At 74.0% G+C, this 46,240-nt stretch carries 44 protein-coding genes; 26 read left to right on the forward strand and 18 right to left on the reverse strand.

What is annotated here, in order from left to right; all coding sequences use genetic code 11:
- The coding region (locus ACFVVX_RS34715) for an acyl-CoA dehydrogenase family protein (protein WP_350554586.1) at positions 1-95 on the forward strand (95 nt) is incomplete at its 5' end.
- 74 nt (positions 96-169) lie between these two features.
- On the opposite strand, the gene ACFVVX_RS34720 is transcribed toward ACFVVX_RS34715, so the two are convergent.
- Complete coding sequence (locus ACFVVX_RS34720) at positions 170-1,048, reverse strand: LysR family transcriptional regulator (RefSeq protein ID WP_387951684.1); 879 nt, start codon at positions 1,046-1,048, stop codon at positions 170-172.
- Positions 1,049-1,171: 123 nt separating this feature from the next.
- On the opposite strand from ACFVVX_RS34720, the gene ACFVVX_RS34725 reads away from it, so the two are divergent.
- The 3 genes from ACFVVX_RS34725 to ACFVVX_RS34735 all read left to right on the forward strand — a co-directional run bounded on the left by ACFVVX_RS34725 (position 1,172) and on the right by ACFVVX_RS34735 (position 4,062).
- Positions 1,172-2,029, forward strand: a complete 858-nt coding sequence (locus tag ACFVVX_RS34725; protein WP_387951686.1) for an oxidoreductase — start codon at positions 1,172-1,174, stop codon at positions 2,027-2,029.
- A gap of 183 nt (positions 2,030-2,212) precedes the next feature.
- Positions 2,213-3,436, forward strand: coding sequence for a beta-ketoacyl-[acyl-carrier-protein] synthase family protein (locus tag ACFVVX_RS34730; RefSeq protein WP_387951688.1), 1,224 nt, complete (start codon positions 2,213-2,215; stop codon positions 3,434-3,436).
- A gap of 149 nt (positions 3,437-3,585) precedes the next feature.
- Positions 3,586-4,062, forward strand: a complete 477-nt coding sequence (locus ACFVVX_RS34735; protein ID WP_387951690.1) for a GNAT family N-acetyltransferase — start codon at positions 3,586-3,588, stop codon at positions 4,060-4,062.
- A 15-nt stretch (positions 4,063-4,077) separates the two neighbouring features.
- Here the strand turns inward: ACFVVX_RS34735 and ACFVVX_RS34740 are convergent, their stop codons facing one another.
- The 3 genes from ACFVVX_RS34740 to ACFVVX_RS34750 form a co-directional block, all read right to left on the reverse strand.
- Complete coding sequence (locus tag ACFVVX_RS34740; RefSeq protein ID WP_387951692.1) at positions 4,078-4,287, reverse strand: DUF397 domain-containing protein; 210 nt, start codon at positions 4,285-4,287, stop codon at positions 4,078-4,080.
- Positions 4,288-4,368: 81 nt separating this feature from the next.
- Positions 4,369-4,977: an NAD(P)H-dependent oxidoreductase gene (locus ACFVVX_RS34745; RefSeq protein WP_387951694.1), complete on the reverse strand. Its 609-nt coding sequence runs from the start codon at positions 4,975-4,977 to the stop codon at positions 4,369-4,371.
- A gap of 67 nt (positions 4,978-5,044) precedes the next feature.
- On the reverse strand, positions 5,045-5,440 hold the full coding sequence (locus ACFVVX_RS34750) for a MerR family transcriptional regulator (protein WP_387951695.1): 396 nt from the start codon (positions 5,438-5,440) through the stop codon (positions 5,045-5,047).
- Between the two features lie 215 nt (positions 5,441-5,655).
- Here ACFVVX_RS34750 and ACFVVX_RS34755 point away from each other — a divergent pair, with 215 nt between their 5' ends.
- On the forward strand, positions 5,656-6,726 hold the full coding sequence (locus ACFVVX_RS34755; protein ID WP_387951757.1) for an alkene reductase: 1,071 nt from the start codon (positions 5,656-5,658) through the stop codon (positions 6,724-6,726).
- Here the strand turns inward: ACFVVX_RS34755 and ACFVVX_RS34760 are convergent.
- A complete protein-coding gene (locus ACFVVX_RS34760; RefSeq protein ID WP_387951697.1) occupies positions 6,648-7,268 on the reverse strand; it encodes a hypothetical protein in 621 nt (206 codons plus the stop codon). The genes ACFVVX_RS34755 and ACFVVX_RS34760 overlap by 79 nt on opposite strands.
- Before the next feature lie 63 nt (positions 7,269-7,331).
- Positions 7,332-8,708, reverse strand: a complete 1,377-nt coding sequence (locus ACFVVX_RS34765) for an LCP family protein (RefSeq protein ID WP_387951699.1) — start codon at positions 8,706-8,708, stop codon at positions 7,332-7,334.
- A gap of 267 nt (positions 8,709-8,975) precedes the next feature.
- On the opposite strand from ACFVVX_RS34765, the gene ACFVVX_RS34770 reads away from it, so the two are divergent.
- The 4 genes from ACFVVX_RS34770 (at position 8,976) to ACFVVX_RS34785 (ending at position 13,431) form a co-directional block, all read left to right on the forward strand.
- Positions 8,976-9,053, forward strand: coding sequence for a putative leader peptide (locus tag ACFVVX_RS34770; RefSeq protein ID WP_380237219.1), 78 nt, complete (start codon positions 8,976-8,978; stop codon positions 9,051-9,053).
- Between the two features lie 133 nt (positions 9,054-9,186).
- On the forward strand, positions 9,187-9,741 hold the full coding sequence (gene ssuE, locus ACFVVX_RS34775) for an NADPH-dependent FMN reductase (RefSeq protein WP_387951701.1): 555 nt from the start codon (positions 9,187-9,189) through the stop codon (positions 9,739-9,741).
- Between the two features lie 314 nt (positions 9,742-10,055).
- A complete protein-coding gene (locus tag ACFVVX_RS34780; protein ID WP_387951703.1) occupies positions 10,056-10,844 on the forward strand; it encodes an ABC transporter ATP-binding protein in 789 nt (262 codons plus the stop codon).
- A 16-nt stretch (positions 10,845-10,860) separates the two neighbouring features.
- The gene (locus ACFVVX_RS34785; protein WP_387951705.1) at positions 10,861-13,431 is read left to right on the forward strand and encodes an FtsX-like permease family protein; all 2,571 of its coding nucleotides are present in this window, start codon (positions 10,861-10,863) and stop codon (positions 13,429-13,431) included.
- 139 nt (positions 13,432-13,570) lie between these two features.
- On the opposite strand, the gene ACFVVX_RS34790 is transcribed toward ACFVVX_RS34785, so the two are convergent.
- Positions 13,571-15,082 (reverse strand): LCP family protein, encoded by a 1,512-nt coding sequence (locus ACFVVX_RS34790; RefSeq protein WP_387951707.1) that lies wholly within the window; start codon positions 15,080-15,082, stop codon positions 13,571-13,573.
- A gap of 164 nt (positions 15,083-15,246) precedes the next feature.
- Between ACFVVX_RS34790 and ACFVVX_RS34795 the strand changes: the two genes are divergently transcribed.
- Positions 15,247-16,290, forward strand: a complete 1,044-nt coding sequence (locus ACFVVX_RS34795) for a glycosyltransferase family 2 protein (protein ID WP_387951709.1) — start codon at positions 15,247-15,249, stop codon at positions 16,288-16,290.
- A 60-nt stretch (positions 16,291-16,350) separates the two neighbouring features.
- Positions 16,351-16,974: a DapH/DapD/GlmU-related protein gene (locus ACFVVX_RS34800; protein WP_387951710.1), complete on the forward strand. Its 624-nt coding sequence runs from the start codon at positions 16,351-16,353 to the stop codon at positions 16,972-16,974.
- 55 nt (positions 16,975-17,029) lie between these two features.
- Here ACFVVX_RS34800 and ACFVVX_RS34805 read toward each other — a convergent pair whose 3' ends face one another.
- From ACFVVX_RS34805 to ACFVVX_RS34815, 3 genes are all read right to left on the reverse strand, one after another.
- Positions 17,030-18,664 carry an LCP family protein gene (locus ACFVVX_RS34805; RefSeq protein ID WP_387951712.1) on the reverse strand — a complete coding sequence of 545 codons (1,635 nt, stop codon included), beginning with the start codon at positions 18,662-18,664 and terminating at the stop codon, positions 17,030-17,032.
- Between the two features lie 215 nt (positions 18,665-18,879).
- Positions 18,880-20,139: an LCP family protein gene (locus ACFVVX_RS34810; RefSeq protein WP_387951714.1), complete on the reverse strand. Its 1,260-nt coding sequence runs from the start codon at positions 20,137-20,139 to the stop codon at positions 18,880-18,882.
- Between the two features lie 36 nt (positions 20,140-20,175).
- Positions 20,176-20,967, reverse strand: a complete 792-nt coding sequence (locus tag ACFVVX_RS34815; RefSeq protein WP_387951716.1) for a TIGR03089 family protein — start codon at positions 20,965-20,967, stop codon at positions 20,176-20,178.
- A 102-nt stretch (positions 20,968-21,069) separates the two neighbouring features.
- Here ACFVVX_RS34815 and ACFVVX_RS34820 point away from each other — a divergent pair, with 102 nt between their 5' ends.
- Positions 21,070-22,212 carry a peptidoglycan recognition protein gene (locus tag ACFVVX_RS34820; RefSeq protein WP_387951717.1) on the forward strand — a complete coding sequence of 381 codons (1,143 nt, stop codon included), beginning with the start codon at positions 21,070-21,072 and terminating at the stop codon, positions 22,210-22,212.
- 42 nt (positions 22,213-22,254) lie between these two features.
- Here ACFVVX_RS34820 and ACFVVX_RS34825 read toward each other — a convergent pair whose 3' ends face one another.
- Positions 22,255-22,746: an SgcJ/EcaC family oxidoreductase gene (locus ACFVVX_RS34825; protein WP_387951719.1), complete on the reverse strand. Its 492-nt coding sequence runs from the start codon at positions 22,744-22,746 to the stop codon at positions 22,255-22,257.
- A gap of 6 nt (positions 22,747-22,752) precedes the next feature.
- On the opposite strand from ACFVVX_RS34825, the gene ACFVVX_RS34830 reads away from it, so the two are divergent.
- The 3 genes from ACFVVX_RS34830 to ACFVVX_RS34840 are packed head-to-tail and all read left to right on the forward strand — an operon-like array spanning position 22,753 to position 24,303.
- Entirely contained in the window at positions 22,753-23,718 is a 966-nt protein-coding gene (locus ACFVVX_RS34830) for a DNA-3-methyladenine glycosylase family protein (protein WP_387951721.1), read from the forward strand.
- A 46-nt stretch (positions 23,719-23,764) separates the two neighbouring features.
- A complete protein-coding gene (locus tag ACFVVX_RS34835; protein ID WP_387951723.1) occupies positions 23,765-24,037 on the forward strand; it encodes a type II toxin-antitoxin system Phd/YefM family antitoxin in 273 nt (90 codons plus the stop codon).
- Positions 24,034-24,303, forward strand: a complete 270-nt coding sequence (locus ACFVVX_RS34840) for a type II toxin-antitoxin system RelE/ParE family toxin (RefSeq protein ID WP_387951725.1) — start codon at positions 24,034-24,036, stop codon at positions 24,301-24,303. Before ACFVVX_RS34835 ends, ACFVVX_RS34840 begins: the two co-directional genes overlap by 4 nt.
- 3 nt (positions 24,304-24,306) lie before the next feature.
- On the opposite strand, the gene ACFVVX_RS34845 is transcribed toward ACFVVX_RS34840, so the two are convergent.
- The 3 genes from ACFVVX_RS34845 to ACFVVX_RS34855 are packed head-to-tail and all read right to left on the reverse strand — an operon-like array spanning position 24,307 to position 27,251.
- On the reverse strand, positions 24,307-25,605 hold the full coding sequence (locus tag ACFVVX_RS34845) for a coenzyme F420-0:L-glutamate ligase (protein ID WP_387951727.1): 1,299 nt from the start codon (positions 25,603-25,605) through the stop codon (positions 24,307-24,309).
- Positions 25,602-26,561, reverse strand: a complete 960-nt coding sequence (gene cofD, locus ACFVVX_RS34850) for a 2-phospho-L-lactate transferase (RefSeq protein WP_387951729.1) — start codon at positions 26,559-26,561, stop codon at positions 25,602-25,604. The genes ACFVVX_RS34845 and cofD overlap by 4 nt, the downstream gene beginning before the upstream one ends.
- A gap of 42 nt (positions 26,562-26,603) precedes the next feature.
- Positions 26,604-27,251 (reverse strand): cysteine dioxygenase, encoded by a 648-nt coding sequence (locus ACFVVX_RS34855; RefSeq protein ID WP_387951731.1) that lies wholly within the window; start codon positions 27,249-27,251, stop codon positions 26,604-26,606.
- A gap of 632 nt (positions 27,252-27,883) precedes the next feature.
- Here ACFVVX_RS34855 and ACFVVX_RS34860 point away from each other — a divergent pair.
- The 3 genes from ACFVVX_RS34860 to ACFVVX_RS34870 all read left to right on the forward strand — a co-directional run bounded on the left by ACFVVX_RS34860 (position 27,884) and on the right by ACFVVX_RS34870 (position 33,928).
- Entirely contained in the window at positions 27,884-28,156 is a 273-nt protein-coding gene (locus tag ACFVVX_RS34860) for a WhiB family transcriptional regulator (RefSeq protein WP_148644569.1), read from the forward strand.
- 207 nt (positions 28,157-28,363) lie between these two features.
- Positions 28,364-32,230: a glycosyltransferase gene (locus ACFVVX_RS34865; RefSeq protein WP_387951733.1), complete on the forward strand. Its 3,867-nt coding sequence runs from the start codon at positions 28,364-28,366 to the stop codon at positions 32,228-32,230.
- A 6-nt stretch (positions 32,231-32,236) separates the two neighbouring features.
- Positions 32,237-33,928: a DUF5719 family protein gene (locus ACFVVX_RS34870; protein WP_387951735.1), complete on the forward strand. Its 1,692-nt coding sequence runs from the start codon at positions 32,237-32,239 to the stop codon at positions 33,926-33,928.
- 65 nt (positions 33,929-33,993) lie between these two features.
- On the opposite strand, the gene ACFVVX_RS34875 is transcribed toward ACFVVX_RS34870, so the two are convergent.
- Positions 33,994-34,446, reverse strand: coding sequence for a metallopeptidase family protein (locus tag ACFVVX_RS34875; RefSeq protein ID WP_387951737.1), 453 nt, complete (start codon positions 34,444-34,446; stop codon positions 33,994-33,996).
- A gap of 163 nt (positions 34,447-34,609) precedes the next feature.
- Between ACFVVX_RS34875 and ACFVVX_RS34880 the strand changes: the two genes are divergently transcribed.
- The 6 genes from ACFVVX_RS34880 (at position 34,610) to ahcY (ending at position 41,056) form a co-directional block, all read left to right on the forward strand.
- A complete protein-coding gene (locus ACFVVX_RS34880; protein WP_387951739.1) occupies positions 34,610-34,975 on the forward strand; it encodes a DUF3499 domain-containing protein in 366 nt (121 codons plus the stop codon).
- Positions 34,976-35,156: 181 nt separating this feature from the next.
- Entirely contained in the window at positions 35,157-36,542 is a 1,386-nt protein-coding gene (locus tag ACFVVX_RS34885) for a phosphomannomutase/phosphoglucomutase (protein ID WP_387951740.1), read from the forward strand.
- Positions 36,543-36,628: 86 nt separating this feature from the next.
- Positions 36,629-36,811: a Trm112 family protein gene (locus tag ACFVVX_RS34890; RefSeq protein WP_387951742.1), complete on the forward strand. Its 183-nt coding sequence runs from the start codon at positions 36,629-36,631 to the stop codon at positions 36,809-36,811.
- 110 nt (positions 36,812-36,921) lie between these two features.
- Positions 36,922-38,175 carry an SIS domain-containing protein gene (locus ACFVVX_RS34895; protein WP_387951743.1) on the forward strand — a complete coding sequence of 418 codons (1,254 nt, stop codon included), beginning with the start codon at positions 36,922-36,924 and terminating at the stop codon, positions 38,173-38,175.
- A 99-nt stretch (positions 38,176-38,274) separates the two neighbouring features.
- A complete protein-coding gene (locus ACFVVX_RS34900; protein WP_387951745.1) occupies positions 38,275-39,249 on the forward strand; it encodes a cation diffusion facilitator family transporter in 975 nt (324 codons plus the stop codon).
- 358 nt (positions 39,250-39,607) lie between these two features.
- Entirely contained in the window at positions 39,608-41,056 is a 1,449-nt protein-coding gene (gene ahcY, locus ACFVVX_RS34905; RefSeq protein WP_387951747.1) for an adenosylhomocysteinase, read from the forward strand.
- Positions 41,057-41,168: 112 nt separating this feature from the next.
- On the opposite strand, the gene ACFVVX_RS34910 is transcribed toward ahcY, so the two are convergent.
- On the reverse strand, positions 41,169-42,266 hold the full coding sequence (locus ACFVVX_RS34910) for a hypothetical protein (RefSeq protein WP_387951749.1): 1,098 nt from the start codon (positions 42,264-42,266) through the stop codon (positions 41,169-41,171).
- Positions 42,263-42,775, reverse strand: a complete 513-nt coding sequence (locus ACFVVX_RS34915; protein ID WP_387951751.1) for a SigE family RNA polymerase sigma factor — start codon at positions 42,773-42,775, stop codon at positions 42,263-42,265. The genes ACFVVX_RS34910 and ACFVVX_RS34915 overlap by 4 nt, the downstream gene beginning before the upstream one ends.
- A 118-nt stretch (positions 42,776-42,893) precedes the next feature.
- On the opposite strand from ACFVVX_RS34915, the gene ACFVVX_RS34920 reads away from it, so the two are divergent.
- Positions 42,894-43,529 carry a hypothetical protein gene (locus ACFVVX_RS34920; RefSeq protein ID WP_387951752.1) on the forward strand — a complete coding sequence of 212 codons (636 nt, stop codon included), beginning with the start codon at positions 42,894-42,896 and terminating at the stop codon, positions 43,527-43,529.
- A 34-nt stretch (positions 43,530-43,563) separates the two neighbouring features.
- Here ACFVVX_RS34920 and ACFVVX_RS34925 read toward each other — a convergent pair whose 3' ends face one another.
- The gene (locus ACFVVX_RS34925; RefSeq protein ID WP_387951753.1) at positions 43,564-44,535 is read right to left on the reverse strand and encodes an RDD family protein; all 972 of its coding nucleotides are present in this window, start codon (positions 44,533-44,535) and stop codon (positions 43,564-43,566) included.
- A 296-nt stretch (positions 44,536-44,831) separates the two neighbouring features.
- Here ACFVVX_RS34925 and ACFVVX_RS34930 point away from each other — a divergent pair, with 296 nt between their 5' ends.
- Positions 44,832-45,836, forward strand: coding sequence for a stage II sporulation protein M (locus ACFVVX_RS34930; RefSeq protein WP_387951755.1), 1,005 nt, complete (start codon positions 44,832-44,834; stop codon positions 45,834-45,836).
- The last annotated feature ends 404 nt before the right edge of the window (positions 45,837-46,240 follow it).

Consider the following 46,240-nt stretch of genomic DNA (forward strand, 5'->3'; position numbering starts at 1 on the left):
CGTTGGAGCGGATGATGCGGGACGCGAAGATCACGCAGATCTACGAGGGCACCAACCAGATCCAGCGGATCGTGATGGCCCGCAACCTGCCGTAGCCCGCTCGCGGTACACCGCAGCACCCGGCCCCCGGCCCCCGACCACCGCGCGTGGCCGGGGGCCGGTCGCGTGGTCAGGAGGCGAGTTCGCGGACGACGGCGGCGAAGCCGTGGGTCAGCGGGTTGGTGGTGCCCTCGGGCCAGGCGAGGGCGACCCGCAGCGGCTCGACGTCGGTGAGCGGCACCCAGACGAGGTCGGGGCGGGCGTAGTAGCGGGCCATGCTGGCGGGGGCGAAGCAGATCGCGGCGCCCTGGGCGACCTGTTCGAGCATCTCCTCGACGTTGTCGTTGGTCGGCCCCCAGCGCGGGGTGGAGCCGTCCGGGCGCGGGTTCACCGCCCACCAGTCGACCCAGGCGCGCGGTGCGCGCTCGGTCCACATCAGCGGCTCGTCGTTGACCTCCAGGACGGAGATGCCCTCCCGCCCGGCGAGCCGGTGGCCGATCGGGAGGCCGGTGATCCGGGGTTCGCTGTGGACGGTCTCGGCGTGCAGGCCGGTGAGGTCGGCCGGCAGCCAGACGAAGGCCACGTCCACCCGGCCGTCGCGCAGCGCGTCCGCCTCCTGCCCCCAGTCGAAGCGCTTGGGCTCGACCCGGACGCCGGGGCGGCGGCGGGCGAACTCGGCCCGCGCCCGGGTGGTCAACTCGCCCGCGCCGCTGGCCTCGAAGCCCACCCGCAGCACGCCGCTCTCACCGCGCCGGTGCCGGTCGGCGGCCGCCGTGATCCGTTCCGCCTGGATCACCGTGCGGCGGGCCTCGGCGACCACGTCGAGCCCCGCCGGGGTCGCGCTCACCCCGCCGGAGTGGCGGTCGAAGAGCCGCAGGCCGAGCTCGGCCTCCAGGTTCCGCAGGGCGTAGGAGAGGGAGGGCTGGCTCACGTACAGGCGGGCGGCGGCGCGGCCGAGATTGCCCTCGTCGGCGATGGCGATGAGGTAGTGCAGCTGACGCAGCTCCATCCGGTGATCATAAGTCGTCTCTATCGAGCGGCCGAAGCTTTGTCTTGGACGTCCCAGGGGCTGGACTGACATAAAAGTGATCGTCAACTTCGCACCACCACAGGCACTTGGCAGGAGAGCCCGATGACCACCCCCACGAAGAACCCCGCCGGCCGGGTCTGGCTGATCACCGGCGCCAACTCCGGTTTCGGCCAGGCGATCGCCCAGGCGGCGATCGCGGCCGGCGACACCGTGGTGGCGGCCGCCCGCCGCCCCGAGACGCTGGACGCGCTGGTCGCCGCCCACCCCGACCGGGTCGTCCCGGTGCGCCTGGACGTCACCGACCCGGCCCGGATCGCCGCCGTGGTGGCCGACACCCTGCTCTGGTACGGGCGGATCGACGTCCTGGTGAACAACGCCGGGCGCGGCCTGATCGGCGCCGTCGAGGAGTACACCGACCGCGAGCTGCGCGACCTGATGGAGCTGCACTTCTTCGGCCCGGCCGCGCTCACCCGCGCGGTGCTGCCGCACATGCGGGCCCAGGGCTCGGGTGCGGTCGTCCAGATGAGCAGCATGGGCGGCCGCTTCTCCTTCCCCGGGGTGGGCGCCTACTCGGCCACCAAGTTCGCGCTGGAGGGGCTGTCCGAGGCCCTCGCCCAGGAGGTCGCCGGGTTCGGCGTCAAGGTGCTGATCGTCGAGCCCGGCTCCTTCCGGACCGGGTTCGCCGGGGCCGACGCCCTCGCCCAGGCGACGGTGATCCCCGCGTACGAGCCGGTCGTCGGCCACGTCCGCAGCGGCTTGCCGGACAGTGACGGCAAGCAGGCCGGCGACCCGGTCAAGGCGGCCGCCGCGATCCTGGCCGCCCTGGACGCCGAGCACACCCCGCTGCGGCTGGCGCTCGGCAACGACGCCGTCGACGGGGTCTTCGGCACCCTGGACAACGCCCTCAAGGAGGCCCGGGAGTGGGAGTCGGTGAGCCGCGGCACCGACTTCGACGCCTAGCGGAACGGCCGAAGCGGCCGGCGAAGCGGCTATGGGAACCCTCCAAAACCGCGCCGGTCGAATCGGTTGGTCTGCGCACCTGATTGCCCATCACCCCCCTGGCAGAGTGGCAGCTAGGCCGATTGCTCCCCGTGTTCATCTGGGCGGGGGGTTGTATCTCCACGACAATCTGGGGGTTCCTCGATGAGTGATGACACCAACCGCGCAGTGGTCACCGGCCTCGGCGCGACCACACCGCTCGGCGGGGACGTCGCGTCGACCTGGGCCGGGATGCTGGCCGGGGAGTCGGGCATCCGCGCGATCGAGGAGGACTGGGCGGCCGGCCTGCCGGTGCGGATCGCCGGACGCCTGAAGGTCGAGCCGTCCGAGGTGCTGGACCGGGTGCAGGCCCGGCGGCTGGACCGCTGCGAGCAGGTGGCCCTGATCGCCGCCCGGCAGGCCTGGGCCGATGCGGGGGCACCCGAGGTCGACCCGGAACGGCTGGCCGTGGTGATCGGCACCGGCACCGGCGGTGCGCTCACCATGCTGGGGCAGGACGACGTGCTGGAGACGTCCGGGGTGCGCAAGGTGTCGCCGCACACCGTGCCGATGCTGATGGCGAACGGCCCGGCCGCCTGGGTCAGCATCGAGCTGGGCGCGCGGGCCGGTGCGCACACACCGGTGAGCGCCTGCGCGTCCGGAGCCGAGGCCATCGCCATGGGCCTGGACCTGATCCGCCTCGGCCGGGCCGACGTGGTGGTGGCGGGCGGCGCCGAGGCGTGTGTCCACCCGCTGCCGCTGGCCGGGTTCGCCCAGGCCAGGGCCCACTCCACGCGCAACGACGAGCCCGGGCGGGCGTCCCGTCCGTTCGACGTCGACCGGGACGGCTTCGTGATCGGCGAGGGCTCGGTGGTCGTCGTCCTGGAACGGGTGGGCTTCGCCGCGGCCCGGGCCGCCCGGGTGCACGCCACCCTCGCGGGCGCGGCGGTCACCTCGGACGCCCACCACATCACCGGGGCCTCGGCCGAGGGCCAGGTGCGGGCGATGCGGCGGGCGGTGGGCGAGGCCGGGCTGGCTCCGCGGGACATCGCGCACGTCCACGCGCACGCCACCTCGACCCAGCTGGGCGACCTGGTCGAGGCGGAGTCGGTCGCCGAGGCGATCGGCCTGCACCCGGCCGTCACCGCGACCAAGTCGATGACCGGCCACCTGTTCGGCGCGGCCGGTGCGATCGGCGCCCTCGCCGCGATCCTGGCGCTGCGCGACGGGGTCGTCCCGGCCACCCGGAACCTCGACACCCTCGACCCGGCCGTCCGCCTGGACGTGGTGACCGGTGCCCCGCGCCGGGGCGTCCTCACCGCCGCGCTCACCAACTCCTTCGGCTTCGGCGGCCACAACGCCTCGCTGGTCTTCACCCCGGCACCCTGAGCCGGCCGCCCTGTCGCCGGGCTGCCCTGCCGCCCTGTCGCCGGGCCGCCCGGCTGCCCTGCCGTCGGGCCGGCGCCGTACGGCCCCGGCGGCAGGGCGGCCCCGAAAACCGGGGGACGCCCCCGGCCGCCGTGGCTAGGGTGACCAGCATGTCTACGTCTCTGCGCCTGGAACCGATCACGCCCGCCAACGTCGACGCCGCGCTGGCGCTGAGGGTGCGTCCGGACCAGGAGGGCCTGGTGTCGCCGGTGGTGAAGTCGCTGGCCGAGGCCTACGCGTACGGCGACACCGCCTGGCCCCGGCTGCTGCTCGACGGGGAGGAGCCGGTCGGGTTCGTGATGGCGTTCTTCGACATCCGCTTCCACCCCGACCAGCCGGGCGACCGCCCACGCTCCGGCCTCTGGCGCCTCAACATCTCCGCCGACGCCCAGACCCGCGGCTACGGCCGGTTCGCGGTCGAGCAGGTCTGCGAGGAGGTCCGCCGGCGCGGCGGCACCCGGGTGACGGTCACCTTCGTCCCCGGCGACCACGGCCCCGCCGGGTTCTACGAGCGCCTGGGCTTCCGCCTCACCGGCGAGCTCAGCGGCGACCAGGTCGTGGCCGAGCGCGAGCTCGCGGCGGGCTGACCGCCCGGCCCCCGGTCAGATCAGGTGGTCGAACTCGCCGGCCTTCACACCCAGCAGGAAGGCGCGCAGCTTCGCCTTGCTGGTGGTGACGACGGTGTCCGGGGCGTCCGACTCGCGCAGGTGGACCAGCTCGCCGTCGGAGGTGATCTCCAGGGCGGGCGGCTCCTCGCCGGGGCCGCTGGAGCTCTTCGGCCATACGGGCTGCGGGCGTTCGTCACTCGGCATGGGGGCAGGCTACCCGCCCCCGGCCGGTCCGACGCGCGGTGCGGCCCACGGGCCCGCCGGCTCCCGGGCCCGCCCCGGGGCTCAGTCGAGCAGTGCGGCCGCCTCCTGGCGGGCCTGGCGCAGCCACTGCGCGCGGGTGGCGTCGGCCGAGTCCGTCACCGTGCGCAGGACGAGCCGGCGGATGTCGCTCACCCCCACGTACGGCAGGACGCAGGCCGCCCAGATGCGCTGCAGCGGATCGCCGAACTCCTCGCGCTCGCGTTCCTCCGGGGTGTCGGAGGTGTTCAGCACCAGCGCCCGGCCGGCCCGCAGCAGCCCGGCCGGTTCGCCGTCCGCCGTGCCCAGCTTGTAGGCCACGCCCGGGGCGAGCACCCGCTGCACCCAGCCGGTCAGCACGGCGGGCGGCATGCCCCACCAGTTCGGGTGGACGAACACCAGGGCGTCCAGCGTGGTCACCTCGGCCCGGTGCAGCGCCAGTTGGGGATCGTCGGCGTCGGCGGCGGCCACGACCGTCCCGGTCTCCCCGGCGGTCAGCACCGGCTGGAACCCCTCGGCGCACAGGTCGTGCGCCAGCACCTCGCAGTCGCGTCCGCGCAGCTCGTCCACCACGGCCTCGAACAGCGCGTGGTTGAAGCTGCCCGGCCCCGGGTGCGCCAGGTAGACCCCGACCCGCGCCACTGTCCCGCCCATGTCCCGTTCCCCCCTTGCGACTCGGTCCGAGGGCGATGCTAGGCCATGCCCGGGAGAGCCCGGGGCCCTACAGCGCCCGGTGCTCCTCGACGGGGGTCAGCCGGGCCCGGCCCGAGGCCGTCTCGATCACCTCGTCCAGGACGTCCCGTGACCGGATCAGGTCGGAGATCATCCGGTCGATCCGCTCGCGTTCGCCGGTGAGCTCGGAGACCAGTCGCGGGGTGGCGAGTTCGGAGGGTCCGCCGTCCGAGTCCCGCATGCAGGGCAGGATTTCGGCGATCTTCCTGCTGTGCAGCCCGGCGGCGAACAGCTCCTGGATGAGGACGACCCGGTCGACGGCGGCCTGGGGGTAGTCGCGGTGGCCGCCGAGGGTGCGATCGGCGGCCAGCAGCCCCTGCTTCTCGTAGTACCGCAGCGAGCGCTCGCTCACGCCGGTCTGCCGGGCCAGTTCACCGATCCGCATGTCCCCCACCTCGACGTTCCCGGAAAGCACTTGAACCTGACACCGATGTTAGCTTCTACGGTTCCGGCATGACGCAGACGACGAAGAAGACCCCGCAGAAGACCCAGCAGAAGACCCCGCAGCAGGCCCCGAAGAGCACGGCGGAGGGCTCGCCCCTGTTCCAGCCCGCCCGGCTCGGCGCCCTGGAGCTGCCCAACCGCCTGGTGATGGCCCCGATGACCCGCACCCGCGCGGCCGCGGACGGCGTGCCGCAGCCGATCATGGCCACCTACTACGCGCAGCGCGCCTCGGCCGGACTGATCATCGCCGAGGCGGCCACGCCGAACGCCGTCGGGCGGACCTACGTCAACATCCCCGGGATCCACACCGACCGGCACGTCGCCGGCTGGCGGACGGTGACCGGGGCCGTCCGCGAGGCCGGCGGGCGGATGTTCCTCCAGCTCCAGCACGGCGGCCGGATCGGCCACCCGGACAACAGCGGCGGACTGCACCCGGTCGCGCCCTCGCCGGTGCCGCTGCCGGACACCGTGCACACCGCGAGCGGGCACCAGGACGCGGTGGTGCCACGGGAGATGACGGTCGAGGAGATCCGGTCCACGGTGGCCGACTTCGCGGCCGCCGCCCGCAACGCGGTGGCCGCGGGCTTCGCCGGCGTGGAGGTGCACGCGGCCAACGGGTACCTGCTGCACCAGTTCATCGCCCGGGGGACGAACCTGCGCACCGACGGCTACGGCGGCTCGGTGGAGGGCCGCATCCGCTTCACGGTCGAGGTGGTCCGGGCGGTGGCGGCGGCGGTCGGCCCCGAGCGGGTGGGCGTGCGGATCTCGCCCGGGGTCACCGCCAACGGCATCGAGGAGGGCGACACCGAGGCCGTCTACCGCGCGCTGGTACCGGAGTTGGCGGGGGAGGGGCTCGCCTACCTGCACGTGGTCTTCGCCGATCCGGAGCAGCCGGTGTTCCGGCGGATCCGCCGGGACTGGCCGGGCACCCTGATCGCCAACCCGGTCCTCGGCTGGGGCGGGCCGCTCCCGGAGGACGGCGGCCGCTCCGCCGGCGAGCGCCTGCTCGCGGCGGGCGCGGACCTGATCTCCTTCGGCCGGGGCTTCCTGGCCAACCCCGACCTGGTCGAGCGGCTGCGCACCGGTGCGCCGCTCAACCCGGTGCGCGGCAACCTGATGTACGCGGGCGGTGCGGAGGGCTACACCGACTACCCGGCGCTGGCCGCCGGAGCCGCCGAGCCGGCCGAAGCCGGTGCGGCGGCGCCCGTCCCGGCATCCCGTGCCTGACGGTCCGCGGCTCCCCGACCCGGCCCCGCCGCCCGCTGCCCCGCCGCCCGCTGCCCCTCCGCCCGCTGTTCCTCCGCCCGCTGGCCCTCCGGCGCGTCCCGTGCGGCGCCCGCGCGCATCCCCACCCTGCGGGCCGGGATGCCGGCCCAGATCTCGCCGGGGCCGGTGGAGCGGGTGAGGACGGCGTTGGCTCCGACGATCGTCCCGGCGCCCACGGTCAGCACGCCCTCCTTGCAGACCACCTTGGCGCCCGCGCAGAGCACCGCGCCGTCCTCCACCACCACCCGCCGCATCGCGCTGCGCTCCTGCGGCACCCAGGGGTCGGCCCGGCCGATCGTCACGCCGTTGTAGAGCGTGACGTCTGCGCCGAGCGTGGTGTACGGGTGCAGGACCGTGCCGAAGCCCCGGTGGAACACCGTCAGCCCCGGCCCGATCTCGGCCGCCGCCGGGACCTCCATCCCGTAGAGCGCGAGCGCCTCCTGGACCAGGCGGCCCAGGAGGCGGTGGCGGCGGCGGTAGACGAGTGCGGTGACGAGAGACATCCACCCATTGTGTCGGCCGTGTCACGGCGCGTCACGCGACGCGAGGGCCGCCCGGCGTCCGGACTACTTGGTGTCGGGGACGGCCGTGTCGTTCTTGAAGGCCTCGAAGACCTGCTTGGCCTTGGCGGAGTCCCACTTCACCGCGGACTCGCCGGTGTTGGTCTTGAAGTCGGGGTTGGAGATCGGGACGGTGATGCTCCTGCCGCCGCCGCCGTTGACGTCCTTCATGGCGAGGAAGAGCGAGCCGAGGTCGGTCAGGCCGGCGTCGTCGTCGACGATCAGGGTGCCGAGCCCGGAGTCCACCAGCGGGTAGAAGGTGAACGGGTTGAGCACCGTGGCCGGCGAGGCGGCCTGCTTGGCCAGGGCGCCGAGGAACTTCTGCTGGTTGCGCATCCGGCCGAGGTCCTGGTCGGCCATCTGGTGGCGCTGGCGGACGAAGGCGAGGGCCTGGGTGCCGGAGAGGGTCTGGCAGCCGGCCTTGAGGTCCAGGCCGGAGTCCGGGTCCTTGACGGCCTGGTCGATGCACATGTCCACGCCGCCCACCGAGTCGACGATGCCGACGAACCCGGCGAAGCCGATCTCGGCGTAGTGGTCGATGCGCAGGCCGGTGTTCAGCTCGACGGTCTGGGTGAGCAGCTTGCCGCCGCCCGCCGCGAAGGCGGAGTTGATCTTCGAGGTGGTGGCCTTGACGGTCTTCCCGTTCTCGCCCGGGTGCTCGGGGATCGGCACCCAGGAGTCACGCGGGATGCTCATCAGGGTGTTCCCGTTGTCCCCGACGTGCAGGACCATCATCGAGTCGCTGCGCTTGCCGCCCGCGTGGCCGGTGTGCAGGTCCTCCTCCTGGCTGTCGGAGAGGCCGTTGCGGCTGTCGGAGCCGACGATCAGCCAGTTGGTGCCCTTCCCGGCGGCCGGGCGGCCGGGGTAGTCGACCAGCACGTTCTCGTGGTTGAGCTTGGAGTCGGCCCAGAACCAGGTGGAGACGCCGGTGACCATCATCGCGATCAGCAGGCCGAACACCGTCCACTTGACGATCCGGCGCCGCGGCCAGCGCGAGGGCCGGGCGGCCGAGGGCGGCTGGGTGCCACCCGGGGCTATCGGTCCGCCGGGCGTGCCGGGGCCGCCGGGTGCGCCCGGGCGCGCGCCGGGCGCACCGGGGCCCTGCGGAGGCACCGAGGGGCGGGCCGGCTGCCCGTACGCCGGGGGCTGCCCGTAGCCCGGGGCCGGCTGCTGCGCCGGCGGGCGCTGCTGCTGCGACGGCGGCTGGGGCTGGCGCGGCACCGGGGCCCCCGGTCCGCGCGGGCTCAGCGAGGCCGGCAGGGGCGGTTCGGCCGCCGTACCGCCCCCGCCGTGCCCGTACGCGCCGCCGCCACCGCCGTTGGCGCCGCTGCCGCCGTACGGGTTCCCGCCGCCGCCCGGGCGGCCCTCCTGCCACGTGTTCATGTGGGAGAGGATGCCCGACGCAGGGTGTGGTGACTCCCCCCGGGGCCCCTGCCAGGCTGCTTGTAGCAGTTTTGATGCACGTACCGGATCGTCCCGCCGCAAGTTCGCCGGACCGCGCACGCTCCGTCCCGGCGGCCGGTCCGGACGGCCCGCCCCCGGCCCGCCCCCGGCCTTCGCCGCAGCCCGTCCCGAGGCCTGTCCAGGCCTTTGTTCACCAGCCGGACCGAACCTTGACCGGCCTCAACGCTGCGTGTTTGCATGAACGCCATGGATCAGCGAAGGACTCTCACGCGTCGGCGGCACGTCGACCTCCAGCGTGTGTCCTGTTCGCTCTGTCGCGGCTGAAGCGCGCCCGGCGCACCCTCCTCCAGCTCCGCCCCTCCCGCCGCCTCCCGCGCGGCGTCCTCACGGTTCCCCCAGCGCCGTGCCCGCTCCCTGCCCGGAGCCGTTCCCGCTTCCAGCCCCAGAGGTGAACTCCATGGCCACCGTCCTGTCCGTTTCCGGCTCGCCGTCCGCTACCTCCCGCACCACCCGCCTGCTGCGCCACGTCGACGCCCAGCTCGAGGCGCTCGGCCACCACGTGGTCCCGTTCGAGGCGCGCAGCCTGCCCGCGCACGCGCTGCTCTCGGCGGACTTCGACCACCCCGAGATAGTCGCCGCCCTGGAGCTGTTCGCCCGGGCCGACGGCGTGGTGATCGGCACCCCGGTGTACAAGGCGGCCTACTCGGGCCTGCTGAAGACGCTCCTCGACGTGCTGCCGCAGTACGCCCTGACCGGCAAGGCCGTGCTGCCGCTGGCCACCGGCGGCTCCACCGCCCACGTCCTCGCGGTGGACTACGCGCTGCGCCCGGTGCTCAGCTCGATGGGGGCCGGGCACATCACCCAGGGCTGGTTCGTGCTCGACCGGCACATCACCGTCCGCGAGGACGGCACCACCGTGATCGAGCGCGAGACGGACGTGCTGCTCACCCCCGTCGTGGAGGCCTTCGCGACGGCCCTGGACCGGCTCGCCGCACCGGCCTTCGCGAGCTGACGGTCCGTCAGGACCCGTCCCGTACGGGCGGACCCTGAGGAGGGTGGCGGCTACCCCTAGGGGGAGGGGTGCCGCTCCCCGTACATCTCCGGTTGGGCGGCTTCATACCGGCGGATGACGAGTGATTCGCCCGCCGCTCCTAACGTGGTTCACATCCCCGCCCGTGCGGACCGGGCCCCTGCGAAGGGGAGGCCGGTACCCCTGGTGGGTGGGGCTGACACCCGGTCGGGAACTACCGCTTGCACCATGTCCACGGACGGGTGCGCTCGACCAGGCTGGGGTCAACGGGCGGGCCCACTTCTGAGGAGAATCCAGTGACGACGGCAGCAGCAGCCGTGTACGACCCCCAGCTTCCCGGCGGCATCGCCGCCGTCGCCGCCTCGGCCCGCCAGGTGACCAAGGCCTACGGCACCGGCGAGACCCGGGTCACCGCGCTGGACGCGGTGGACGTCGACATCCAGCGCGGCCGGTTCACCGCGATCATGGGCCCCTCGGGCTCCGGCAAGTCGACCCTGATGCACTGCCTGGCCGGCCTGGACACCGTCACCGAGGGGCGGATCTGGATCGGCGAGACCGAGATCACCGGGCTGAAGGACAAGCAGCTGACCAAGCTGCGCCGGGACAAGATCGGCTTCATCTTCCAGGCCTTCAACCTGCTCCCGACGCTGAACGCGCTGGAGAACATCACGCTTCCGATGGACATCGCCGGCCGCAAGCCGGACACCGCCTGGCTGGACCAGGTCGTGGAGACGGTCGGCCTCGCGGGCCGCCTCAAGCACCGCCCGACGCAGCTCTCCGGCGGTCAGCAGCAGCGTGTCGCGGTGGCCCGGGCGCTGGCCGCCCGCCCCGAGATCATCTTCGGCGACGAGCCCACCGGCAACCTCGACTCCCGGGCCGGCGCCGAGGTGCTGACCTTCCTGCGCCGCTCGGTGGACGAGCTCGGCCAGACCATCGTCATGGTCACCCACGACCCGGTCGCGGCCGGCTACGCGGACCGCGTGCTGTTCCTCGCCGACGGCGTGCTGGTCGACGAGATGCACGCCCCCACCGCCGACTCCGTCCTCGAACGCATGCGCCGTTTCGACGGCAAGCGCACCAGCTGAGCGGGGATTCGCAACCATGCTGCTCAAGACGTCACTGAGAAGCTTCTTCGCCCACAAGGGGCGGATGCTGCTCTCCCTGCTCGCGGTCGTCCTGTCGGTCGCGTTCGTGTCCGGCACCCTGGTGTTCTCCAACACCGCCACCAGCACCTTCGACCGGCTGTTCGCCTCGACCGCCTCCGACATCGCCGTCCAGCCCGCCAAGTCCGGCCTCGACGGCGAGGAGGACGCCCCCCGCGGCATCACCGCCACCGTGCCGGTCGACACCGTGCAGCGGATCTCCGCGACGCCGGGCGTGAAGACCGCCGTCGGCCAGGTGTCCACCCAGGACTCCACCCTGGTGAACCCCGCCACCAACAAGGCGATCGGCCCGACCAGCGGTGCCCCCACCGTGACCGGCAACTGGACGGAGACCCCGCGCAACCCGGTGGAGATCACCTCCGGGCACGTGCCGCAGGGCGCCGACCAGATCGTCCTCGACGCGGACACCGCCAAGAAGGCCGGCCTCGGCCTGGGCGCCAAGGTGCGGGTGATCGCCGGCAGCGCCAAGTACGACTTCACCATCGCCGGTATCGCCACCTTCAAGACCACCAACCCGGGCGCGGCGCTGGCCTTCCTGGACACGGCCACCGCCCAGCGGGTGCTGCTCGGCAAGGCCGCCTACACCTCGGTCGAGGTGTTCGGCGACGGCAGCCGCACCGACGACCAGCTGAAGGCCGACGCCCTCGGCTCGCTCGGCGCCGGCTACCAGGTGAAGACCGCGGCCGAGCAGAAGGAGGAGAACAACAAGGACGTCGGCTCCTTCCTCGGCTTCATGAAGAACGCGATGCTCGGCTTCGCGCTGATCTCCGCCCTGGTCGGCGGCTTCCTGATCATCAACACCTTCTCGATGCTGGTCGCCCAGCGCACCCGGGAGATCGGCCTGCTGCGCGCCATCGGCGGCAGTCGCAAGCAGGTGAACCGCTCGGTGCTGGTGGAGGCGCTGATCCTCGGCGTCCTCGGCTCGACCCTCGGCCTCGGCGCCGGTCTCGGCCTGGCCACCGGCCTGATCCAGCTGATGAAGGCCGTCGGCATGAACCTCAGCGCCGCCGACCTGCAGATCACCGCGGACGTGCCGATCGCCGGCTACGGCCTCGGCATAGCGGTCACCCTGCTGGCGGCCTGGTTCCCGGCCCGCCGGGCCAGCCGGATCGCCCCGATGGCGGCCCTGCGCGACCACGGCACCCCGGCCGACAGCCGCTCCAACGCCGTGCGGACCGTGATCGGCCTGGTGCTGACCGCGGGCGGCGGCGGCCTGCTGGTCCTGGCGGCCAAGGCCGACAAGGCCGCGACCGGCGGCCAGTACCTGGGCCTGGGCGTGCTGCTCACCCTGATCGGCTTCGTCGTCCTCGGCCCGCTGCTGGCCACCAGCGTGGTCCGGGTGCTCGGCGCGCTGCTGCCCGCCCTGTTCGGCCCGTCGGGCAAGCTCGCCCAGCGCAACGCGATGCGCAACCCGCGTCGTACGGGGGCCACCGCCGGTGCGCTGATGATCGGACTGGCCCTGGTGATCGGCGCCTCGGTCTTCACCTCGTCGGTGATCAAGTCCACCAATGCACAGATCGACAAGTCGGTCGGCGCGGACTACATCATCTCCGGCGGCCGTACCGGCCTCGCCCCGGAGATGGTCAAGGCCGCCGAGAACACGCCCGGCATCGACCACGTCACCGGCCAGAAGTACCTGCCGGCCGTCCTCACCACCCCGGACGGCAAGACCGCCAAGGAGGGCATCTCCGCGGTCTCGCCGACCTTCACGGCCGACTTCACGATGCCGGTCCAGTCCGGCAGCCCGGACTCGCTCAACCAGGGCGCGATCGTGGTCGGCCAGGACTTCGCCAGGGACCACGGCCTGCGGATCGGCGACCGGATCGGCGTCGACTACGGCAAGGGCCGCACCCAGTCCCTGCCGGTCGGGATGATCCTGACGAAGGGCAACTCGCTCTTCGACGGCAACTACTTCATCGGCGTGGACACCCTCGGCAAGGCCGTCCCGGTCGCCGACCAGGGGGCCGACGCGGTCGTCTTCGGCAAGGCCAGGGCCGGGGCGGACGTCGCGAAGACGCTCGCCGCGCTGGAGGAGTCCTTCAAGGAGTACCCGCAGGTCACCGTCCGGGACCAGGCCGGTTACAAGGACCTCGTCCAGGAGCAGGTCAACACCCTGCTCTACATCATCTACGGCATGCTCGGCCTGGCGATCGTGGTCGCGGTGCTCGGCGTCGTCAACACCCTGGCGCTGTCCGTGGTCGAGCGGACCCGCGAGATCGGGCTGCTCCGGGCGATCGGGCTGTCCCGCCGCCAGCTGCGCCGGATGATCCGGCTGGAGTCCGTGGTCATCGCCCTGTTCGGCGCCATCCTCGGCACCGGGCTCGGCCTCGCCTGGGGCATCACCGGGCAGCAGGTACTCAAGGACCAGGGGCTGGAGACGCTGGCCGTCCCGACCGGCACGATCGTCGCCACGCTGATCGCCTCGGTGGTCATCGGGCTGCTCGCGGCCCTCGTCCCGGCCTTCCGGGCGGGCCGGATGAACGTCCTCGCCGCGATCGCGACGGACTGACCCACAAGCCGGGGGGGCTCACCGGGGGGACGGGGGCCGCAGGGGCCGGGCGCGCATCAGCGTCCGGCCCCCGCGGTGTCCCCGGGCTCCGGCCGCCGGGGCGGACCAGGGGCGGACCGGGGCGGACCCGGGGGCGGACTCAGGGGCAGATGATGGCGGAGGCCTTCTCCGCCGCCGGGCCGGCGCTCGCCGCGGCGGCCGGGGTGCCCGCGGCGGCACCCGGCCCGGGCGGCGGCGGGGCCGGGGTCGGGACCAGGACGGGAGACGGAACGGGGGAGGGGCCGGGGGAGGCCCGGTAGTCCCCGCCCGCGTACACCTGGAGGGTGGGCCCGAGGCCCGGGACGGCCGTCAGCTCGGCGCCCGGCAGGGCGGCCGCCAGCGTCCGGGCCGACTCGTCCCAGCGCGGGTCGTACCGGACGGTGGTCCGCGCCCCCGCCGTCCCGGCCGGGGCGTTGGAGGGCGCGCCGGTGGTGGCGAAGCCGGCCCGCCGCAGGTCGCCGTCGACCCGGGCGCCGAGCCCGGGCACCCCGGCCGCGTTGAACACCTGGACGTGCACCTGCTCCGGCCCGACCCCGGGCGCGGTACCCGCCACCGCCGCCGAAGGCGGGGCGACCGGGGCCGTCGCGGTGTCCCCCAGCGGGCGCCCGGACCGGACCGCCTCGAACAGGGCCTTCGCCCCGGCCTGGTCCCAGAGCACCGTCGACCCCCACCCGCTGACCGGGTGGTCGAGCTCGGCGAGCGGCACGGTCGCGAAGTCCGCCCGGCCCGCCGAGAGGTCCTTCATCCGGCTCGCCAGGGTGATCAGGTCGTCCGCCGTGAGGCCCTTGTCGGCCTTGACCGAGCCGAGCACGCTGTCGGTGACCCGGGCCAGCCGGACCGGGTTGAGCAGGGTGCCGCCGCTCGTCACCTGGTGCAGCAGCTGGGCGACGAACTTCTGCTGCCGGTGCATCCGCCCGAGGTCGGAGCTGGCGTCCACGTGCCGGGCGCGGACGTACTTGAGCGCCCCGGCCCCGTCCAGGGTGCTGGTGCCGGCCGGCAGGTCGAGGCCGGAGTACTCGTCCCTCAGCGGCCTGGTGGTGCACACCCGCACCCCGCCGACGGCGTCCACGGCGGAGACGAACCCGGCGAAGTTCACCTGGAGGTAGTGGTCGATCCGCAGTCCGGTGTTCTGCTCCACGGTGGCGACGGCGAGCTGCGGGCCGCCCATCCCGTACGCGGCGTTGATCTTGCCCTTGGCCGCCGGCACCTCCTTGCGGGTGACCGGGTCGCGGTGGGCCGGGATGTCCACATAGGAGTCGCGCGGAATGCTGATCACACTGGCCCGGGCGCCGTCCCCGGCGAGCTGGACGATCATCATGGTGTCGGTGCAGTGGCAGGACTCGCCCCCGGCGTGCAGCACGTCCTTGAGGGTCTTCTCCGGGATCCCGTCGCGCTCGTCGGTGCCGACCACCAGAAAGGTGGTGGAGCCGTCGTCGGCCGGCCGGGCCCCGTCACCGCTGAAGGCATCGACCCGGTCGATCGAGCCGAGGCCGTGGAACACCGCCCAGCCGCCGCAGGAGGTGGCGAGGACGGCGAAGGCGATGCCGGAGGCCAGCCTGCGGGGCCAGACACGGCGGCGCCCGGGAAGGCCGGGGAGGGGGGAGACGGGCATCTCTCGGATGGTAGGGGCGCCTCGCGCCGGGCCGAGTGAGGGCGCGCCGGGCCCGGGGGGTACGGTGGCCGTGATCGATGAAACGTTCCTCCGGTGAAGGGTGTGCGGAGGTACCCGAACCGGGACAAGACGGCGACCCGCTCACACCGGTACGGTTGGCCCCGATGAACACCAAGGCTGCTGAGGAGCTGCCGGCGGTCTCCGTGATCATGCCGGTGCTCAACGAGGAACGACACCTGCGCACGGCAGTCCGGCACATCCTGGAACAGGACTACGCCGGGCCGATGGAGGTGGTGATCGCCCTCGGTCCGTCCACCGACCGCACCGCGCAGATCGCCGCCGAGCTGGCCGCCGAGGACCCGCGGGTGCGGACCGTGGAGAACCCCACCGGTCGCACCCCGGCCGGGCTGAACGCCGCGATCCGGGGCTCCAGTCACCCGATAGTGGTGCGCGTCGACGGCCACGGCCTGTTGACCCCGGGGTACATCACCACCGCGGTCCGGCTGCTCGGTCAGATGGACGCCGCCAACGTCGGCGGCATCATGCACGCCGAGGGCGAGAACGACTGGGAGAACGCGGTCGCCGCCGCGATGACCTCCAAGATCGGTGTCGGCAACGCGGCCTTCCACACCGGCGGCCTGGCCGGCCCGGCGGACACCGTCTACCTCGGGGTGTTCCGGCGGGAGGTGCTGGAGAAGCTCGGCGGCTACAACGAGGAGTTCGTCCGCGCCCAGGACTGGGAGCTCAACTACCGCATCCGGCAGGACGGCGGCCTGGTCTGGTTCACCCCGCAGCTGCGCGTCACCTACCGGCCCCGGCCGAACGTGCGCGCGCTGGCGAAGCAGTACAAGGACTACGGCCGCTGGCGCCGGGTGGTCACCCGCTACCACCGCGGCTCGGTCAACCTCCGCTACCTCGCCCCGCCGGCCGCCTTCCTGGGCGTGCTGCTCGGCCTGGTGCTGGGCGCCGCCGTCCACCCGGCCTTCCTCGCCCTGCCGGCCGCCTACCTGCTCGGCATCGCCGGCGGTGCGCTGGTCGAGGGCCGGGGCCTGCCGCTCAGGGCGAAGGCCCTGCTGCCGGTGGCCTTCGCGACCATGCACCTCAGCTGGGGCTTCGGCTTCCTCACCTCGCCGCGCTCGCTGGCCCGCAAGGTGATCGGCAGCCGCGCGTCGTCCGCCACCAACGTGGTCGCCGCCGAGACGACCTGATCCGGCCGGCTCCCCCGACCCGCCCCCCGGCCCCACCGCCCGCCGCTATCGTCGGTCGCCATGGGGACGGTTGAGGGCGGGTCGGGCCCGGGCGCCCGGATCGAGCCGACGGCGGACGTGGACCCGCGGGCGGTGCTCGGCGCCGGGACGACGGTCTGGCACCTGGCCCAGGTGCGCGAGGACGCGGTGGTCGGCACCGACTGCATCATCGGGCGCGGCGCCTACGTCGGCCCCGGCGTGCGGATCGGCGACCGGGTCAAGCTGCAGAACCACGCGCTGGTGTACGAGCCCGCGGTGGTCGAGGACGGCGTCTTCGTCGGTCCGGCGGCGGTGCTGACCAACGACCTCTACCCGCGCGCGGTGGACGTCGACGGCCGGCTGAAGCGCGGCGAGGACTGGCACGCCCGCGGGGTGACGCTCCGCCACGGCTGCTCGGTCGGCGCCCGCGCCGTCCTGGTCGCCGGGGTCACGGTCGGCCGCTGGGCCCTGGTCGCCGCCGGGGCCGTGGTCCACCGCGACGTCCCGGACTTCGCCCTGGTGGCCGGCGTCCCGGCCCGCCGGATCAAGTGGGTCGGCCGGGCCGGCGAGCCGCTGGAGCCCGCCGGCCCGGCCCGCTGGCGCTGCCCCCGCACCGGTGAGGAGTACCTGGAGACGGACGGCATGCTGGCCCCCGCCACCCGGTGAACGCGCTCCCCGGCCCGGCCGGCGACCAGGGCAGCCGGCACCGGCCCCGGCGGGCCTACTTGGCGCAGATGTCGGTGTCGTCCGCCTGGACCCGCTGGAGGTCCTTGGGGGCCTCGGTCGGGGCGGCGGAGGGGGTGGCCAGGACGTCCTTGCCGAGGACCAGGACCAGGGCGTCCCTGGCGCCGGCCTTCGGGTCCTCCCTGACCGCCTCGGCCGGCAGGCCGAGGGCGGTGGCCAGGGCGGACGCCTGCTCGGCGTGCCCGGCGGGGTAGGAGACCGAGGTGGTCGCCGTGGCGGCCGCGTTGGCGGCGGTGGCGGCCCTGCCGAAGCCCTTCGCCTGGAGCCGGTCGACGGCCTGCTGCGCCTGCCCGGGCGTCCCGCTGCCGTTGCGGACCGTCACCCGGACGTCCTTGGCGTCCACGGTGGGCGCGGCGGCGGTCGGGGAGGGCGCGGGCGCCGGAGCGGCGGCGCCGTCCGGCGCGGCGGGAGCGGGGGTGGCCGGTGCGGCCGGTGCGGCGGTCTCGGTGAGCGAGCGGTCGGTGGCGACCATCGAGAACAGCTGGCCGGCGTCCGGCTGCTTGAGCACCAGCCGGTTCTCGTCCTTGGGGTCGTCCAGCACCGGCACGGTGGCGAAGGTGATGTTCCTGGTGTCGACCCCGCTGACGTCCAGCGCCAGGTCCTTCAGCCTGTCGACGCTGCCGATCCCGGAGTCCACGGTGAGCGCCTTGGTGGCGGCGTCCGCGAGCTTCCACAGCTTGGTCGGGCTGGTCAGGGTGTCACCGCTCTTGACCGTGCGGATCATCGAGCTGATGAACTGCTGCTGGAGCGGGATGCGGGTGAGGTCGCCGCCCAGGCCGACGGCGTGCCGGGTGCGGACGAAGGCCAGCGCCTCGTCGCCCTGCACCACGTGCCGGCCCCGGCTCATCTTCAGGTGCGAGTCCGGGTCGTTGATGTCCTTGGCCGCGCACACCTCGACCCCGCCGACGGCGGTGGAGAGCGTCTTCACGGCATCGAAGTTGACCATCACGAAGTGGTCGACCCGAATGCCCGTCATCTTCTCGACGGTCTTCCAGCTGCAGCCGGGATCGCGGCCGTCCTGGCCGAGACTGGTGTTGAACATCGCGCGCGCCGAACCGGGGATCTTCTTGCCGGCGGTCTCGCATTCGGGAATCGGGACCATCAGGTCGCGCGGAATGCTCATCACCGTCGCGTTGCTGCGGTCCTTGGCGATGTGGAACAGCAGGGTGGTGTCGGCGTGCCCGGTGCTGCCCTCGTCGCCGTACTCGCGGCCCAGGCCCTCGCGGCTGTCGGTGCCGAGCACCAGGATGTTCAGCGCGTCGCCGGCCGCCTTGGGCCGCTCCTCCTCGCTGCCCAGCTGCACCTTGACGGCGGTGATGTTGTTGTTGAAGTGCTGGTACACGTAGTACGCGCCGCCGCAGCCGGCCACCAGCACCATCGCGCCGACGCCCGCCGTCCACTTCAGCACCCGCCGGCGGCGGCCGCGTCTGGCGGCGCCCGCCCTGCGCTGGGCGGCCCGGCCGCCCGGGGCGCGCTCCGCGGCGGGGGCCGGGTCGGGCGCGGCGCGGCGCTGCACCGGGATCCCCGGCGCGGGGTCGAGCCGGTACTGCCCGGTGTCCGGGTCCAGCACCCACTGGTCGGCGGGGTCGACCTCCTGCCTGTCCTGCTGCACGGGTGTTCCCTCCCTCCGACCGGTCCACGGTTCGGTGCGCGCGTTCCGCGCACCGACCCGGACACACTAGACGAGCCGGATGAGGGAATTGTTCCGGATGTGATCTCCGCCATGTTCCGGGAGGGCGAATTCGGCAGGTAAAGCGCTCCCTGGGAATTTCCCCGGAAAGCCCAGGAAGATCGTGGTCTTACACAAAAGAGTGACGCCGGACGGCGTCAATGCGCGGCGCAGCTGTCCACGTCGGCGGTGCGGCCCTCGAAGCCGGTCGGCGAGGCGTCGGCGGTCGGCGACGCGCCGCCGGCCCGGTCCGAACCGGCGGTGGGGGCCGCGGAGCCCGGGCCCGCGGAGGGGCTCGGAGCGGAGCCCGGGGAGGATCCCGGCGGGCGGACGGTGATCGGCCGGTCGTCGCGCAGTGCGGTGAACAGCTGCGTGGTCTGCGGCTGCACGAACTCGTCCCGGTCCGAGTCGAAGCGGTACGGCCGCCGGGGCGCGGTGAGGAAGACCACATCGGTGGAGGGGATGCCGCGCAGGTCCTGGGTGAGGTCGTAGAGCGCGCCCAGCGAGGAGAGTCCGCCGTCCGCCTGGATCGAGGAGGTCGCCGCGTCCAGGACCGGCCAGAGCCGGGCGGGGTTCAGCAGCACGCCCTGCGACTGCACCTTGCGGATCAGTGCGGCCAGGAACTGCTGCTGACGGCCCATCCGCTGGGTGTCGCTGCCGTCGCCCAGGCTCTCCCGGGCCCGGACGTAGCCGAGCGCCTGCTCGCCGTGCAGGGTCTGCCGCCCGGCCGGCAGGTCCAGCTTGGCGTCCTTGTCGTGGATCGCCTGCGGCACGCACACCTCGACCCCGCCGACGGCGTCCACCATGGACTTGAAGCCGGTGAAGTCGACGATCACGTAGTGGTCGATCCGGATCCCGCTGAGCTGTTCGACGGCGCGGATCGAGCAGGCCGCCCCGCCGGTCTCGAAGGCCCAGTTGAACTGCATCAGCCCGGGTCTGGTCCGGGTGCCGTCGGGCTTCTCGCAGGCGGGGACGGTGACCATCACGTCGCGCGGGATGGAGACCGCCGTCGCGTGCCTGCGATCGGCCGCCAGGTGCAGCAGGATCGTGGTGTCCGAGCGCTGGCCGCCGGCCTCCCCGTACGAGGCGTTGGCGCCGGTCCGGTCGTCGCTGCCGATCAGCAGGATGTTCTCGGCGCCCTTGGCCCCGGCGGTCCGGCTGGGCCGTTCGGCCTCCAGCTGGGCCAGCATCCGGTCGGTGGCCGAGTCGGTCCGGATGTTGCCGTCCAGCTTGCGGTAGGCGATCCAGAGCAGCGCGCCGCAGGCGACCAGCAGAAAGGCGAGGGCGCCGGCGGTGATCATCAGCCACCGCCGGCGCCTGCGCCTGCGTCCGGGTGCGGTCGAGGGGGTCCCGGTGGGGGAGTCCTCACCGGGAGGGGGGTCGTCGGTCGGGGGGTGCTCGATGTCGTCCTCGGCCATGGCAGGCATCCCTACCCGCCGGGCCGTGCGCGGCGGTTACCCGAGGCGCAGTGTCACCCGTTCGGATTCGGTCCGCTTCTCCCACTGCTCGTCGCTCAGGCCCTGGGAGTTGCGGCAGAGCACCACCGAGGCGCCGGCCGCCAGCGGTGCCAGCAGCCCGGCCTCCAGGCCCGCCCAGTCGTCGAACGAGAGGGTGGAGAGCACGCGGTCGCCGGGCCCCAGGCCGAGCCGGACGGAGCCCTCCCGGGCCAGCGCGACGGTCTGTTCGCCGGTCAGCTTCAGCGGGAGCCCGTCCACGACGGTCTCCAGCGCGGGCGCGTCCGGGGTGACGGGGGAGTACGGCGCGAAGCGGTCGCCCTGGCCGGGCACCTCGGCGGCGTAGTCGAGGAAGCCGTCCGGGCGCTGCGGGAAGCGGCCGCCGAGCGGGCGCAGGGCGAGGGCCACCCGCTCGCCCTCGCAGGCCTGGGCGGCCGCCAGGCCGTCCGGGCCGCTGACCACCAGGTCGGCGGTGGCGGGCTCGCCCGCGGGCACCGCCGCGACCCCGACCGACCAGCAGGCCAGCAGCCAGACGGCGCTCTGCCAGTGGGCGGGAAGCAGCAGGGCGGCCCGGTCGCCGGGGCCGGCGTTCAGCTCGTCCTGGAGCAGGTTGGCGGTCTTGGCCACCCAGTTGTCGAAGGTCCTGGCGGAGAGCTCGACCCGTTCGCCGGTCGCGTCGTCGTAGAAGGTGACCAGTGGGGCCGCAGGGTCGACTGAGGGAGTGCCACCTCGCAGGAATGCGTGCAGCAGCTCGACGGGGGTCCGGGCATCGGCAGCGAAAGGCGCAGTCATGGTGCGCCCCAGCCTACGGCCTACCGGGTGGCGATCGGGAGGGGTGTCGGCCGGGTGCGGGCGGCGTGGCGGTGGTGTCCTTTTGCGGTGAACATCCCTTGTATGCGTATCTCTTTCCCGGCCGTCCTCGTCGCCGGCTGTACCGCCGCCCTGCTCCTCCAGCCCGCCGCCACCGGTGTCGCGGCCGAACCCGGGCCGCAGCGGCGCGTCTCGGCCGGCGGCGGCTCGGTGACGTCCCTTCCGCTGACCGACGGACGCGGCCTCGCGCCGCGCAGCACCCGGCCGTTCGAGCTGCTCGGGGCCGTCTGGGACGATCCGGAGCGCACGCTCGCGGGCGGCTCGGTACGGGTGCGCACCCGCAGCGCCGTCACCGGGGCGTGGAGCGGCTGGCACGAGCTGGAGGCGGACGGCAAGGACGGCCCGGACGCCCGCGACGGCCGGGACGGCCCGGCCGGGGGCACGGCGCACGGGGCGACGGCCCCGCTGTGGACCGGGCCGAGCGACGGGGTGGCGGTCGAGGTCGTGGCGGGCCCCGGCGGCCTGCCCGAGGGGCTGCGGGTCGAACTCGTCGACCCGGGCCAGGGCGCCGCCGCGCCGTCCGCCACCAGGGTGCTGCCGGCCGAGCCGCCGCAGGGGCACCCGGCCCCGCGCCCCGGCATCGTCACCCGGGCCGGCTGGGGCGCCGACGAGAGCCTGCGCGACCAGGACTTCGTCTACACCGGACCGGTCCGCGAGGTCTTCGTCCACCACACCGCGACCGCCACCGCGTACACCTGCGCCGACGCGCCCCGGGTGATCAGGGCGATCTACCAGTACCACGTTCAGAGCAGCGGCTGGCGGGACATCGGCTACAACTTCCTGGTCGACCCCTGCGGCACGGTCTACGAGGGCCGGGCCGGCGGGGTCGACCAGCCGGTGTTCGGGGCGCACACCCTCGGCTTCAACACCGACTCGTCCGGCGTCGCGGCGATCGGCACCTTCGTCACCGAGCCCCCGCCGCAGGAGCTGGTGGACGGGATCGCCCGGATCGCCGCGTGGAAGCTCGGGCTCACCGACCAGGACGCGGCCGGCCACACCCGGCTGGTCTCCTCCTCCGACGCCAGCCGGTACCCGAAGGGCACCGAGGTCTCCTTCGACACCGTCTCCGGGCACCGGGACGCCTTCAACACCGAGTGCCCCGGCACGGCGCTCTACGGCCGGCTCGGCGACATCCGCGCGGCGGCGGCGCTCCTCCAGGGGCGCTGACCCCGTACCGCGCGGCCGTACGGGCCCGGGCGTACCGCGCGGCTACCCGGGCCCCGGCCCGCGGCCGATCAGGGCGCGCAGTTCGGCCGTGAGCGCCCGGGCGAGGTCCGGGCGCAGGTCGTAGCGGGCCGGGGTGTTCTGCAGCAGCGCGATCCGCCAGCCCGCCCCGGCGTTGACGGCGATCACGGTGTGCAGGGCGTTGAGCGCCGGGTCGAGGTCCTCGCGGTCGTCCGGCACCAGGCCGGCGACGGCGTCCAGCTGCGCCACCCCCGGCCCGAGCCGCCGCACCCGGCGGACCCTGGCCACGTACTCGGGGGTGACGTGGTCGGCGAAGACCCGGCCCAGCTCGGCGGCGATCACCGACCGGCCGCTGTGCCGCGTCCCGTCGAACCCGATCACCTCCCCTTCCTCGGCGAACGGCCCGGCGAAGCCCGAGCCGTCCCGCAGGTTCCAGCCGTCCAGCGCCCGGTGGTAGAGCGCGCGGACGGCGCTCTCGTCCCCGGAGGACAGCTCCGGCAGCCGCGTATCGTTCATATCCCCATGGTCGGTGAAGGCGGTGGCGGCGGCAGGCGGAGGAGGTGCGGGGCGGTGACGGGCGAGGCGGTTCGGCGCTGGCGGCCGGGGTTCGCGCTGGACGCGGCCCGCACCCTGCTGCCGCTGCGGCGGGGCCCCGCCGACCCGGCGTACCGGACCACCGGCGACGGCGCGGTGTGGCGCGCCTCCCGCACTCCGGCCGGGATCGGCACGCTGCGGGTCCTGGCCCGCCCGGCCGAGGGCGAGCTGGAGGCGCGGGCCTGGGGCCCGGGCGCCGACTGGCTGCTGGAACGGCTGCCGGCGCTGCTCGGCGCGCAGGACGACCCGGCGGGCCTGGTCCTGCCGCCCGGTCCGCTGCGGGACGCCCAGCGGCGGACGGCCGGGGTCCGGCTGGGCCGCACCGGGCTGGTGCTGGAGTCCCTGGTGCCCGCGATCCTGGAGCAGAAGGTCACCACCGCCGAGGCCTACCGCGCCTGGCGCACCCTGCTGCGCGACTTCGGCACCCCGGCCCCCGGCCCCGCCGAGGGCATGCGGGTGGCGCCCTCGGCCCGGGAGTGGGCGCTCGTCCCCAGCTGGGAGTGGCACCGCGCCGGGGTGGACCCGAAGCGCTCGGCCACCGTGCAGCGCGCCGTACGGCTGGCACCCCGGCTGGAGGAGGCCTCCGGGCTGGGGCACACCGAGGCCTTCGCCCGGCTCACCGCGGTGCCCGGCATCGGCGTCTGGACGGCGGCCGAGACCCTGCAGCGCAGCAACGGCGACCCGGACGCCGTCTCGGTCGGCGACTACCACCTGCCGAACCTCGTCGGCTGGGCGCTGGCGGGCCGCCCGCGCAGCGACGACGCCCAGATGCTCGCCCTGCTGGAGCCCTACCGCCCGCACCGCCACCGGCTCTGCCGCCTCCTGGCGGCGACCGGCGCCCACGCCCCGCGCTACGGCCCCCGCCTGTCCCCCGCGGACCACCGGGGCCGGTGAGGGAAGGGGTATCGGCGGTGTACACATTCAGGTGTACGCTCGGTGTATGGCTGATTCGCTGAGCATCCGTGAAGCCCGAGCCCACCTCGCCGACGTCGTCACCAAGGCCGAGGCAGGAGAGATCACCGTCATCACCCGCAAGGGGGAGCGAGTGGGTGCGGTGGTCCCGATCGAGATCCTTGACGCGATAGAGGAAGCCGCAGACGAGCTGGCTGCCAGAGAAGCCGAGCAGCACCGTGGCGATCCGACCGTCAGCATGGCCGAGCTGTTGGCCGACCTGTTCGACTCGCCGCCAGGGTCGGCCGGGAGCGCCGCGTGAAGTACGCCTTCCGCTTCACCACCCACGCCCAGCGCCAGTTGCGGGGGGTCGGCCCGGTCGAGGCGCTGAGAATCCTCACTGCGCTCACCGAGCTTGGTCATGACCCGTTCGCCGACGGCCCGAACGTGAAGAAGTTGGCCGGGCGCGACGGCCTCTACCGGCTGCGAGTCGGCGACTATCGCGTGGTCTACGAGGTGCGGGGCGACGTGATGGTCATCCTGGTGGTCAACGTCGGCAACCGTCGTGACGTGTACCGCCGGTACTGACGGCTACCGCACCTCGATGAAGGCGTCCGCGGAGCGCTCGGGGCGCTCGCGGGGCGGTTCGGCGGGGCGGCCGACGGCGACGGCGCCCATCGGGTCCCAGCCCGCGGGGAGGTCGAGGGCGTCGCGGACGGTGTCGCGGCAGAACATGGTGGAGGAGACCCAGGCGGAGCCGTAGCCCTCGCCGGTGAGGGCGACCAGCAGGTTCTGCACGGCGGCGCCGAGGGCGACGGTGAACATCTCCCGCTCGGCGACGGTGCGTCGCTCGTCGGGGTAGCTGTGGGAGCCGTCCATCACCAGGCAGGGCACCACCAGCGCGGGGGCGTCGCGCAGGACCTGGCCGCGGGCGGTGCGGCGGGCGATCCGCTGCTCGTCCCAGCCGTCGAGCTCGCGCAGGTCGTGCTGCCAGGCGGCGAGCATCGCGTCCAGCAGCCGGGTGCGCGCCCCGGGGCTCTCCAGCAGGACGAAGCGCCAGGGCGTGGTGTGGTGCGGGGCGGGCGCGGTGACGGCGGCGGCGACCGCCCGGCGGACGGCGCCCGGGTCCACCGGCTCGGCGGTGAAGGCGCGGACGGTGCGCCGCAGGGTGACGGCGCGGCGCAGTGCCTCGGAGGCGCCGAGGCGGAACATGTCGTCGGCGGCCGGGCGGATCAGCGGCCGGGTGCCGTCGCCGTCCTCGGTGGTGACCAGGTGGGCCAGGCCCCGGACGACGGCGACCGGCGTGCCGGTGGCCTTGCCCTTCACCAGGTCGGCGGCGGCGGCGAGTTCGTCGGCGGTGGCGGTGACGGTCATCGCCAGCTCGTTGCCGTGGCTGTCGGTGCGGCCCCGGTGGTCGTCCAGGACGGGCAGACCGGCGGCGCCGATCGCGACGTCGGTGAGGCCGTTGCGCCAGGGCCGGCCGAAGGTGTCGGTGATGACGACGGCGAGCCGGCGCCCGGTGAGCCGCTGGAGGCGGGCGCGCAGCGCGCGGGCGGAGGCGTCCGGGTCCTCGGGCAGCAGCAGGACGGTGCCGGGGGCGGTGTTGGAGGCGTCCACCCCGGCAGCGGCCATCACCAGCCCGTTGCGGTTCTCGACGATCCGGATCGGGCCGCGCCGGGCGACCACCCGGACGGTCTCGGCGTCGATCGCGGCCTCGCGGTCGGCGGCGTGCAGCAGCCGGCCCTCGGCCTTGCTGACGATCTTCGAGGTGACCAGCAGGATGTCGCCGTCCTCGTACGCGCCGGCCTTGGCGATCAGCTCGCCGAGGTCGGCGCCGGCCTCGATCTCCGGCAGGCCCTCGACGGCCAGGACGTGCAGCGCGGGCTTCACGCCCGTACCTGCTCGGCGAGCGCCAGCGCGGCCCGGGCCATCTCGGCGGTGGCCGCGACGTCCGTCATCAGCAGCGGGACGGCCCGGCAGGCGATCCCGCCGGCCTCGACGGCGGCCACCGAGGCCTCGTCGGCGGTGTCCACCAGCCAGCCGTCCAGGAGTTCGGAGCCGTAGTCCAGTGCGACCGCGTCCGCGGTGGCCTCGACGCCGACGGCGGCCAGCACCTTGTCGGCCATGCCCCGGACCGGCGCCCCGCCGATGATCGGGGAGAGCCCGACCACGGGTGCGGGGGCGGCGGCCACGGCGGCCCGCAGGCCCGGGACGGCGAGGATGGTGCCGATCGAGACCACCGGGTTCGACGGTGGGAAGAGGATCACGTCGGCGGCGGCGATCGCCTCCAGGACGCCGGGCGCGGGCTTGGCGGTGTCCGCGCCGACCGGGATGATCGCCTCGGCGTCGACGGCGGCGTGCAGCCTGACCCAGTACTCCTGGAAGTGGACCGCGCGGGTGCCGTCCCCGTCGGTGATCCGGACGTGGGTCTCGATCCGGTCGTCGCTCATCGGCAGCAGCCGCACGCCCGGCTGCCACCGCACGCAGAGCGCCTCGGTGACCTGGCTGAGGGAGTACCCGGCGGCGAGCATCTGGCTGCGGACGAGGTGGGTGGCGAAGTCGCGGTCGCCGAGCCCGAACCACTCGGGCCCGACGCCGTACTCCTTCATCTCGGCCTTGATCGACCAGGTCTCGTCGGTCCGGCCCCAGCCCTGTTCCTCGTTGATGCCGCCGCCGAGGGTGTACATCACGGTGTCGAGGTCGGGGCAGACCTTCAGCCCGTAGAGGTGGATGTCGTCGCCGGTGTTGCCGATGACGGTGATCTCGTCCTGCGGGCCGACGGCCTCCTTCAGTCCGCGCAGGAAGCGCGCTCCGCCGATTCCGCCTGCCAGTGCCACGATGCGCATGCGCTCATCCTGCCACGGCCGGGGCTCCGGCCGGACGGGTCGTCAGTGCGTCTCGGCACCCGTCCGGGAGTCCGAGTCGACCTGCTGCTCGGGCACGCTGTCGGCGCCGTACTGGTTCATCTCGGTGAGGCCGGGGGTGTAGAGGTGGATGGAGACCGCGGGCTCCAGCGAGCCGTTGACCACCTCGTGCAGGTAGCCGGAGGAGAACACCCGCTGTCCGCCGGGGCGCAGCGCGCGGGCGCCCTCGCCGGCGTGCGTGAGGGAGCGCTCGACCAGCTCGCCCCGGACGACGGTCATCACGCCGGAGGACTCGCCGTGGTCGTGGAAGCCGCTGCTCTGGCCGGGCAGCCAGCTGAGCAGCCAGACCTCGTAGCCGGGGCCGGTCTCCAGCCGGGCGTACCAGCGGGTGAGCGCGTCGTAGCGGACCAGCGGCTCCCAGCGGCTCCGGTCGGCGGCGATCTCGCGGACCAGCCGGGCGTAGCCGGCGACGGTGGTGGGGTGCTGGGGCAGGTCGGTGCGGGCCAGGTGCGGGAAGGCGAGCGGGTCGCCGGCGATGGAGACGTCGCTCAGTCCGTCGCCCCACGGGTGGGCGGGGCGGACGGCGGTCGGGGAGGGGGCGGTGGGCGCGAGGCCGCGGTGGGCGGGCTTGTTGCGGTCGCGGTTCCGCTTGCGGAGGCGGGGCATTCGCACGGGAGTCGTCCTCGGAGTACGGCTGGTTCGTCAGGGGATCAGCCGGATCCGGGATGTCCTGGGGCGGGATGTCGCGGGCGGCCTCTGTGCTTCCTGGGCGGCGCGCGGTGGGACGGCGGGCGCCTAGATACAGCAGGAACAGAGGCGACAACAGGAGTTCACGGCACGGCGGAGCGCGGAACCGCTCCGGGGGCTGGCGAACTCTGACATAGAGGAAAGGAGACCGCATGGGGAGGGGCAGTGTCAACTCCAGAGCCCGGACATTCAGGTGGGATGGGTCATGAACTACCGGATGGGGTGATAAATCACCCTCTATGTTTCGATGGGAAGATCGCCGGGAAGGCAGCCCGATGACCGACCTGTCACGGTGACTGCACGTCATCCGGCGGGTTGTTGCGGATGGTTGCAGGTGCTTGCGGATGGTTCCACGGGATCCGGGCGGTTAGTCCGATGTGTCCGTATATGTACACTATTCGTAACGGCTTGGTGCCGAGGAGTGAATCCTGGCCCCAATACCAGAGCTCGGCTTGACTGAGCCAGAGTGACGCAACTGTAATTTCACTCGTGTCGTCAGCCGCACCAGGCAACGGCAACCACGGGGACGCCAAGTAGGGGCAGAGGAGGCGCGCCACATGAGCGAGCTCTTTGAGCTGTTGATCGGTGACGGCATCGAGGAGGAAGAAGAGGAACTCGGCTGGCAGGAGCGCGCGCTGTGCGCCCAGACCGACCCCGAGTCCTTCTTCCCCGAGAAGGGCGGCTCCACCCGCGAGGCCAAGAAGGTCTGCCTCGCCTGCGAGGTCCGCTCCGAGTGCCTGGAGTACGCCCTCGCCAACGACGAGCGGTTCGGCATCTGGGGCGGCCTCTCCGAGCGGGAGCGGCGGCGGCTCAAGAAGAGCGCGGTCTGACCGCGGTCGGCCCGACCCCGCCGACCCTTCGACAACCACACAGCTGTACGGGCGCCTCACCGCGGTGGTGGGGCGCTTTCGCGTCCTCGTGCACAGCCTCTCCACGGACACCGCGGACAAAGGCGCCATCCGGAGCCGTTAGTGTGGTGCGCCATCCGGTTGCCGTTCACCGGCTGTGTCCACCGAGAACTGGGGCCCGCGCACTCGATGACCGTCTACAGCCACCAGAGCGGCTTCACCGCTGCCAGGCCGCCCGCCTATCCGCGCCACCTGGTCACCGCCGTGATCGTCTCGCACGACGGCGCCCGCTGGCTGCCGCAGGCCCTCGCCGGCCTGCTCGGCCAGGACCGCCAGGTCCAGCGGGTGCTCGCCGTCGACACCGGATCCACCGACAACTCCCCGCAGCTGCTCGCCGACACCCTCGGCGACTGGCTCCCCGAGAGCGGCCCGGTCATCCTCGGCCGCCGGGCAGGCTTCGGCACCGCCGTCGCCGAGGCCGTCTTCAACAGCCCGCCGCTGCGCCCCGAGGACCTCCCCTACCGGCTCGACCCCTCCGGCTACGACCCGGTCACCGGCGGCTGGGACGACTTCGGCGACCCGCTCGGCCACGAGGACGACCTCGGCCGCGGCGGCCCCCGCGAGACCCAGCCGGTCGAGTGGCTCTGGCTGCTGCACGACGACTGCGAACCGCAGACCGACGCGCTGCGCCGCCTCCTCCAGGTCGCCGACTCCACCCCCAGCGCCGCCGTCGTCGGCCCCAAGCTGCGCAGTTGGTACGACCGACGCCAGCTGCTGGAGGTCGGCGTCACCATCGCCCGCTCCGGCCGCCGCTGGACCGGGCTCGACCGCCGCGAGCAGGACCAGGGTCAGCACGACCAGGTCCGCCCGGTGCTCGCCGTGTCCACCGCCGGCATGCTGGTGCGCCGCGACGTCTTCGAGGAGCTCGGCGGCTTCGACAAGGCGCTGCCGCTGATGCGCGACGACACGGACTTCTGCTGGCGGGTCAACGCCGCCGGGCACCGCGTGGTCGTCGCCCCGGACGCCGTGCTGCGCCACGCCGAGGCCGCCAGCCGCGAGCGGCGCGCCATCGACTGCGGCCCCTCGCACCCGCACCGGCTCGACAAGGCCGGCGCCGTCTTCACCCTGCTCGCCAACTCCAAGGGCGCGCTGTTCCCCTACGTCCTGCTGCGGCTGGTGCTCGGCACCCTGCTGCGGGTCGTCGCCAACCTGCTCGGCAAGGACCCGAAGCAGGCCTTCGACGAGCTCGCCGGCCTCGGCCACGAACTGATCCGGCTGCCCCGGCTGCTGCTCGCCCGCAAACGCCGGGCCCGCACCCGGGCCGCCGACGCGCTGGACGACCGCACGCTCTTCCCGGCGCCCGGCGCCACCGCGCGGCTCGCCGTCGAGGGCGTGATCGGCTCGCTCGGCATAGGGGGCGCCGACGACTCCGGGGCCGGCCGGCACGGCTCGGTCGAGGCCGGCCCGGGCGACGAGGACTCCGAGGACCTGGTCGTCGAGCAGTTCACCCTGATCAAGAAGCTGGCCCGGCGCCCCGCGCCGGTGCTGTTCGCCGCCCTGCTGGTGTTCGCCCTGGTCGCCTGCCGCGACCTGTTCGGCGGCGGGCACCTGTTCGGCGGCGCGCTGCTGCCCGCCACCGACGGCGCCGGCGGCCTGTGGGCGATGTACGCCGACGCCTGGCACCCCGTCGGCACCGGCTCCACCGCCGCCGCCCCGCCGTACCTCGCGGTGCTGTCGGTGTTCTCCTGGATGCTGTTCGACCACGCCGACCTCGCCGTCACCCTGCTGGTCTTCCTCTCGGTGCCGCTCGCCGCGGTCAGCGCCTACCTGGTCTCCCGGCCGCTGCTCGACTCCAAGCTGGTCCGCGCCTGGGCCAGCGCCACCTACGCGCTGCTGCCCGCCGCCACCGGCGCGCTCGCCCAGGGCCGGATCGGCACCGCCGTGCTGGCCGTCCTGCTGCCGCCGCTGGCCCGGGCCGCCGCCATCTCCGCCGGCCTCGGCATCCGCGCCGAGAGCGCCGCCAAGGGCGCCCGGCCCGGCTGGCGCCCGGTCTGGATGACCGTCCTGCTGCTCACCCTGGCCACCGCCTTCGTCCCGCTCGCCTGGGCGCTGGCCGTGCCGCTCTGCCTGGCCATGCTGGCCGCCGCCGTCGTCCGCGGCGGGGCCTTCGGCTCCGGCCTGGACGCGCTGCGCCTGCTCGGGCTGCGCATCCTGGTGATCCTCGCGGTCCCCGTGCTGGTGCTCGCGCCCTGGTCGCTGCAGGTGCTCTCGGACCCGCAGCGGCTGCTGCTGGAGGCCGGCCTGCCCGGTCTGCACGGCGGCGGCGCGAGCGCGCTCGGCCTGGTCCTGGTCAACCCCGGCGGCGCCGGAGTGCCGCCGGTCTGGCTGTCGGCGGGCGTGGTGCTCGCCGCGCTGGCCGCCCTGCTGCGCGCCGACCGCCGCCGCGCGGTGCTCGCCGCCTGGGGCGCGGCCGGCGCCGGCATGGTCTTCGCGGTCGCGGTGGCCGGTACCTCCGTCACCCCCGCCTCCGGCGGCCCGGCCGTGCCCGCCTGGGCCGGCCCGGCCAGCCTGCTCGCCGGCATCGCCCTGCTGGCCGCCGCCGCGATCGGCGCCGACGGCGCCAACTCCCGCGTGGCCGGCATCGCCTTCGGCTGGCGCCAGCCGGTCGCCGCCCTGGTGGTGGCGGCCGCGGTGCTCGCCCCGCTGGGCACCGGCATCTGGTGGGCCGTCACCGGCGCCGACGGTCCGCTGCGGCGGACCGAGGCCAGCCAGGTCCCCGCCTTCATCGCGGAGGAGGCCGGCACCAGCGACCGCTCCCGCACCCTCGTCCTCACCGGCGACCAGGGCGGCGGCGCGGTCCGCTACGTCGTGGTGCGCGGCGCCGGGCTGACCCTCGGCCAGGCCGAGTCCACCGTCGACCCCGCCACCGGCACCGAGGACGGCCTGAACCGGATGGTCGGCAGCCTGCTGGCCGGCTCCGGCGCGGACCAGGCCGGCGCCCTGGCCGCCTACGGCATCGGCTACGTGCTGGTCGACCAGCCGCTGATCGGGACCTTCAAGGAGGTCCTGGACACCACCCCCGGCCTGGTCAAGGCCAACCAGGACGGCAACGCCGCGCTCTGGCAGGTCAACGGCGCCCCGGCGACCCGCGCCGTGATCACCGCCCCGGGCGCCCGCCCGGTCGTGGTGCCCTCCGGCCGGCGCGACCTGGACGCCGCCGTCCCGGCCGGCCCCGAAGGCCGGGTGCTGCGGCTCGCCGAGACCGCCGCCCCCGAGTGGAAGGCCACCCTGGGCGGCACCGAGCTGGAGTCCGTCACCGTCGACGGCTGGGCCCAGGGCTTCAAGCTCCCGGCGGGCGGCGGCAAGCTCGTCGTCACCCGCGAGGGCAGCCTGCTGCACTCCGGCTGGATCTGGGCCCAGCTGCTGCTCGGCCTGACGATCCTGGTGCTCGCCCTGCCGGGCCGCCGCAACCACAACGACGACGACCTGCCCGAGGAGGTGGTCGCCGCCGCCGCGCTGGCCGCCGCCGCCCAGGCGCAGGCCCCCGCACCCGGCAGCCGCCGGGCCCGCCGGATGGCCGAGCGCGGCGAGGGCGGGGAGCCCGGCGGCGAGGACGGCGGGGTCTACGAGGGACGGCCCGGTGCCATCCCGCAGCAGCCCGCGGGCGAGCCCCCGGTCGCGGCCGTCGCGGCGGCCGCCGCCGTCCAGGACGCCGAGCCCTACGCCGACCCGTACCAGACGTACCAGCAGGCCGACCCGTACAGCTACGACCCGTACACCGCCCAGCAGCCGGTGGCCGCCCCCTACGGCGGCCAGGGATACGGCCAGGACGGCTACCAGCAGCAGACCGCCGACGGCGGCTACCAGCAGGGGGCCCAGCAGGGCGGCTACGAGCAGTACCAGCAGGACCAGCAGTACGGCTACGACCCCTACCAGCAGGACGGGCAACAGCCGTGGGTGCCGGGGCAGCCGCAGGCCGAGCCCTACTACGACCCGAACGACCCCGATCCCAACGGGCCGGGCCGGTACCCGCACCACCACGGATCGGGGAGCTGACCCGCGATGAAGAAGCCCGCCTTCACCAAGAAGTCCAAGCCCGCCGCCGAGGCGCCCGGCCCCGCCGCGGGTGCCTTCGGGGACACCTCCGGGACCACCTCCAAGGGCGCCTCCTCCGGGGGGACGCGGACCACGCAGTCCTTCCTGGCCGCGGCCGCCGTCCTCGCGGTGGTGTTCGGCATCGCCGAGCTGCGCCCGCCGGCGGCCCCGGCCAAGGCGGACCGGGGCACCGCGACCTCGGCGCAGGTCGAGCGGACGGCCGCGGTCTGCCCGCAGCCGATCCAGGGCCTGACCGGCTCGACCACCCTCACCGCGTACACCCCGCCGGGCACCGGCACCGGCACGGGCACCGCCGGGGCCGGCTGGATCGCCGACGCCGCGGCGCCGGCCACCCCGCCGACCGCGGCCCCCGCCGCTCCGGGCACACCGGCGGCGCCCGCCGCCCCGGCCGGCGCCGACAAGGCCGGCGCGGACAAGGGCGGCGCGCCCGCCGACGCCCGGCTGACCCTGGCCAAGCCCGGCACCCCCGCGGTCGCCCCCGCAGGCAACGGCGACACCGCCCCCGGCGCCGGGGCCGTCGCCACCGGCACGCTCGCGCCCGGCTTCACCGTCACCCAGACCACCACCGTCACCGAGCAGCGCGGGCTCGGCCTGTCCGGCCTCACCTGCACCCCGGCCGGCACCAGCTTCTGGTTCGCGGGCGCCAGCACCGCCGGCGACCGCACCGACTACGTCAGCCTGGTCAACACCGAGGCCACCGCCGCCGTGGTCGACCTCAAGCTGTACGGCGACAAGGGCCTGATCGAGAACGACGCCGCCAACGGCATCACCGTCGCCCCCGGCAGCTCGCAGTCCGTCCTGCTCCCGACCATCAGCAAGGGCCAGGTCGCCGACCTCGCCGTGCACGTGGTCGTGCGCAGCGGCCGGGTCGGCGCCGCCCTGCACGCCGCCGACGGCGCCAAGGGCGCCGACTGGGTGCCCGCCTCGGCGGACCCGGCGCCCACCCAGGTGCTCCCGGGCCTGCCCGCCGACACCGCGGCCGCCCACCTGGTGGTCTGGGCACCGCCGGAGGACGACGCCGACCTGAAGATCCAGCTGTCCGGCAAGAACGGCTGGTTCACCCCGGCCGGCAACGAGTCGATCCACGTCAAGGCCGGCATGGTGGCCAGCGTCGACCTCGGCAAGGTCACCCGCGACGAGGTGGCCGGCCTGCGGCTGTCGCCCAGCGACGACAAGCACCCCACCCCGGTGGTGGTCGGCCTGCGGATCGACCGCACCGGCCAGAACGGCAAGTCCGACGCCGCCTGGCTGAGCGGGACCGTGCCGGTCGGCGCCCGCGCCACCGTGGCCGACAACCGCGGCGGCGGCGCCTCCACGCTGTTCCTCACCTCTACCGGCGAGGCCGCGACCGTCCGGGTCACCGCCTCGGCGGGCACCGGCGGCGGCACCCCGGCCACCACGGAGGTCCAGTTGCCGGCCGGCGGCACGGTCGCCCTGCCCGCGCCCGAGCCGGGCGGACTGAACGGTGCCTACGCGCTCACCGTGGAGACCGTCTCCGGCGGCCCGGTCGCGGCCGCCCGGATGCTCGCGATCCCCGCCAAGGACGTGCCGATGTTCACCATCCAGGCGCTGCGCGACGACCGCAGCAGCGTCAAGGTCCCGCAGGCCGCCCAGGACCCGGGCGTCGTCCAGCGCTGAGACACCGTCGAGGGGGCGGTACCCGACCCGGGTACCGCCCCCTCGACGCAGGCCGTCCCGGCCCGTCAGTCCTCGTCGTACCGGGGGTCGATGGCATCCGGCGACAGCCCCAGCAGCTCCGCCACCTGCTCGATCAGGATCTCGTGCACCAGCGCCGCACGGTCCTCCCGGGTCTTCGCCCGGATCTCCACCGGCCGCCGGTACACCACGATCTGGCTCTTGCGCCCCTGCCGCCCCGCGGACACCTGGCCCAGCGGCACCCCGCCGTCCGCCTCCGCGCCCTCCGGCTCGTGCAGCGGCACCTCCTGGACGGCGAACTCCACTTCGATCAACTGCGGCCAACGCCGTTCAAGACGCTCCACCGACTCGCGCACGTAGTCGTCGAACAACTCGGAGCGGGTGAGCGAGATCGGCACCTGCGGTGGCGCCAGCGGGCCGCGCAGGCCCCTGCCGTGCCGGTCGCGGTGCCGGGGGCGGCGCGATGGTCCCGTCGATGACTGCGGTGCAGAGCTGTCCATATCACTGCCGAGGGTAGTCCTTGGACGGTCGGAAGTGGACCACCCCGACACCGAATCGCCAGGGGTGGCGGGCGCACGGACGGGCGCACGGACCGCGACACGGCACACCCGCCGGGCAGGCGGTCTTCGCTCCCCGGCGAGGAGTGCGGTACCGTCCACCCTCGTGAGCTCTGTACGTCGTTGTTCGCGGACCGCGTGCGGCCGGCCGGCCGTCGCAACGCTGACGTACGTCTACGCGGACTCCACGGCCGTCCTCGGTCCGCTCGCCACCTACGCCGAGCCGCACTGCTACGACCTGTGCGCCGAGCACGCCGAGCGGCTCACCGCCCCGCGCGGCTGGGAGGTCGTCCGGCTCGCCGCCGAGGCCGGCCCGCTGCGCCGCAGCAGCGACGACCTCGAAGCGCTCGCCAACGCCGTCCGCGAGGCCGCCCGCCCGCAGACCCCCCGTCAGGGCCGGGGCTTCGAGGGCGAGTCCACCGAGGCCGGCCGCCGCGGCCACCTGCGCGTGCTGCGCTCGCCGGACAACTGACCCGGCCCCACCCTCCGTCCGGCAGGGCCCAGGCCCTGGTCAGGGCCCCTCCCGGCACCGGCCGTTCGCCGGGTCCCGGTACGCTGCCCCCCTACCGGGTACCGAACGGCATGGCACCCGGACGTATCGTGACCATGGGCGATCAGCCCGCCGATCAGACAGACACCAGGGTGGAGCCGCAGTGCGCGACCTCAAGCAGCTCGTGAAGGCGTACGACGTTCGAGGCGTTGTGCCGGACCAGTGGGACGAGAGCCTGGCGCGTGCCTTCGGCGCCGCGTTCGTGAAGGTCACCGAGGCCTCCGCGGTCGTCATCGGCCACGACATGCGACCGTCCTCGCCCTCGCTCAGCCGGGCCTTCGCCGAGGGCGCGGCCGCCTACGGCGCCGACGTCGTCGAGATCGGGCTCTGCTCGACCGACCAGCTGTACTACGCCAGCGGCAAGCTGGACCTGCCCGGCGCGATGTTCACCGCGAGCCACAACCCGGCCGAGTACAACGGCATCAAGCTGTGCCGCGCCGGCGCCTCCCCGGTCGGCCAGGACACCGGCCTGTCCGACATCCGCGAGCTGGTCGAGTCCTGGACCGCCGAGGACGACACCGTCACCGTCCCCGCCGTCGACGTGAAGCCGGGCGCCCTGTCCGCCCAGGACACCCTGCGCGGCTACGCCGACCACCTGCTCGGCCTGGTCGACCTCACGGCGATCCGCCCGCTGAAGGTCGCCGTCGACGCGGGCAACGGCATGGGCGGCCACACCGTGCCGACCGTCTTCGACGGACTGCCGCTCGAGCTCGTCCCGATGTACTTCGAGCTGGACGGCACCTTCCCCAACCACGAGGCCAACCCGCTCGACCCGAAGAACATCGTCGACCTGCAGGCCAAGGTCCGCGAGGTCGGCGCCGACATCGGCCTCGCCTTCGACGGCGACGCCGACCGCTGCTTCGTCGTCGACGAGCGCGGCGAGCCGGTCTCCCCGTCCGCGATCACCGCCCTGGTCGCCGCCCGCGAGATCGCCCGGGCCCAGGCCGCCGGCGAGGCCGAGCCGACCGTCATCCACAACCTGATCACCTCCTGGACCGTCCCCGAGGTGGTCCGGGAGCTCGGCGGCAAGCCGGCCCGCACCCGGGTCGGCCACTCCTTCATCAAGCAGGAGATGGCCGTCACCGACGCCGTCTTCGGCGGTGAGCACTCCGCGCACTACTACTTCCGCGACTTCTGGCGCGCCGACACCGGCATGCTCGCCGCGCTGCACGTGCTCGCCGCCCTGGGCGGCCAGGAGGGCACCCTCTCCGCGCTGACCGCCGAGTACGACCGGTACGCGGCCTCCGGCGAGATCAACAGCACCGTCGACGACCAGGCCGACCGCTCCGCCGCCGTCAAGGCCGCCTACGCGGGCCTGGAGGGCACCACCACCGACGAGCTGGACGGCCTCACCGTCGCCGGCGACGACTGGTGGTTCAACCTGCGCGCCTCCAACACCGAGCCGCTGCTGCGCCTCAACGTCGAGGCCAAGGACCCGGCGAGGATGGCCGAGCTGCGCGACGGCGTGCTCGCCATCGTCCGCGCCTGACGCAGGCCCGCGATGCCCCGGCCGGTAGGGTTTCCTCTCGGCCGGGGCACTGCTGTGCCACCCCTCTGAACTGGAGCCCGAACCCCATGAAGCTGGAATCCTTCCTGCTGGAGATCCTGGTCTGCCCGCAGTGCCGGGCCGCGCTCACCGAGGGCGGCACCGAGGAGCAGCCCGAGCTGCTCTGCACCGGCGAGAGCTGCGGCCTGGCCTACCCGGTCCGCGACGGCATTCCGGTGCTGCTGGTGGACGAGGCCCGCCGCCCGGCCTGATCCTTGGGGCGGACGCCCGCACCCGTCGGTCGCCCGCACACCCGGGCCGCCCGCCCGGGCCGCCCACCGCTCAGCCCGCAGCGCCCAGCCAGCAGCCGGAGGCCCGCCGCATGCTCGACGACACCCTGCTCGACGACCCGGCCGCCCTCCAGCGCGCCGACCACGACCGCGCCCTGCTCGCCCTGGCCGGTTCCGGCGCCCGGGTCCGCACCGCGCTGCGGCTCGCCGACGCGGCCGGCGTCGACCGGCTGCGCCCCGACGGCCGGCCGCGTTCGGTGCTGGTCGCCGGGCACGGCAGCGCCCTGACGGCGGGTGGGATCCTCGCCGCGCTGGCCGGTACCGCCAGCCTGGTCACCCCGCTGCCGCCCACCGACGCGGCGTTCGTCCCGCGCACCGACCGCTCGGTCGCGCCGCCCGCGTTCACCGCCGGGTTCGCCTGGCAGCTCCCCGGCTGGGCCGGGCCGCTCGACCTGCTGGTGATCAGCTCCGCGGAGGGCGGCGAGCGCGGCCTGATCGCCCTCGCCGAGCAGGCCTACGCGCGCGGGTGCGCGATCGTCGTCACCGCCCCCGCGGGCAGCCCGCTCGCCGAGGCCGCCCTCCAGGTCCGGGCACTGCCGCTGCCGTACGTGCCGTCGGCCCTGCCCGAGGACGGGACGCCGCAGGCCGGCCGGGCGGCCGAGCCCGACCTGCCCGCCGAGGACCCGGCCGCGCTCTGGGCCCACCTCGCCCCGCTGCTCGCGCTCACCCAGAAACTCGGCGTCACGCAGCTGGCGTACGACTCGCTGCCCGCCACCGCCGACCTGCTCGACGCCGCCGCCGTCCGCTGCCGCCCCGACGCGGCCGCGTACCGCAACCCCGCCAAGAGCCTGGCCGCCCGGCTGGCCGGCACCGTCCCGCTGCTCTGGGCCGAGGGGCTGGTGGCCGGCGCCGCCGCCGCGCGCTTCGCCGCCCAGCTCGCCGACCGGGCCGGGCGCCCCGCCCTCGCCGGGCTGCTGCCCCAGGCGCTCACCGAGCACCGCGGGATGTTCACCGGCCAGCTCGGCGCGGGCGCGGACCCCGACGACTTCTTCCGCGACCGGGTCGACGAGCCGGACCCGCTGCACCTCCAGGTCCTGCTGCTGCGCCACATCCCGGGCGAGGTGCCCGGGGAGGAGGAGGACGAGGGGCCGGCCGAGGTGCCGGCCGACGACGAGGGCCCGCGCAGCTTCGGCGCCACCCGGGCGCACCGGCTGGCCGCCGCCCACGAGGTCCGGCTGACCGAGTACGCGAGCGCCCGCCCCGACCCGCTGCACGCGCTGGCCGAGCTGGTCGCGCTCACCGACTTCGCCGCCGTCTATCTGGGGCTCGCGGCGGCGCGGTCGTAGGACGGCGGCGGCGGGCCGGTACCGTATGCGCTCGACGGAACTCGACAGAGCAGAGCGCGGGCTGCGTGAACGGCCCCCGGCGGAGGGACCATTCCGAGCATGAGCACCGAAGGCGGCACCAAGGCACTGGTCGCGGCGTTGTCCGCGAACCTGGGGATCGCGGTCAGCAAGTTCGTGGCCTTCGCGTTCTCCGGCTCGTCGTCGATGCTCGCGGAGGGCGTGCACTCGCTGGCGGACTCGGGCAACCAGGTCCTGCTGCTGGTCGGCGGCAAGCGCTCGCAGCGGCTGGCCACCCCCGAACACCCCTTCGGGTACGGGCGCGAGCGCTACATCTACGCCTTCCTGGTCTCGATCGTGCTGTTCAGCGTCGGCGGCATGTTCGCCGTCTACGAGGGCTACGAGAAGATCGCCCACCCGCACGAGCTGGAGAACTGGTACTGGCCGATCGGCGTGCTGGTGCTCGCGATCCTGCTGGAGGCCTGGTCCTTCCTCACGGCGTACCGCGAGGCGGTCAAGGACAAGGGCGGGCACGGCTGGCCGGCCTACATCCGCCGGGCCAAGGCCCCGGAGCTGCCGGTCGTCCTGCTGGAGGACACCGGTGCGCTGATCGGCCTGGTGCTGGCGCTGTTCGGCGTCGGCCTGACCGTGATCACGGGGGACGGCGTCTGGGACGGCATCGGCACCGTGTCGATCGGCGTGCTGCTGATCGTCATCGCGCTGGTGCTGGCGCTGGAGACCAGGTCGCTGCTGATCGGCGAGTCCGCCCACCCGGAGGTGGTGTCCCAGATCCGGGACGCCCTCGTCGACCACGACTCCGTCACCGGTGTCATCCACATGCGGACCCTGCACCTCGGCCCGGAGGAGCTGCTGGTCGCCGCCAAGATCGGCGTCAACGCGGAGGACACCGCCGCCCAGGTCGCCGAGGCCATCGACGCGGCCGAGGCCCGGGTCCGCCGGGCCGTCCCGATCGCGCGGGCCATCTACCTGGAGCCGGACGTCTACAGCGCGGAGAAGGCGGCCCAGGGCGACGACCCGGCCGCCACCCCGGGCGGGCCGGTACCGGGCGCGCACTGACCGCGCGGGCCCCGGACCGCTCCGGCGCGGCCCGGTCCAGGCCCGGTCCAGGGCCCGTCCAGGCCCAGGCCGAAAAACGGTCATACCGAGTCGGCATCCGGGGCCGCCGGTGTAGATTCGTCCCAGAGCCAGAACGTCGCTGCTGATGGCGGTCGATCGGCGGCCCGTACCCGCGAGGGTGCGCGCCGGTCGAGGGAGAGAGGTCCTCCGACGGTTTGTGCTGTGCAGCAGGGAAGCCTGCCCCCGCTCGGGGCCGGGCCGCCCCGGCGTTGCCGCGCACCCGTGCAGCCCCGCCGAGCTGCGACGCACACCCAGGACCTTGGCCATGCCCCACCCCCCATCAGCGAGGAGCAGACGCATGTCGACCGACATCACCGGTGACTTCAAGGTCGCCGACCTTTCCCTGGCGCCGTTCGGGCGCAAGGAGATCCAGCTGGCCGAGCACGAGATGCCCGGCCTGATGTCCATCCGCGCGGAGTACGCCGCTTCGCAGCCGCTGGCCGGCGCCCGGATCACCGGCTCGCTGCACATGACCGTGCAGACCGCCGTGCTGATCGAGACCCTCACCGCCCTCGGTGCCGAGGTCCGCTGGTGCTCCTGCAACATCTTCTCCACCCAGGACCACGCCGCCGCCGCCATCGCGGTCGGCCCGGAGGGCACCCCGGAGAACCCGCAGGGCGTGCCGGTCTTCGCCTGGAAGGGCGAGACGCTGGAGGAGTACTGGTGGGCCACCGAGCAGGCGCTCACCTGGCCGAACGGCCAGACCCCGAACATGATCCTGGACGACGGCGGTGACGCCACCCTGCTGATCCACAAGGGCGTCGAGTTCGAGAAGGCCGGTGCCGCTCCGGACCCGTCCACCGCGGACAACGACGAGTACCGCCTCATCCTGGAGGTGCTCAACCGCACCCTGGTCGAGACCCCGAACAAGTGGACCGAGATCGCCGCCACCATCAAGGGCGTGACCGAGGAGACCACCACCGGTGTCCACCGCCTGTACGAGATGCACCGCGACGGCAAGCTGCTGTTCCCGGCGATCAACGTCAACGACTCGGTCACCAAGTCGAAGTTCGACAACAAGTACGGCTGCCGCCACTCGCTGATCGACGGCATCAACCGCGCCACCGACGTCCTGATCGGCGGCAAGGTCGCCGTCGTCGCCGGCTACGGCGACGTGGGCAAGGGCTCCGCCGAGTCGCTGCGCGGCCAGGGCGCCCGCGTCATCGTCACCGAGATCGACCCGATCTGCGCCCTGCAGGCGGCGATGGACGGCTACCAGGTCGCGACCCTGGACGACGTCGTGGAGACGGCCGACATCTTCATCACGACGACCGGCAACAAGGACATCATCATGGCCTCGCACATGGCCCGGATGAAGCACCAGGCCATCGTCGGCAACATCGGCCACTTCGACAACGAGATCGACATCGCCGGCCTCGCCGCGCTGCCGGGCATCGTCAAGACCGAGGTCAAGCCGCAGGTCCACGAGTGGCGCAAGGCCGATGGCAAGACCATCATCGTCCTCTCCGAGGGCCGCCTGCTGAACCTGGGCAACGCGACCGGCCACCCGTCGTTCGTGATGTCCAACTCCTTCGCCAACCAGACGATCGCGCAGATCGAGCTGTTCACGAAGACCGAGCAGTACCCGGTCGGCGTCTACGTGCTGCCGAAGCACCTGGACGAGAAGGTCGCCCGTCTGCACCTCGACGCGCTGGGCGTGAAGCTGACCACGCTGAGCCAGGAGCAGGCCGACTACATCGGCGTCCCGGTCGAGGGCCCGTACAAGGCGGACCACTACCGCTACTGATCCGGCCGGCCCGCCGATCGGACGATCGGCGGGCCCACCGATCGGCTCCCGAACGCAACGGCGGCCGGCACCTCCCCTGGGGGTGCCGGCCGCCGTGCGTTTCCCGGGAGCGTCAGTACCGCAGGACGTCGGTGGTCCAGGTGCTCTCGTCCGCCCCCAGCGCAGTCGTCCGGGCGAGCAGGCCCTCGAGGCCGCCGATCTGCTCCAGCGAGGGCGCGATGCCGGCGCCCACGCCCACACAGGCCTTCACCCCGTTCTCGACCCGGCAGACGGGCGGGTTGGGATCGGTGTAGGGCGAGCCGTCCGTCCCGGTGGGGGACGCGACGGGAGTGGTGTCGGCCGGCTCCAGGTTGACCGAGACGTTCTTGCCCTCGAACTGGAACATCAGCCAGAAGTACCAGGGCGCGTTCTTGAGGGGGCTCGGCCGGGTCAGCGACACGTCGGTGGCCTTGAACACCTCGGGCAGCTGGGCGAACCGCACCGGCAGCGGGACGTCCCACTTGCCGTACCTGGCGTCGGCCGCGACCCGCAGCAGGACCTCGTCCGTCAGGTCCGCGCGCTCGCCGCCGTAGGCGCGGATCTGCGCCCACCGGCCCGAGGGCGCCTGCCAGCGCAGCAGGCGGTCCGGCCTCGCCTCCGCGTGCGCGTCCGGGTCGACCAGCCAGAAGGCCGGCCGTCCGTCGACGGGCGGCGCCTCGACCTTCTGCCGGTTCTCGCCCGGGCCCTGCTCGATCGCCGGCTCGGGACCGGCCGGGTACAGGGTGAGGATGATCCGGGGAGCGTACTCGCCCTTGCCGATGGCCTGGGTGAAGATCCCGTGGTAGCCGGTCTCGTAGCCGATGCCGGATCGGCCGCCCGCCCAGTCGGGCAGCCAGCCGAACATGACGTCGGTGGTCAGCGGGTCGATCGCGGGGGGCGCCGCGGGTGCGGTCGGGGACGGCGACGGTGTCGGCGACCCGGTCGCAGTGACCGAGGGAGCGGCGGGCAGGGGAGGCGTCGCGGTGCCCCCGGCCGGCTGGAGCAGCAGGGTGCCGGCCAGGACCGCCGCGGTCACCACCGCCACCGCGCCGATCGCGGCGCTGCGCCGCCGGCGCAGCCGGGCCCGCCCCCTGCGGAGCGCCTCCGCGGGGTCCAGGGCGGCCGGGGGCGCGGGGGCGTCCGCCAGGGCGATCAGCTGCTCGGCCAGCTCGCGGGACTCGTTGGTGGTCATGACGTCCTCTCTGCGGCTGCGGGGCGAACGAGGAGGGTGGTGCGGAGCGTCTCCAGACCGCGCGAGGTCTGGCTCTTGACGTTCCCCGACGAGCAGCCGAGCGCGTCGGCCGCCTGGTCGACCGTCAGATCGCAGTAGTAGCGGAGCACCACGGTGGCCCGCTGGCGGGGCGGCAGGGCGGCGAGGGCCTGCCGCAGGTCGAGGGAGGCGTCGAGGTCGACGCTCACGCCCTCCGTGTCGGGCTCGATCCCGGTGCGGGTCGTCCGCCGCCACCAGGGCGAGCGCTGCTCCGCCAGGAACGTGTTGACCAGCACCTTGCGGGCGTAGCCGTCGACGTTCTCGACCCGCCCGGCCCTGGGCCAGTTCACATAGAGCTTGGTGACGCTCTCCTGGACCAGGTCGTCCGCACGGTGCCAGTCCCCGCACAGCAAATAGGCGACCTTGCGCAGCCAGCCGCTCCTGGAGGCCACGTACTCGGTGAACTCCTCGTCGCGTGCCTGCTTCGCCATCTCCGCCCCCCTCCTTCTCGGCGACGGCGCCGGTGCGCGCCGTCCACCTCCCTAATGCGGCACCCGCACCGAACGTTGCATGCCGGTCGCCGTTGATCGCGGACGTAGGCTTCGCTCCATGCCCAACGGCCGGTACTCGCACCACGACACCCACGACCACGTCCTGCTCGGCGAGGAACGCTTCAGCTGCGCGCCCGGGCCGGCCGGCTGGCGGTACGTCTCCAAGACGTACGGGCCGGACGGCCGGGTCCTCGGCACCGTCGACCTGACGCTGGACTCGCGGGCGCGGCCGCTGCGGATGGAGCTGCGGGCGGGCGGCTGGCAGGTGAGGGGCGGCGCCGTCGACGGGGTCGCCTGGGTGCGGACCGACCCGGCCGACCCGGCGGGGGAGCTCGCGGCGGAGGGCCACGACCGGGCCCACGGCTTCACCGGGCGCTCGCCGGGCTTCCTGGTCGCCACCGCCCGGATGCTGCGGCTGCGGGAGGGGGCGAGCGCGCGGGTGCGGCTGGTCGCCTTCACCGAGCCGGTCCTGGCGCCGCGCACCTTCGACCAGGGCTGGCTGCTGGAGGGCGTGGACACGCACGAGACGGATTCCGGTCCGCTGCTGGTCGAGCGGTACCAGGTCGCGGACCTGGAGACGGGCGAGCAGCAGGTGGTGCACCTGGCGGGGGACGTCGTGCTGGCGGCCGCCGGGGTCGAGCTGGAGGAGCTGGAGTCGCCGCCGAACGCCTGGCCGGCCGAGTTCGGGGGCTGAAGCCGGGGCTGGGGCTGGGGCTGAGGCTAGGGGCCTATGCGGGTGGGGCGAAGCCGGTGCCGGGTGCCTGCGGGGGAGCGGGTGCGGTGGCGGTCGCCGGGGCGGCCGGTGTTGCCGGTCCGCTCTGCTGGGCCGGTGCCGGTGCCGGGTGCTGCTGGGCCGGGTACCCGTGCGGCTGCGGTGCCTGGTAGGTCTGCTGCGCCAGCTGTGCCTGCTGTACCTGGTGCGCCTGCTGTGCCGCGTAGCCCTGTGCCCTGGTCCACTCGCGCCGCTGGCGCTCCGCGAGCACCGCGCCGAGGTACGCCGCCGGGTGCAGGCCGTACGGGATCGGGTGGCCCGTGCGGGCGGCGAGGTCCTCGGCGAGCCGGGCGGACAGCTGGTGCGCCACCGCCTGGTCCAACTGTCCGACCCGGCCGAGCAGCTGGCGGATCGCCAGCCAGAGCGGCTCCGGCACCGCCGACAGGTCCAGCGCGACGAGCTCGCCGCCCAGCGCCTGCAGCAGCTGGGGAGGCACCGGCGGCAGCGCCGTCGCGGCCCCGCTCCCCCCGGGCACCCGCTCGCGGACGACCAGGGTCCCCGCGAAGACGTCGCCCAGCCGCCGGCCCTCGGAGGACACCGCGGAACAGATCGCGGCCGGCACCCCGCTCATCACGATGATCTCGAAGAAGCCCACCAGCCCGCGGACCAGCGAGTGCCGGAACCGGACCGGCCCGCCGTCGCTGCGCACCACCCGCAGACCCAGGGCCGCCTTGCCGAGCGAGCGTCCGTGCGTGAAGGTCTCGATCATCACGGGGACCGCGACCATGAAGAACACCGTGAGCCCGAGCGTGAGGGCGGTGAAGGCCGCGCCGTCGAGGCCGGTCAGCGCGATGCTCAGGACCAGCGAGGTCACCACCAGCGCCGCGGACTGCACGAGCAGGTCCAGCGCGACCGCCAGCGCCCGGCTGGGAAGCTTCGCCGCGCGCAGGCCGAGAACGACCGCCTCGCCCGTCACCAGGTCGCTCAAGACACCCGTCCGTTCCCGTTCATGGCCCGCAGGGGGAGTGGGGACGTCCGCCGGATCGGCCCCCACGATCCCGTGAATTGCAGTCGCCAACATACGGGGCCGCGCACCCGGGCGGGAAGGCAGGTCCGGGCAGCCGGCCCGGCCGGGCGCCGGGCGGACGGACGCGGCGGCGGGTCCGGTACGGGGTCCGGCACCGCCCGTGAACGCCCGTGCGCCCTCTGGCATGCTGGGCCGCACCTGTCCGCACGCGCCTGCCCGCGCGCCCGCGTGCCCCGCGCCGACCATGGAGCTGCCGCATGGACCTGGACGTCTTCGTCGCCACCCACCAGGGGGAGTGGGCACGGCTGGACGCCCTCGCCAGGACCAGGCGGCTCAGCGGCGAGGAGGCCGACGAACTCGTCACCCTCTACCAGCGGGCCACCGGCCACCTGGCCAAGGTCCAGGCCGCCGCCCCCGACCCCACCCTCGAAGGCCGGCTGACCAGTCTGGTCTCCCGGGCCCGCGACGCGGTGGCGGGCAGCCGCAGCAGCGGCTGGCGCGACGTCGGCCGGTACTTCACGGTCAGCTTTCCCGCCGCGCTGTACCGCGCACGGCGCTGGTGGCTGCCGGTCGCGATCCTCTCGCTGCTCGCCACGGCCCTGGTCGCCTGGTGGGTGGCCAGCCACCCCGAGGTCCGCAACAGCCTCGCCACGCCCGCCGCGCTGCGCGAGATGACCAGGCCGGGCGGTGAGTACGAGGCGTACTACTCGGACCGCCCCGCCAGCTCCTTCGCCGCCCAGGTCTGGACGAACAACGCCTGGATCGCCGCGACCTGCCTGGTCTTCGGCGTCGCGCTGGGCCTGCCCGTCCTCTACATGCTGTGGACCAACATCCTGAACCTCGGTCTCGGTGTCGGCCTGATGGCCTCGGCCGGCCGCCTCGACACCTTCCTGGGCCTGCTGATCCCGCACGGCCTGCTGGAACTGACCGCGGTCTTCGTCGCGGGGGGCCTGGGCCTGCGCCTCGGCTGGACGGTCATCGACCCGGGCCCACGCACCCGCGCCACGGCGCTGGCGGAGGAGGGCCGCTCCGTCATCGGCATGGCGGTCGGACTGGCCGTGGTGCTGGGCATCTCCGGAGTCCTCGAAGCCTTTGTGACCCCGTCCGGCCTGCCCACCTGGGCCCGTATCTCGATCGGCGTCCTGGCCGAGGTCTGCTTCCTTCTGTACGCCCTGGTTCTGGGACGGAAGGCCGCCGCGACCGGCGAGACCGGCGATGTGGACGTGGCCGACCGGGCCGACCTGCAGCCTGTCGCGGCCTGAGTCGATGTGATCTGCAGGCCTCTGACCTGCTACTCTTCTCGCATCTCAGCCAAACCATTGACGTGGTCGGGGTGGGCTAGTAGGTTGGAACGGTTGGGACGGACTGGACAACGGTCGTCCCGGGCGTTAGTGTCTACGACACCGCCAAATCGACGCGAGCTCGGTTCACGAATAAGCGTCCGACGAGGTAAATCCTGGAACTGAGCACACTGAATCCTTTGATAGGATTCGGAGCGAAGTCGAAGGAAATCCCCTCCAGCGGGAATTCAGAGAAACAAGCGCCGGGTAAAACCGGCCGAGCGGATCTGCTAAGCTGGAAACACGAAAGAACGAAGCGCCCGGAGGGCCTGCTGGAAGGCAGACCGAAGGAAGTGTCCGTTCCTTGAGAACTCAACAGCGTGCCA

Origin of the sequence: Kitasatospora sp. NPDC058170 (genome assembly GCF_042883905.1) — a bacterium.
In the GTDB taxonomy this organism is placed as follows: domain Bacteria; phylum Actinomycetota; class Actinomycetes; order Streptomycetales; family Streptomycetaceae; genus Kitasatospora.

Coding starts and splice junctions, on each gene's coding strand:
- ACFVVX_RS34720 (WP_387951684.1), bottom strand. CDS start 1,048: ATGGAGCTGCGTCAGCTGCACTACCTCATCGCCATCGCCGACGAGGGC.
- ACFVVX_RS34725 (WP_387951686.1), top strand. CDS start 1,172: ATGACCACCCCCACGAAGAACCCCGCCGGCCGGGTCTGGCTGATCACC.
- ACFVVX_RS34730 (WP_387951688.1), top strand. CDS start 2,213: ATGAGTGATGACACCAACCGCGCAGTGGTCACCGGCCTCGGCGCGACC.
- ACFVVX_RS34735 (WP_387951690.1), top strand. CDS start 3,586: ATGTCTACGTCTCTGCGCCTGGAACCGATCACGCCCGCCAACGTCGAC.
- ACFVVX_RS34740 (WP_387951692.1), bottom strand. CDS start 4,287: ATGCCGAGTGACGAACGCCCGCAGCCCGTATGGCCGAAGAGCTCCAGC.
- ACFVVX_RS34745 (WP_387951694.1), bottom strand. CDS start 4,977: ATGGGCGGGACAGTGGCGCGGGTCGGGGTCTACCTGGCGCACCCGGGG.
- ACFVVX_RS34750 (WP_387951695.1), bottom strand. CDS start 5,440: ATGCGGATCGGTGAACTGGCCCGGCAGACCGGCGTGAGCGAGCGCTCG.
- ACFVVX_RS34755 (WP_387951757.1), top strand. CDS start 5,656: ATGACCCGCACCCGCGCGGCCGCGGACGGCGTGCCGCAGCCGATCATG.
- ACFVVX_RS34760 (WP_387951697.1), bottom strand. CDS start 7,268: ATGTCTCTCGTCACCGCACTCGTCTACCGCCGCCGCCACCGCCTCCTG.
- ACFVVX_RS34765 (WP_387951699.1), bottom strand. CDS start 8,708: ATGAACACGTGGCAGGAGGGCCGCCCGGGCGGCGGCGGGAACCCGTAC.
- ACFVVX_RS34770 (WP_380237219.1), top strand. CDS start 8,976: ATGGATCAGCGAAGGACTCTCACGCGTCGGCGGCACGTCGACCTCCAG.
- ssuE (WP_387951701.1), top strand. CDS start 9,187: ATGGCCACCGTCCTGTCCGTTTCCGGCTCGCCGTCCGCTACCTCCCGC.
- ACFVVX_RS34785 (WP_387951705.1), top strand. CDS start 10,861: ATGCTGCTCAAGACGTCACTGAGAAGCTTCTTCGCCCACAAGGGGCGG.
- ACFVVX_RS34790 (WP_387951707.1), bottom strand. CDS start 15,082: ATGCCCGTCTCCCCCCTCCCCGGCCTTCCCGGGCGCCGCCGTGTCTGG.
- ACFVVX_RS34795 (WP_387951709.1), top strand. CDS start 15,247: ATGAACACCAAGGCTGCTGAGGAGCTGCCGGCGGTCTCCGTGATCATG.
- ACFVVX_RS34800 (WP_387951710.1), top strand. CDS start 16,351: ATGGGGACGGTTGAGGGCGGGTCGGGCCCGGGCGCCCGGATCGAGCCG.
- ACFVVX_RS34810 (WP_387951714.1), bottom strand. CDS start 20,139: ATGGCCGAGGACGACATCGAGCACCCCCCGACCGACGACCCCCCTCCC.
- ACFVVX_RS34815 (WP_387951716.1), bottom strand. CDS start 20,967: ATGACTGCGCCTTTCGCTGCCGATGCCCGGACCCCCGTCGAGCTGCTG.
- ACFVVX_RS34820 (WP_387951717.1), top strand. CDS start 21,070: ATGCGTATCTCTTTCCCGGCCGTCCTCGTCGCCGGCTGTACCGCCGCC.
- ACFVVX_RS34825 (WP_387951719.1), bottom strand. CDS start 22,746: ATGAACGATACGCGGCTGCCGGAGCTGTCCTCCGGGGACGAGAGCGCC.
- ACFVVX_RS34830 (WP_387951721.1), top strand. CDS start 22,753: ATGGTCGGTGAAGGCGGTGGCGGCGGCAGGCGGAGGAGGTGCGGGGCG.
- ACFVVX_RS34835 (WP_387951723.1), top strand. CDS start 23,765: ATGGCTGATTCGCTGAGCATCCGTGAAGCCCGAGCCCACCTCGCCGAC.
- cofD (WP_387951729.1), bottom strand. CDS start 26,561: ATGCGCATCGTGGCACTGGCAGGCGGAATCGGCGGAGCGCGCTTCCTG.
- ACFVVX_RS34860 (WP_148644569.1), top strand. CDS start 27,884: ATGAGCGAGCTCTTTGAGCTGTTGATCGGTGACGGCATCGAGGAGGAA.
- ACFVVX_RS34865 (WP_387951733.1), top strand. CDS start 28,364: ATGACCGTCTACAGCCACCAGAGCGGCTTCACCGCTGCCAGGCCGCCC.
- ACFVVX_RS34870 (WP_387951735.1), top strand. CDS start 32,237: ATGAAGAAGCCCGCCTTCACCAAGAAGTCCAAGCCCGCCGCCGAGGCG.
- ACFVVX_RS34875 (WP_387951737.1), bottom strand. CDS start 34,446: ATGGACAGCTCTGCACCGCAGTCATCGACGGGACCATCGCGCCGCCCC.
- ACFVVX_RS34890 (WP_387951742.1), top strand. CDS start 36,629: ATGAAGCTGGAATCCTTCCTGCTGGAGATCCTGGTCTGCCCGCAGTGC.
- ACFVVX_RS34895 (WP_387951743.1), top strand. CDS start 36,922: ATGCTCGACGACACCCTGCTCGACGACCCGGCCGCCCTCCAGCGCGCC.
- ACFVVX_RS34900 (WP_387951745.1), top strand. CDS start 38,275: ATGAGCACCGAAGGCGGCACCAAGGCACTGGTCGCGGCGTTGTCCGCG.
- ahcY (WP_387951747.1), top strand. CDS start 39,608: ATGTCGACCGACATCACCGGTGACTTCAAGGTCGCCGACCTTTCCCTG.
- ACFVVX_RS34910 (WP_387951749.1), bottom strand. CDS start 42,266: ATGACCACCAACGAGTCCCGCGAGCTGGCCGAGCAGCTGATCGCCCTG.
- ACFVVX_RS34915 (WP_387951751.1), bottom strand. CDS start 42,775: ATGGCGAAGCAGGCACGCGACGAGGAGTTCACCGAGTACGTGGCCTCC.
- ACFVVX_RS34920 (WP_387951752.1), top strand. CDS start 42,894: ATGCCCAACGGCCGGTACTCGCACCACGACACCCACGACCACGTCCTG.
- ACFVVX_RS34930 (WP_387951755.1), top strand. CDS start 44,832: ATGGACCTGGACGTCTTCGTCGCCACCCACCAGGGGGAGTGGGCACGG.